Below are 57340 nucleotides of genomic sequence, written 5' to 3'. Positions count from 1 at the left end.
TTGACCAGGGCCTTGCGGGCGTCCGCGACCACCGGCAGCGAGGTCCCGTGTTTGTAGGCGTCGAGCGGGGTGACATTGATGTTCAGGAATCGCACCTCAGGGTTCTGGAAGGCGGTCCGCGAGGCGGTGGTGAAGTCCTCATAGCGGGTGCCGATGCCGATCACCAGATCCGCCTGGGCAGCGAGCGCATTGGCGGCCGTGGTGCCGGTGGAACCCACTGCACCCACGGAGAGCGGGTGGTTCCAGGGCAGCACGCCGACGCCCGCCTGAGTGTTGGCCACCGGGGTGCCGGTCAGCTCCGCGAAGCGGGCCAGTTCATCCTGCGCACAGGCGTAGAGGACCCCTCCACCGGCGATGACGAGCGGCCGCCGGGCTGCCCGGATCGCCTCCACCGCGAGTCGGAGGTCCTCCTCCTCGATCTCCGGCCTGCGGATTCGCCACTCCCGCTCCGCCAGGAACTCCGCGGGGACCATCAGTGCCTCCGCCTGAACGTCCTGCGGAAGCGCGATGGTGACCGCTCCGGTTTCCGCCGGATCGGTCAGCACCCGCAGGCCGTTCTGGAGCGCGGAAAACAGCTGTTCCGGCCGCGAAACCCGGTCAAAGTACTTCGAGACCGGGCGGAACGCGTCATTGACTGTGACGTCATAGGCGTAGGGCTGCTCGATCTGCTGGAGCACCGGGTCTGCCACCCGGGTGGCGAAGGTGTCGCTGGGCAGCAGCAGCACCGGCAGCCGGTTGGCCGTGGCCAGCGCAGCACCGGTGAGCATATTCGTGGAGCCGGGGCCGATCGAGGTGCTCACGGCGAAGGTCTGGCGGCGGCGGGTGTGCCGGGCATAGCCGACCGCCTGATGAACCTGGGCCTGCTCATTGCGACCCTGGTAGTAGGGCATCAGCGCCGGGTCAGCCGCCTGGTACTGCTTGAGGGCCTGCCCGACTCCGGCAACATTGCCGTGACCGAAGATGCCGAACATACCCGGGATCAGCCGTTCGCGATACGCGACGCCGCCAATGACATCCACCGTGTACTGGCGGGAGAGATACTCGACCAGGGCCTGAGCCACGGTCAGGGTGCGTGGTGACATGGAGTTACTCCGATACTTCCGCAGTGGCTACGGGTGTGGCATCTGGTGTGGTGCGAGTCTTCAGCAGCGATGCTGCGGTAGCTACCGCAGCCGCCACATCACCGTCCTGCGGATACAGCAGAGTCCTCCCCACGGTCAGACCCTGCACCCCCGGCAGAGCCAGTGCCGCCTGCCAGCTGGCAAAGACCTCCTCCTGGCCGGCGTCCGGGTCGCCACCCAGCAGCACGGTCGGCAGGGTGGTGGCCGCCATCACGCGTTCCATCTCCGCCACGACTGGAAGTTTCATCCAGGTGTAGGCGCTGGTGGAACCCAGCCCCTGGGCGATGGCAACGGATTTGATCACGGCGTCCGTGGAGAGGTCATTGCGCAGGCGTCCCTGGGCATCCCGTGCGGAGAGGAACGGCTCCACCATGGCGATCAGTGTGCGTGCGGCAAGAGCATCGATGGCCTTCGCCGTCGCTTCCAGAGTGGAGACCGTATCCGGGTCATCCAGAGCGATCCGGGTGAGCATCTTGCCGCCATCGGCCCCGAGAGCCTCCAGCGCCTGGGCCGTGTGCCCGGTGAACCGGTCATCGAGTTCGTTGACCAGCCCCGCGAGGCCGCCGCGGTTCATCGAGCCGAAGACCAGTTTGCCATCCAGGGCACCGAGCAGAAGCAGGTCATCCAGGATGTCCGGCGAGGCCAGTACGCCGTCGACCGCCGGGTTCGCGAGCGCAATCTGTAGCCGGTCCAGCAGAGATGCACGGTCCGCCATCGCCGTCGGATGGGTGCCGACGCTCAATGCACCCCGGGCAGGGTGGTCCGCGGCCACAATGAAATTCTGAACTCCATAGCGCAGTCCGGGGTGCCTACGGCGCGCTGCGGCCGCCCGGGCCACAGCCTCAGGATCCTCCAGCCGGATCCGGGTGAGGTGTTCGTAACGGCGGGGATCGTCCTGGACACTCAACGTCCTGCTCCTTCGGCCATCGGGGCACTGTCCACTACTGAGCTGGCCATTGCCGAATCAGGCTGAAGCCGGCCGCGTTCGGCCAGCAATGACAGAACTTCTTCCGGCGTCGGCATGGCGTCTGCGCAGGAGAGCCGGGAGGCGACGATGGCGCCCGCGGCATTGGCGTAGTCAAGAACCTCAGAGAGCGGCCAACCGGCAAGCAGGCCGTGACAGAACGCTCCGCCGAAGGAATCCCCGGCTCCGAGCCCATTGAGGGTTTCCACGGGGACGGGCGCGGACACCACACGTTCCATGCGGGTCTTCGCCATGACGCCCTCGGGGCCCAGCTTGACGACGGCGATTTCCACGCCGGCACCCAGCAGGCGATCGGCCTGCTCATCCGGAGTGCCGGGGCCAACGGCCACCGCGCACTCCTGGTCATTGCCGATGGCGACCGTTACCTGAGGCAGGATCTTCGCCACCTCGGTGCGCGCCTGCTCCTCCGAGGCCCAGAACATCGGGCGGTAGTCGAGATCCAGCACCGTGTACTGGCCCGCGGCGAGTCCGGTCCGCGGACGTGCCTGGTGAGCGGCGAGGTGGGCCGAACGGCTGGGTTCCTGGCAGAGGCCGGTCACCGTGGACCAGAAAATTCGGGCCTCACGGATGGCGTCCAGATCCAGCTCATCCGCCTGGATCTGCAGATCGGGAGCCGTTGGGAAGCGTCCGTAGAAATAGAGCGGAAAGTCATGCGGTGGCTTGATGGCGCAGAAGGTAGCGGGGGTCTGGAGACCCGGCACCGGGGTGACGTAGGCGTCATCGACCGCGAATTTACGTAGCTCACGGTGCAGATAGGTGCCAAAGGGATCGTCACCGGTGCGGGTGATGACCCCCGTCCGTCGACCATGGCGCGCAGCGGCGACTGCCACATTGGAGGGTGAACCGCCCAGGTACTTGCTGAACGTCCCTACGTCCTCCAGGTCTGCACCAATGTCATTCGGGTAGATATCAACGCTGATACGCCCGATGGTGAGCAGTTCGTGGGTCACGGCGATGTGGACCTTTCTCTGGCAATCCCTGATAACTCCGGCCCCTGAGGGTCAGCGGTGGCAACCGATGCCTGTGATCACGGCCACAGGCTCTACTGTGCATGAGAATTGATGTCCTGTCAAAAGTTTGTACTGACATATTGACAAGATTTCGTTCAGAGCTGCGATCCGGCACCGCATGCTCGCTCACCGGGCGTCAAAGTTTTAAGCACCTACCGCGCGACCGGCAGCCTGGTTCCTTGATTTTCCGGGACTGGTGCCGACATCGCCCCCGGTAAGTGCTTAAAACTTTGACGCACGCCTGCTTCGTCGGCAGACGCACGAAGGGCCCGGAATCTCAATGATTCCGGGCCCTCGGCCGGTGGCAGATGAGGGATTCGAACCCCCGTAGGCAGTGCCAGCTGATTTACAGTCAGCCCCCTTTGGCCGCTCGGGTAATCTGCCAGATCCCACTGATCCGCTGAGACTCCAGCGCGCCGACGGCTCCGGCTCACAGTGTGGAAGGACTCCCCTGAGGGAGCAAGATCACTTTACAGAACACCGCGCTCAGAATCGAATCGAGAGCGGGGCGAGGGCAAAAACAGGTCTAATCCGCCAGAATCCTGCGGCTCAATCGTTCCTGGAAACGGCGTGCCTGATCCGGCGTCACCTGCCCCAGCGTCACGGCACGCGCCAGATCCTGCTGCACCCCCTGGAGCCGGGCGGCCTGACTGACGCTCACAGCCGCACCGGCAACAGCAGAGACAGAGCTCTGCGCCCCCGGCGTGCCTGCCGGAACCGGAGCAAAGGCGGTCACCGCCGCCACGGCTGCCGCCGCCAGCAACGATCCCGCTGCCGCTTTGGCTCCCCGAACCACATACCTGCGTGCCTTCTGTGTGCTCATGCCCTCACTCTTTCCCGGTCGTCTAAGCCACTACTCCAGATAACCTGACCGCACGCTATGAACACCTCAACCCTGGGGTGGATTTGCACTAGGCTAGATCGCAAACCCGTCACCCTTCAGGAGGAATCATGGCGAGCGATTCAACGTTCGATGTCGTCAGCAAAGTCGATAAGCAGGAAGTCGCCAATGCGCTCAACCAGGCTCAGAAGGAGATCGCGCAGCGATACGACTTCAAGGGCGTCGGCGCAGAGGTCGACTTCAGCGGTGAAAAGATTCTGATGAAGGCCAACTCAGAGGAGCGCGTCCTCGCGGTTCTCGATGTGCTGGAATCCAAGCTCATCAAGCGCGGCATCTCCCTGAAGTCCCTGGACACCGGTGAACCCTTTGCCTCCGGCAAGGAATACCGACTGGAAGCTTCGATCAAGGAGGGCATCGCGCAGGATGTCGCCAAAAAGATCAACAAGCTGATCCGCGACGAAGGCCCCAAGGGCGTGAAGTCACAGATCCAGGGCGACGAACTGCGCGTCTCCTCCAAGAGCCGGGACGATCTGCAGGCCACCATGACGTTACTCAAGGGCTTCGAAGACGCCGACCTCCAGTTCGTCAACCTCCGCTGAATCAACCGGAGCTGAGCCGGTCGAGGATGCGGCTTGGAAGCGTGCAGCCAGCGCGCTCAGCCCGCTGGCTGCACCAGACCGGTGTCATAGGCCAGAACTACGGCCTGGACCCGATCCCGTAGATCCAGTTTGGTCAGCACTTTGGAGACGTGCGTTTTGACCGTCTGCTCCGCGATGAACAGTTCGGCAGCAATCTCCTGGTTGGACAGGCCGCGCCCCACCAGCACCAGGACTTCCCGTTCCCGCTCGGTCAGAGCATTGAGCCGCACCCGCCCTTGCGGGCTGCGTGGCCTGCTGCGGGCGAAGTTCTCGATCAGTCGCTTGGTCACGCTGGGCGCGATGAGCGCGTCCCCGGAGGCGACCACGCGAACCGCGGCCACCAGCTCGTCCGCCAGGGCGTCCTTGAGCAAAAAGCCACTGGCACCCAACGCCAGCGCATCGTAGACATAGTCATCGACGTCGAAGGTTGTCAGCATCAGCACCCGGGTGCCATAGCCTCCGGCAAGAATGACCCGGGCCGCGTCCAGGCCGTTGAGTTCAGGCATCCTGACATCCAGCAGAGCCACGTCCGGATGCAAGGAGGCGCACAGCGACACCGCCTCTGCTCCGTTCTCCGCCTGACCCAGAACCTCGACATCGGGCTGAGCATTGAGCAGGGCGGCGAATCCGGCACGAACCATCGCCTGATCGTCGGCCAGTACCACGGTGATGGTCATGAATCTCCGTTGTGTGCAGGGTCGTTGTGTGCAGGGTCATGGTGTGCAGGACGGTCGGCGGATGCGTCCTGCAGCGGCGACGGCGGCACGGAGGGCGCCGCTGATGCTGAGGCCGGAAGGGTGGCCACCAGACGGAAGCCGCCGGTAGACACATCCCCATAGACCATATGCCCCCCGACGGCATGCACCCGCTCACCCATGCCGCGCAGGCCGTGTCCTTCGGCCCCCTCGCCTCCCACGCCGAGAGCCTCCGACATCGAGTCCAGGATCGCCGCGCCGCGACCCTTGGCCGGTACGGGCCCGTTCTCCACCACGACCCGCCACCAGTCGCCGTGCTGGGAGATGGTCACCTGCGCAGCAGCGCCAGCCGCGTGTCGGACCACATTGCTGAGCGCTTCCTGCACAATGCGATACACCGTCAGCCCCAACAGCGGCCCCGGGGAAAAGGCCTCCGGAACGGACAGCCGGACCTCCACTCCGGCCTGCCGCATGGCTGCCACCAGATCATCCAGCCGGGCGGCGTCGGGCTGGGGCAGCAGATCCGGCTCGGTCCCATCGCTGCGCAGGACGCCCAGCAACTGACGCATCTCCGCCATCGCGCGCCGCGAGTGACCGGCAATCTCCTCAAATTCATCGATCACGGCCTCCGGCAATCCGGTGTGCCGATACCTGGCCGTGGTGGCCTGGACCGCCACCAGGGACATGCCGTGCGCCACCACATCGTGAAGCTCCCGGGCGATCTGAGCCCGCTCTTCGACCCGCTGGCGGCGCTGCGTCTCCACCTCAGTCGCACCACGCTGGACGGCCAGTTCTGCCCGAACCAACTGCCATTGGCGCAGGATCACCGCGACCACGACAACGCTGAATCCGACCGAGGCGTAGACGATGAGGTTGGCATTGCGCCCGGCAGTCAAGGGTGGACCGAGCCACTGCTCCGCGCTCACCGCGACTGCAAGCGGGATCAGCCAGATGGCACCCGCGATGAACCAGGGGCTGCGGACCCCCGCAATCAGCATGCTCAGAAACAGTGCGATCATCACGATGACCGGCAACGGAGTCGGAAGATTCGGAGCCTCACCCAGAACAAGCATCAGCAGGGCTATGGTGAACGCGGCCGTCGGGATGGCGAAGGCTGGCCGGAAATAGGCCAGGAACTGACAGGCAGCGACTCCCAACGCCAGCAGCAGCGCCAGAGGCACCGCAACCTGATACCAGGTACTGAGGTTGACCGCAGACAACACAAAGGAGGTGACGACGCAAATACCCACCAGCCCCAGGTCTGCCCGTCGCCCCAGAATGACGGGGACCGCCCACCAGGGGGTGTGCGGCAGGCGGGCCAACGAGGAGCCTCCGAGGCGTCGATTAGGCATGGCTGAAAGCATCATCGGCCGGTCCGTCATGTGCACGATCGGCGAGTTCTGGACCACCTGCAGGCCCACTGATCCAGCGGACGAGCCGCCAGGACTTGTGGTCGGCGTCGGTTCCAGGTTCGCCCGGGATACTCTCCAGAACCACCACACCGGTATTGCTGAGTTCATAACGCTCCGGGTGCTCCGGGTCCATGCCCTCGACTCGGCTGGCGGCCCAGTAGCGAATCATGGCCCCGTGGCTGACCAGCACTACGGTGGCGGAGGGCTCCAGATCGCCGCTGGCGCAGAGCTGCTCGACGGCGGCATCGAACCGGTCCAGCACCTCATGCCCGCTGTCCGCACCCGGCATCCGGCGGTCCCGATGCCCTTGCAACCAGGAATACACCGTGCCGAGATAGGCCGAAATGTTCGCCTGCCCGCCCTGCATCTCCAGTTCACCCGCAGCAATCTCACGTGCACCGGGGAACAAACGGAGGTCCAGTCCGCGGGCCGCAGCAAGCGGGGCGGCCGTCTGTTGGGTTCGAAGCGCAGACGATGCCGCCAGAGCGTCGATCGGCACGTCCCGGAAGGCCTCTACCAGCGCCTGCGCCTGACGTTGGCCCAGATCGGTCAGGCCGGGGCCGGGCAGTGCGGTGTCCAGCAGACGTCCCACATTGGATTCCGTCTGGCCATGTCGGATCAGGATCAGTCGCATGGGTCCATTCTCTCAGCCCGGCGGCCCTCCTCATCGCCTCAGGGGCTATCAAGGCTTACTCGACAGAAATCGATAGAAAGCGGCGATGATGCCGTGTCTGGGCAAAGCCAGCCTTACCTTATTGCGAATTACTCAGAATAAGTGGTTGACTGAGTCCATGAGCACCGTGCAGCCGGATCACTCCACCCTCGCCTGGGGTGAGGAGTTGCGTGCTCGCGGACGCCGGGTCACCCGGCAGCGCCTGGTGGTGTTGGAAGCAGCCCACGAGCAACCTCACCAAGGGGCGGAAAGCATCTGGTTTCACGCCAGAACGCAGCTGCCCGACCTGACCTTGCAAAGTGTCTACACCATTCTTGGCGACCTGACCGAGCTCGACCTACTGCGCAAAATCGAGCCTGATTCCGGCCCGGCACGCTATGAGACCCGTGTGGGCGATAACCACCATCACGCGATCTGCGAGCGCTGCGGCCTAGTGGAAGACGTCGAGTGCGTGGTCGGTGAGGCACCCTGTCTGGAGCCGTCGTCGACGTCCATCACCGTCCGCCGGGCGGATGTCACCTTTTTCGGCCTCTGTCAGAACTGTCTGAACAGTCAGGGCACCCTGATCAGCGACCCAGCCTCACGGCCAATCCCCTGAACCTACCCTTCCCAGTCCATCCAGAGAAAAACCCTCGAAGGAGAAACTATGTCCGCGGAATCCGTCCCCCAGACCACCAGCCAATCCGGTGCTCCCGTTGTATCCGATGCGCATTCGCCCAGCGTTGGCCCCGATGGCGCCATCATCCTCACCGATCACTATCTGGTGGAGAAGCTGGCCCAGTTCAACCGTGAGCGGGTGCCGGAGCGCGTGGTGCATGCCAAGGGCGGTGGGGCTTTCGGCACCTTTGAAACCACCTCGGACGTCTCGCAGTACACCAAAGCGGCACTGTTCCAGCCGGGCGTCAGCACCGACCTGCTGATCCGCTTCTCCTCGGTGGCAGGTGAGCAGGGCTCCCCGGACACCTGGCGCGATCCGCGCGGATTCGCCCTCAAGTTCTACACCACCGAAGGCAATTACGACCTGGTGGGCAACAACACCCCGGTGTTCTTCATCCGGGATGGGATCAAGTTCCCCGATTTCATTCACTCGCAGAAGCGCCTCCCGGGCTCCAACCTGCGCGATGCAGATATGCAGTGGGATTTCTGGACACTCTCCCCCGAATCAGCGCACCAGGTCACCTGGCTGATGGGCGATCGTGGCCTTCCCCGATCCTGGCGCTTCATGCAGGGTTATGGTTCGCACACCTACCAATGGATCAACGCTGCGGGTGAGCGTTTCTGGGTCAAGTACCACTTCACCTCGCAGCAGGGTGTGGAGGGGCTGACCGGCGAGGAAGCGGAGCAGCTGGCCGGCTCGGACGCGGACCACCATATTCGCGATCTCTACGAGGCGATTGAGGAAGGCAGCTTCCCGAAGTGGGACCTGTCGGTCCAGGTGATGCCCTACGAGGACGCCAAGACCTACCGCTTCAATCCCTTCGATCTGACCAAGGTCTGGCCGTTTGCTGACTACCCGCGGATCCCGGTCGGCACCATGACGCTGAACCGGAATCCGGAGAACTACTTCGCCCAGATCGAGCAGGCCGCTTTCGCACCGAGCAATTTTGTGCCCGGCATCGCCGCCTCCCCGGACAAAATGCTGCAGGCCCGCATCTTCTCCTACGCGGATGCGCACCGCTACCGGGTGGGCACCAACCATGCGCAGCTGCCGGTGAACGCACCGAAGGCCCAGGTGCACAATTACTCGCAGAACGGTGCAGCGCGCTACCACTTCAATGCGCCGACGGTTCCCAACTACGCACCGAACTCCAAGGGCGGCCCTGCCGCTGATGAGTCCCTCTTCCAGCCCGGTGGCTGGGAGAACGATGGCGAGCTGACCCTCTCCGCTGGACGTCTGCACGCCGAGGACAGCGACTTCGGTCAGGCCGGCACGTTGTACCGCGAGGTATTCGACGATGCCGCCCGCGAGCGCTTCCTGGCGACGATCACCGGAGCGGTGGGCGGTGTGCAGGATCCCGCGATCCGGGACCGCGCTATCGCCTACTGGACCCAGGTGGACACAGAACTCGGCGAAAGCCTGGCGGCCAACCTCGGCGTCGGCCGGACCGATCTGAGCGGTGAAAGCCAGGTCTGAGCAGGAACCGCCTGATGTAGGGGGTTCCCATAGTCTGGGTGTATCACCGGTGATACACCCAGACTATGGGAACCGTATCGGTACGTGAGCTGAGAAATCATGGAGGCGAAATTCTCCAAAGGGTTGCCCACGGAGAATCGTTGATTGTCACCCGTGACGGGCTTGAGATGGCTGAGCTACAGCCTTTGCGACGGCGCAGCCGCCGGACAGAACAGCTGATTCTGAGCCGTCGTCATCTGCCGCGAGTCGATGTGAAAGCTCTCCGGGCCGACCTGGACAAGATTCTGGATGCAGATCTGTGATCTCTCACCCTCCGGAACGCGGCCTTCTGGACACCGGGACCGTTATTGAGCTCAGAGATCTTGATGAGTCCATCCTGCCGGGAGAGTGTCTGATCAGCGCCGTGACCCTCGCTGAACTCTCTGTCGGCCCACTGGTCGCCTCCACCGACGGTGAGCGGGCAGCACGTCAGGCTCATCTTCAGCAAGCGGAAGCAGACTTTGACCCGATCCCGTTCGACCCGGCTTGCGCGCGAGCCTTCGGTCAGGTTGCCGCATCGTTTCGCCAGCACGGGCGAAAGCCTAAAGCGCGCGCCTATGACGCGCTGATCGCGGCTACCGCAATCGCCAACAACCTTCCTCTCTGCACGCTCAACCCAGCTGATTTCCAGGGAATCAACGGACTCTCTCTACAGCCCATCTACCCAAAAGAGTGACGTAGGGCTGGATCACCAACAGGGTGATCCAGCCCTACGTCATGGGCAGCAACCGACGAATCAGCCCAGCGACTCCGTCAGGCCCTTCATCAGCCGGACCAGTCGCAGATCCTGTGGAAGGCTGTCATCCAGCTGCATTCGCTGACCCACATAGCCGAAGGCCACCCCGCTCGCCGCATGCGCGAACCCCAGCCGCCCGCCCATTCCGGCATGACCGAAGGAGCCTTCGCCGAGCATCGGCGTTCCGGCGTCATCGAGGTGGAAACCCACACCCCAGCGTGGCCGGTCCTGAGGCGTGCCATCGGCCAGCGGCGGGCGTTCGATGTCGGCAGTGCCGAGTCTGCTGGCCATCGCCACGGTGTCCGCCGAGAGCAGCCGGACGCCGTTCACCTCGCCCAGCAGGGCCGCGTACATCGTGGCCAGGGCGCGTCCGTTATTGACTCCGTTCGCTCCGGCCATCTGTGCCTGCAGGAAGGGCAGAGTATTGGGTGCAGCCTCCCGGCTGTCCTCGTGGAACATGCTCAGCAGTTGAAGTCCGGTCCTGATCTCCGCCGCCGTGGCCGGTGGAAGTTGAGCCATCACCTCCGCGGGGGGTGCCACCGGAAGATCGACCGTTCCATAGGTGATCCGGCGGAACTGGCGCTGCGCGGACTCGGGCAGACCGATCCAGAAATCGATGCCCAGAGGCTGGGAGATCTCCTGCTGCATCACCTCACTGACGGACTGGCCGGTGACCCGCCGAATCAGCTCCCCGACCAGGGTGCCAAAGGTGACGGCGTGATAGACAAAGGCGGAATTGACCGGGTAGGCGGGAGTCTGAGTAGCGATGATCGCCTCAGCCTTTCCGGGCGTGTAGAAGTCTTCCGCCACTCCCTCCAGATACGGCAGCGCGCCACGGTGCTGGAGTACCTGGCGCACCGTGATGGATTCTTTCCCGGCTGCGGCGAATTCCGGCCAGTAGTCGGCCACCGAAGCATCCAGGTCCAGCAGCCCGCGTTCCACCAGGCGGAGCGCCAGAATGGTGGCTGCAGCTTTGGTGGTGGAGAAGCCGACGGTGGCGCTGTCCTTCTCCCACGGCGTTCCATCGTGCGGGTCGGTTCCACCCCACAGGTCCACCGCCAGTTTTCCGTGTCGGTAGACCGTCAGCGAGGCGCCGTCATCCAGGCCGTCGGTGAAGAGTGAATCAAATGCATCGGCGAGGGGCTGATATCCATCAGCCACGAATCCTTGAGTCATAGTCGCAGTCTATGCGGCACGATGACGATTCGGTGGACAAACGGCCCGCAGCCCGTTGCCCCAGAGACTGGCGGAGTGGCCGCTACCGCGGGACCACGGGCCCGACTGGAATTTCGTCCTGCGGCCTGCTGTTATGGCACTGTGCCCCCCTCCGAGACTGAGTTGCCGCCCGCCACCACCGCCCCTTCGATCACCGCCACCCCAGCAGCGTCCCCTTCAGAAAAACGCAGCTCAGAAAAACGCAGCCTCGGCGTCGTCTACGGCATCACCGCGTACAGCTTGTGGGGCCTGCTGCCGCTGTATTTCCTGTTACTCATCCCGGCGAGCGCGGTCGAGATCGTCGCCAGCAGGGTGGTGTTCTCGCTCATCTTCTGTGCCCTGATTCTGACCGTGACGCGCGGCTGGCCGGACGTCATCGCCGCCGTTCGCACACCCAGGATCCTGGGAACTCTGGCCATCGCGGCCGCCCTGATCGCGGTGAACTGGCTGATCTTCACCTACGGCATCACGACCGGGCACGCGATCGAAACGGCCCTGGGTTACTTCATCAACCCTCTCGTCTCCGTCCTGCTGGGCGTCCTGATTCTCAAGGAGAAACTGCGCCCCCTGCAGTGGGCGGCGATGGGCATCGGCTTCATTGCCGTGATCGAGTTGACCATCGCCTATGGGCAGCTTCCGTGGATAGCGCTGATGCTGGCGCTGACCTTCGGGGTCTACGGTTTCGTCAAGAATCGGGTGGGGCAACAGGTCAGCGCCGCGACCTCGCTCAGTGTCGAGACGGCCGTGCTGACGCCGTTCGCCCTGGTCGGCATGGTGATCCTGAGTGTCTCCGGAACCGCCACTCTCACCTCGCAGGGTGCGGGACATTTCTGGTGGATGGCGGCATCGGGCGTGATCACTGCGGTCCCCCTGCTGTTCTTCGCGGCCTCCGCACGCCGGCTGCCGATGACGACCATCGGTCTGTTGCAGTACTTCGCGCCGGTGCTGCAGTTCCTGATCGCCGTCCTGTTCCTGCACGAGCAGATGGGAGTGGAGCGCTGGGTCGGTTTCTGCATCGTCTGGCTCGCTCTGATCCTGCTCACGGCAGACATGCTCATCCAGCGACAGCGGAGCTCACGGTTGCGTCAGGGACGCTGATTCAGTCGAGGACATCGGGCTGATCGAAATCCCGGGGCACAACGACGAGCGGCACCGGCAACGCCCGGAGTACCTTGTGAGCGGTATTGCCCAGGAAGAGCCGGTTCTTCTGCGCGAGCCGGGAGGAGCCGATCAGCGCCAACTCACCCGGCTCCCAGCCGATCGACTCAATGGCTTCCTCAATGCTCTGGCCATGCGCAATGGTTGCGGTGGCCTCGCCCGCGGGTAGGCGCGCTGCAGCACCGGCCAGCACGCTGTTGACATGCTGGCGGGCGGGGCTGAGCGGACTGTCCAGGTCGAAGTCCTGCTGGGTCAGCTGATCAAGCTCGACGAGCGAGACGAAGCGCAACGGCAGGCCGCGCCTGCCCGCGGCCCGGATGGCGACATCGATGGCGGCCTGGGCACCTTCCCGAGTGCCGACGAAGGACGTCAGGCGGGAAATTGCTGACCCGCGATAGCTTGCCGGGGCCAGAGCCACCGGCAACGGAGAGGCGTGGAGCAAAGCATCTGCCACCGGACCGAGCGCGAACCGGCCCAGCAGCCCCGCTCGGGTGGCGCCCACCACCATCAACCCCGCATCGAACTCCGCGGCAGCCTCGATCAGCCCCTGGGCCACCGACTCGCTTTCACGGACGTGGAATCGCGCGTCGATCCCCGCGGGGACCGCGTCCAGTGCCACGCGTTCGGCGGTCAGCACCTCCTGCTCGGAGGCGCTGACGCGATTTCCCTGCGGATTCAGTGCCACATAGGGAACATCGTCGTCCGTCACATAGACAATGTCGAGGCTGGCACCTTGGGTCCCGGCGATCGCGGCCGCCAGGGCCATCGCATCCTGGGCTGAGTTCTTAGGGGCGTACCCCACGACGTAGCGCATGAGAAGACCCTACTCTGGCCGCTGCCCGGGGCCAATGGCCGATCGATGACCGAGCTGCGGCATCAATGGGCAGATGCACCATCTACGCCTCGCCCACTGGGCATTGATCCATGCTGCCTTCGTATAGTGGTCCCATGGCTCTGACACTGGCCGCACTGCTCCACCATGCCTCCTGGGGGCTGCGCCTGATCGGCCCGGGAGGGGTCGCCACGCCTGCATCCAGCATTCCGCGGGCGGGAGGTCCGCGGGCTGCCGGTCCGGGCACCCGGCTTGATGCGTTGACGACGCCGATCTCCTCGGTCGCTGTCACCGAAGCGGAACGCCCCCGGCCCTTTCTGCGCGGTGCAGAACTCGTCCTGACCACCGGCGCCCGGCTGGGCACCGTGGCAGCTCAGCGCATCTTTGTCCGGCAGACCAAACAGGCCGGGGCTGTGGGAATCGGCTTCGGCATCGGCCTGCACCACGAGAGGATCCCTGAAGCGCTGCTCACCGAGGCGAGCCGGTGGGGTTTGGCTGTGGTCGAGGTGCCGGAGCACACCCCCTTTCTGGCATTGGCGATCAGCGCGAATGAATCGCTTCGGGCAGACCAGCACACAGCCCAGAAGCAGCTGCTGGAGGCCTACCGCCAAGTGGTCGAGTCGATACCGGAGCCATCCGCACAGGAGCCGGACGATGCCGATCTGGCGCCATTTCTTCAGACGCTCGCTGCCCTGACGCTCAGTGGCGAGCCTGCCGAGATTGCGAGCCTCGGCCAGGAACTACTCTCCGTGGCGCGCCTTCAGCAGGCGCACCAACGCCGGGCGACCCGTCAACTTGCCGGGGCGGCCCTTCAGGAGGTGGTGGAGGATTCGCTGAACGAGAAGCCCGCCGCAGAGCGATGGTGGACGCTTCGTCTCGAGGCTACGGAACTCAGCGTGCTGGCGATCTCGGTGGCCCCCTTGAACTCCACAGATGCGGCGAGCTCCGGGAGCCCCTTGAGCTCCGTGGACACGGCACAGCTCCGAATGCTCCAGGGCCTGGCCTGGCCTGCGGAGTGCACAGGCTGCCGGACGGCGACGACGGACACCGGCCTGGCCGTGCTGATCCCGGCATCGCTGGGCGATCCGCATCCAGTGGCCGCCGCCATCGCCCGTCAGCTGGAGGACCACGGGCTGAAGGCATCTCTGGGGCTGGGCAGTCAGCACGCGGGGCCTCAAGGCCTGCGATGGAGCTATCTGGAAGCCCTGGAGGCGGCCCGCCGGGGGCCTGGACTGAACGAGTCAGAAGGCTCGCTGACCTCGGCGCTCCTCTCCAGTGCGGACGCCACACTCAGCGCGCTGGCCGAGCGGACACTCGAACCGCTGGTGCGCTTCGATGCGCAGCATCACTCCGATCTGCTGCCCACCCTGGAGAGCTATCTGGAGCTCAATGGCTCACTGGCCACCTGCGCGCAGGCCTTGTCCGTCCACCGGAACACCGTCCGCTACCGCCTGGAGAAGATCGCAGAACTCAGCGGACTCGACCCCTCGGTGACCGAGGACCGGGTCCAGTTATGGCTCGCCCTGTCAGTGCGTCGTCTCGACCGCGGTGGCGGCCGGAATCGACCGGTCCAGCAGCGACAACAGGACCACACCGAGCCCCAGAACGGCTAGCACCCAGGCCAGAGTGTGGAAACCGGCATCGGTGGCCACCTTTCCAAAGACCAGCCCGATCAGGCTGGCGGAAAAAATGGCGCCCAGGTAGGTGAACGTTCGGTAGAGCCCCGAGGCCACAGCGATCTGCTCGCCAGTCGTCTGAACGTACAGCACCGCCTGATTGGCAAAGCCGCTGAGCCCGTTGGCGCAGCCCAGGAGCAAGGACATGCCAACCAGTACCACCACGGGCACGGAACCACTGATCACCAGCATCACGGCGGCGGCCAGGAGGAAGGCGAGTCCGGAGAGTGCCAGGGGCCACCTCACCCAGCCTCGTGAGGAAACCACGCGGGCGATGACGATGCTCAGCCCGGACAAGGGCAACAACACCAGACCCACCGCGGAGGCACTCAGCTGGGCGCTCTGTTCCATCCACTGACTGATGCCATAGAGCGAGGTGTAGATTCCCAGCGCGATCAGCGTCTGACGCAGGTAGCTCCGCTGCAACGCCCGGTTGAGGCTGAGCATGCGCACGTCAATGAGCGGCGAGGATGCCCGGCGCTCCCAGAAAACCAGGGCTGCGCCTGTCAGCACCATCCCTGGCACCAGCCACCACTGCGGTGTCACCAGATCGGAGAGGAAGACCAGAAGGCCCGCGATGACCAAGGCAAAGAGCACGATGCCGGGAAGATCGAGCGAACGCAGCAGACTCAGTTCCCGGGTGCGCGGGGCTGTCTCGTCCCGGTCGACACCCAGAAGGGTGAAAATCAGCGTCAGTAGCGCGAGGGGCACGTTGACGAAAAACAGCGCCCGCCAGCCCAGAATCCCGGTCAGCAGCCCGCCCAGCGGCAGGCCGATGACTGCGGTGACCTGGCTGGCGATCGAGAAGTTTCCCAGCACACGCGCGGGGACACCGCTGCCCAGTTCATCCGCCCGCGCCCTGACCAGGGACATCGCCGTCGGGTAGGCCGCCGCTGTTCCGGCGCCAATCAGTGCTCTCGAGACCAGGAGGGATTCAAAATTCTGGGCAAGACTGCCGATCAGCCCGGCCACCAGCAGGATGCCAGTGCCCACCAGAAAGACCCGGCGTGCCCCCAGCAGCGTGGCGAGCTTGCCCATGGTCGGCTGCATCACCGCACTGCACAGGTACAGTACCGAGACCAGGGCTGCGGTCTCCCCCGGGCCCCGGTGAAAGTCCAGGCCGATCCCGACCTGCCCGGTCGCGATCATGGAACTGTTGATCGGGTTCAGGGTGGAGCCCAGCAGCAGAGGACTCAGAAAACGCCAGCCGAAACCCCGCGGCTGATCCGGGACCTGATCAGCAGGTGCCAGCCGGGCGGTCACTCTCCTCTTCGTTCAAGCAGTTCCAGAAGCTCCGCCGTCGTGCCGGTCTCCCCGATCCGCGGGAAAATTCGGGTCACGGAATGCTCATGGGCCTCCACAGACGAGTCCGTCATGGCATCGGTGACCAGGCTGAGGTGGTATCCCTCATCGAAGGCCTGCCGTGCCGTGGACTCGACTCCGCTACTGGTCGCAATGCCGGTCAGCACCAGCTGGGTCGCACCCACCGACCGGAGGGCATCCCGCAGTTCCGGATTGCTCAGGGCACTACGGGCACTCTTGCTGATTCTCAGATCCGCAGGATGATCGCCGAGTTCAGGGACCAGCGCCGCCCAGTCCGTGGCCAGGTTCTGCCCCAGAACCGCAGCCCCGCTGGGATTCATATCCGTGCGGACCCGGGGCGCTCCGACCACGTTGACCAACACCACCGGAAGGTTTCTGCTCCGGAAGGCCTCCGCCAGCGCCGCCGAGCGTTGGACCACCTCTGCGGTGGGGTGGGCGGTGCCCGGCATCCCGACAATGCCTTGTTGAAGATCGATGACGATCAAAGCGGTCACCGGATCAAGCGTGGTCAAAGCCATCAGAACTCCTTCAGAGGATGAATGAAAAATGGCAAGCCCGAAGGCTAGCTCAGAATCGGCTCAGCCGTTGCAGTAGCTCAACACTGTGGCGAAGCTCCACCTGTTCAGCGGGCGTCAGCTGAGCCTGGAGCGCCTGGGCCAGCCAGTCCTCCCGCGCAAGGCGCCCCTGGCCAAAAAGCTCCAGGGCGTGCGGGGTGAGGCTTACTAGTGCCCGTCGACCGTCGGAAGGGTCCGGCAGGGAACTCACCAGCCCCCGATCCTCCAGACCGGCAATCAGCGCCCCCATGGACTGCGGGGTGATTCCTTCCGCTCTGGCCAGGTCGCTTCGCCCTGCTGGGCCGTCACGCTCAATCCTGGCCAGCACATTGATCTGTGACCGGGTCAGGTCCCCCAACATGGCCTGTTCTCTGAGCCTGCGGTTGAGCTGTGCCAGAACCACTCGAAGATCTGCGGCCAGGCTGGCGGCACGGTCTGCGGAAGTGTTCTCTGCAGTAGGCATGACATCAGAATAGCAGATATGAAGCTAACTGAACAGTTTTATTCATGAATGACTCTGTCACCCCGCCCTTACACCCTGGGCAGAACTGCCCGCATGCTGGTTCCCTGTGGGCCGGTCTGCGCCACCTCGACCGTCCCTCCGGCCGCCGTGACGAGCTCCCGGACCAGGGCGAGCCCGATGCCGAAGCTCGTCGGCCTGGCGCTGCCGCCACTATGTGCCGACCCGCTCTGTGCCGACCCGCTCTGTGCCGACCCGCTCTGGGACGCTGGTGCATCGGCCCGGACAAAGCGTTCAAAAATCTTCTCCGGCGCAACTCCGCTGATTCCCGCACCGGTATCCGTGACCGTCAGCACCGCCCACTGCCCCTGGACCGCCAACGCCAGGGTGACCTGGCCGCCATCTGGCGTGTGATTGAGCGCATTGTCCGCCAGTGCCAGCGCCACCCGGCGGATTCCCTCCCGTGGTGCCCGGATCTGCACACCAGGAGCCAGGTCCTGGACGATCTGTACGCCTCGCTCGGCGGCAATCACCTGGACGTCGGTCGCGACCCCCGCCACAACGGCCGAAAGGTCCATGACCTCCTGCCGGGGTTGTGGCCCGGTGGCAGTCGCTGCCAGCAACAGATCCTCCACCATTCCGGTCAACGACGCGGTGTCCTGCCGGATCTTCACCAGAGTGCGCCCGGCCTTCGTCTCGGCCGGCGTATCCCGCTGCACCAACTGCACCCGGGCATCGAGGATCGCCAGCGGGGTCCGCAATTCATGGCTCGCGTCCTGGACGAATCGCTTCTGTTTCGCCAGCGCCTCGCCCAGCGGCGCCATCGCACTCCGTGCGCTCAGCCAGCCCACACCGCCGGCCAGGATCACCGCCGCGCAACTGGCCAGAATGGCCCCCACCACCAGATCGGCCGGGTCGAGGCGCACCACCAGGGAGCCGGGATGCTCCGAGGCAGGCTCCACCGGAAGGCTGGCACGGTACAGGATGAACAGGAAACCCAGGGCGAACACGCAGATCATCGCGACACCGCAGGCGATGCTGATCCGCAGGGCCACCCGGCGGGCAGCGCTGCGGATGGAACCGAGTGAATCGTTCGCACCGAGATCAGTCATCGCCCGCCCCTGCCTGATAACCCACCCCGTGGACGGTGCGGACGATGGTCCTGGAGATTTTGCGCCGCAGATGATGGACGTAGGTGTCGATGACGCCGGGCTGCTCGGTCGGCTGGAACAGTGCGGTCATGAGTTCTTCGCGGGAGAACACGTGGTCCGGGGACTGCGCAAAAAGAGCGAACATCTCGGTCTCCTTGGCCGTCAGGGACACTCGTTCGCCGTGGACCGAGCGGACCAGCCGGGCGTTCACGTCCAGATCCCAGTTGCCCACGCTCAGCAGCGCGGGCACCGAGGCATAGCTGCGGGTGAGCGCTCGTAACCGGGCCTTGAGCTCGGCAGCATCGAAGGGCTTGGTCATATAGTCATTGGCTCCGGCATCGAGCCCGGCCACCTTGTCCTCCACCGAACCCAGCGCCGTGAGGATCAGAATGGGTGTGTCCAGACCCTGGGCACGCAGAGCGGAAATCAAGGTAATGCCGTCCATCACCGGCAGCCCGCGGTCGACCACCAGAGCATCCCAGGCCCCGCTGAGCGCCAGATGCAGACCTTCCTGGCCGTTTCGCGCCAGATCCACCAGGAAGTCATCCTCGATCAGCTCGACGATCAGCGGGCCCAGGACGGCATCGTCCTCCACGAGGAGGATCGCGGGCCGGTGGTCCAGATCGTCCAGGTCTTCCGGGTCCAGGTCTTCCGGGTCCAGGTCTTCCGGGTCCATCTGATCGCTGTCCATAGGGACTACTCTTCCACCAGTACCTCACTGTCGGCGGCATCGCGTGCAGGACCGGCGGCCTTACGACGCCGCAGCAGCGCTCCCACCACCGAGGGCACCACCGAAATCACGACGATCGCGACCGCGATGACGTCGATGTTCTTGGCGATGAACTGCACCTGACCCAGCCAGGATCCCAGCAGCGTGACGGAGGTGGCCCAGGCGACGGCGCCCACAATGTTCCACAGCGTGAAGGATCGGTACTGGTAGCGGGCAGCACCCGCCGCGAGTGGTGCGTAAGTGCGCACAATGGGCACGAAGCGGGAGAGAATCACGGCAGCCCCACCACGCCGGGCGTAGAACTCCTCGGTGCGCTCCAGATAGGCGGTCTTGAGGATCTTTGCATCGTCCTTGAACCAGCGGCGGCCGAAGCGACGGCCCAGCAGATACCCCACCTGATCACCGGCGATGGCGGCGAGGGAGACGACGATGATCAGCACCGGCAGCGGAATACCCAGCTGCAGGCTCAGCAGCCCGGCGGTGAACAGCAGCGAGTCCCCGGGGAGGAAGGGGAAGAGCACGCCGGATTCGATGAACACCATGATGGCGACGGCCACCAGCGCCCAGGGGCCAAGGCCCTGCAGCAGGGACGTCGGGTCCAGGAGGCTCATCGCTGCACCCGGAGGTCGGCGAAGATCGGCAGGCCGCCCAGCAGGCGCCCGGCGAAGCGGTTCCAGAGCACCGCGAACAGGGTGACGGTCGCAAGAGTGGCCAGGATGGCCGCGATGACATCGGTGGGATAGTGCACGCCGATGTACAGGCGGGACCAGCCGACCAGCAGCGGAATCACGACGGCGAGACAGGCCACAGGGATCTTCCAGCGGGTCTGCCGGGCCAGGAAGTAGCAGGCCAGAGCGAGGGCGACGGCGAAGCTGGTGTGTCCACTGGGGAAGCTGTTGGAGCCGGTTTCCGGGGAGAGCGGGTCGAAGAGCAGGCTCTGATCCGGCCGTTGGCGGGCGATGATCAGCTTGAAGACCTCACTGACGACCCAGCCGGAGCAGGCGACCAGCACGAAGGCCAGCGCATTGACCGGCGAGCGCCTCACGAAGAACAGGAACAGCCCGATCAGCACCACCAGCAGCGCGCCGAAGGCTGGGCCGAAGAGGAACTCCAGTCCCTTAGCCAGCGAGTTCAGCACTGGTACGTGGTGCTGGCTCAGCGTCTGATCCACACCGAACTCTGTGGTGCTGAAACTCGGCACAGCTTTGGCCAGGATGCCCAGCGCCAGCACGATCAGGAACAGCGGCAGCACGACGCTGAACCAGTGCCGGGGCTCGGGGAGCACCGCGAGGCGGTTGCGGGCGCTCAGCTGGACGGCTGCACCCGGCGTGGCACGCCCGGGCGTGGTCATCCGGGTGGGGCGGGGTACCGCGGGGATTTCCTGATCGTGTTCCACAGGGGCTCTGACCTCCAAGTCTGGACGAGCGGACGGTTGTCCATCAGGTTCCAGCCTGGGTCATGGCCTTTAAGAATTCCTTAAGAAGCTGCGGGCGCTCCCCCGGGTACTTCGTGCTCAGCTGCCCTCACCTGTGGGAGGGCAGCGCTGGCTATCTGAGTGGTTGGCTGCGTGGCAGCACCGCCAGTACATGCGGAAGCTTGTTGGGGAAACATGCACGGAACAGCTCAGTGATCTGCGGATCGGAGCCGTAGTCATCGACAATCCGCAAGCCGATCATGGTGCTGATCAGCATGCCTTCGGCCAGAAAATTGCGAGCATCCTCAGCATTGAGCCCCATGTCGTCGCGGAAGAATCGCCAGACCCGGGCAAAGCCCTGGCGTGCGGCGGCCCCGATGGCCGGATTGCTGCCGAGCAGGTAGGCATGGGCCAAGGTCTGATGCAGGCCGCGCACCTCAATAAGGTCGACGTATGCCTCGCCGATGCGTTTACCCAGCGGACGCTCGCCGCCCTCATCGGACTCGGTGAGAGCCGCCCGGAACGACGACAGCAACCGGTCCAGAGCGTATTCGATGGTGGCAAGGAAGAGGTTTTCCTTCGACCCGAACAGACGCACGACGTACGGCTGGCTGACACCTGCTGCCCGCGCGACCTGATCGGTGGTGGCGCCCTCGTAGCCGCGTGCACCGAACACGGTGAGCGCGGCCCGGATGATCTGAGCGCGACGCTCCTCAGAGGACAGGCGACGACCCGAATCGTCAGGCTCGACGGCGTCGTCGGCGGTCGTTGCGGAAGTCATAGCGAAAGGTTACCAGCGAAGGGCTTGACTTTGTAATCATTCGATTACTACATTGCTATCAGCACAAGTAATCATTCAATTACAACCGGAGTCATCATGTCCGAGTCCTCCTCCCCCGCCGCCCGCCAGGTCCGGCCAACAAGCCCCATCCGTCCACTCCGCCCCGTTGCGCTGGTCATCGCCGCCGCGGCGCTGCCCATGTTCATGGCGACCCTCGACAACCTTGTCATGACTAACGCTCTGCCGGTGCTGCACCGCGAAATGGGTGCGAGCATCCAGCAGCTGCAGTGGTTCGTGAACGCCTACACCCTCGCCTTCGCAGGCGCGATCCTGATCGCCTCAGCACTCGGCGATCGCTTCGGCCGCCGCACCGTGTTCGTGCTCGGCATCGCCCTGTTCGGCGTCGGCTCGCTGTTCGCAGCGCTCAGTGGTGACCCAGGCCAGCTCATCGTCGCCCGCGCGGTCCAGGGCCTCGGTGCTGCGGCGGTCATGCCGCTCTCGCTCGCCCTGCTCACCGGCGCAGTGCCCGCTGCACGCCGCGCGCTCGCCATCGGCATCTGGGGCGGCGTCTCCGGCCTCGGCGTCGCAGTCGGCCCGCTCATCGGTGGCGCCATCATGGAGGGCTGGAACTGGCAGGCGATCTTCTGGATCAACGTGCCCGTCGCCATCGTGGCCATCCCGCTTGCGCTACTCGTGTTGAGCAATGATTTCGGCGCCCGGGTCCGCATCGATGTGCCGGGCGCGATGCTCGCAGCGGGAGGCGTGCTCGCCCTGGTGCACGCTATTGTGCGTGGCAACGATGACGGCTGGAAGACCCTTGGCGTCATCGGCGAACTCGCTCTCGGCGGCGCTCTCGTGATCGCATTCCTCATCTGGCAGGCGCGCTCGGATGCACCGCTCGTGCCTCTCCGCCTCTTCCGCGATCGCTCGTTCTCCATCACCAACCTGGTCGGTTTTGCCTTCAGCTTCGGGACCTTCGGATCCGTCTTTATCCTGATCCAGTACCTGCAGGTCGTGAAGGGATCGACGCCGCTCGAAGCTGCTGTGCAGACCACGCCCTGGACGCTCGCGCCAATGTTCATCGCCCCGATCGCTGGCATCATCGCACCGCGCGTCGGCACGAGGATCCTGCTCGTGCTGGGTCTGCTGCTGCAGTGCGTCGCACTCGGCTGGATCGCTCTGCTGCTCGCCCCGGACGTGGACTACCCGGTGCTCATCGCACCGTTCATCCTGGCCGGAGTCGGTATGGGTCTGGTCTTCGCCCCCTCGGCCACAGCGCTCCTGGCTACCCTCGGGCTGGTTGACCATGCCAAGGCCTCGGGCGTGAACTCCACGGTCCGCGAGCTGGGCGTGGCGCTCGGAACCGCGGTGATGACGGCGATCTTCGTCGGGGCCGGTGGACAATTGCTGCCCGCCCACTACGTCGATGCCGCCCGGCCCGCGGTGCTCACCGGTTCTGCGGTCCTCTTCGCGGCAACCCTCGTCGCCGTCATGCTTCCGTCAGGCCGAGCCGCACAGGAGCCAAAACCCGAGCCACAGCCCGCTACTGTCAGCGAAGAGATGCCGGTGCCGGCACCATAACCGCACGCGTACCAGTACTCAACGTAGTCAGCAGGTCCCGGTTCACTAGGCAGTGAACCGGGACCTGCTGACAGCGCGGAAGGAAGACGCGACAGATCAGTCGTTCAGACTGTCGCGTCTACGCGTCGAGAGATGTCCACCATCTCCTCACGGTCCACCACTTTGACGCGTTCCCGGACCAGTTCCTGTTCGGGTGAAAGGCCCACGGTGGCCGGATCGAAGCTCGCGCCCAGCGCCTGCTCATGCTCATCCAGCGCCAGCCAGCCATCCCAGCTGGTGTAGGCGACGTCGCGGCTCTCCAGTAACGCCGGCACGGATTCCGCAGCGGGCTCGGTGGCCTCCGGCAGAGCTTCAAGGTCTTCGAGCAGCAAGGTGATGGTCTCGAGCGCATCGCCCTTGGTGTGCCCGATCAGGCCTACCGGGCCACGCTTGATCCATCCCGTCGCATAGAGGCCGGGGACCGCCGCACCGTCGGCATCAAGCACCCGGCCACCGCTATTGGGGATGACGCCGCGGTGCGCATCGAACTCGACCTCGGGCAGGGCAGAGCCGAAGTAGCCGATCGCCCGGTACACGGCCTGCACGGGGTATTCCAGGAACTCCCCGGTCCCGCGGACATTGCCGGTGCCGTCCAGCTCGGTGCGCTCAAACTTGATCCCGGCGACCCTGCCCGGCGTCTGCGCAGAATCGACGATCTCCACCGGGCTGTGCAGGAAGTGCAGGTGCAGGCGACGGCTCGCGGTGGAGGCCTTGACCGGCTCATCCGGCTGCTCCACGAGCCAGTTGGTCAGCGTGTTGACCATCGTCTTGACCTGGTTGTTGGTCTTGATCGCCTCATCGGAGGCGGCATCGAACTCAAAATCCTCCGGGTAGAGGATGATGTCAACGTCTTTCGAGTGCGAGAGTTCGCGCAGTTCCAACGGGGTGAACTTGATCTGTGCCGGCCCACGGCGGCCAAAGACGTGCACGTCGGTAACGGGCGAAGCCTTGAGACCCCGGTAGACGTTCTCCGGGATATCGGTGACCAGCAGATCATCGGCGTGCTTGGAGAGCATCCGGGCCACGTCCAGCGCCACATTGCCGTTGCCGAGCACGGCAACCTCGGTGGCGTCCAGCGGCCAGTCGCGAGGCACATCGGGATGACCGTCATACCAGGAGACGAAATCGGCACCGCCAAAGGAGCCTTCCAGACCGATGCCGGGAATGTTCAGTGCGGCGTCATCGAGCGCTCCGGTGGCGAAAATGACCGCGTCGTAGTGTGCCGTCAGGTCCTCCAGCGTGAGGTCCGTACCGTAGTCGACATTGCCGAAGAAACGGATGTCTCCACGGTCCAGCACTTTGTGCAGGGCCGAGATGATGCCCTTGATCCGGGGATGATCCGGGGCCACGCCGTAACGGATCAGCCCGAAAGGCGCCGGGTAACGATCAAAGAGATCGATGCTCACCGTCAGCTCGCCGCTCTTCACCCGCTCCGATTTGGTGAGGATATCTGCGGCATAGACGCCTGCAGGGCCCGAACCGATCACGGCCACCCGCAGGGGGCGTTCAGCCGATCCGCGTGTCTGACTGGCGCTCTCGCTTGAATTGCTCACCATGCTCGCTCGGTTCTCCTAGAATCTTCGCTCGGGTTTCGTACGTTGTCGGTGCACTGCCTGGTCATCGCACTGGACTACCGGTGCGCTGGGCGTGGCTGCTGCGCAGAATGCACGGCCAGTTCCGCCGGCGCCCATTCCTCGGGCGCCAGGGGGCTGAGCCTGACCACCTCGCCGATCACGACGACGGCGGGCGAGCCCACTGCTGCGGCCTCGGCCTGGCTGGCGATACTGCCCAGAGTGCCGAAAACGGTCCGTTGACGCGGTCCGAAACCATCTTCAATGATAGCAACCGGGCATTCTGATCCCCGCCCGGCTGTGGCCAAAATCTCAGCATTCCGACGCAGGCCAGCCACACCCATCAGCAGCACTACCGTGTGATCGGAGCCTTCCGGGACCGCTGCCAGGTCCTCGTGCGCGGAAACCACGGTGAACGCCTTTGCCACCCCGCGATGTGTGACGGGGATTCCTGCGGCCGCCGGAACAGAGATCGCGGAGGTTACCCCGGGCACCACCTCAACGTCCACTCCGTGGTCACGGCAGTATGCGGCTTCCTCGCCGCCACGGCCCAGGACGAAGGGATCCCCACCCTTGAGCCGGACGACCCGCCGGCCCGCAGTCGCCTCCCGGACCAGAATCCGGTTGATCTCCTCCTGAGGCACGGGATGCGCGCCCGGGGCCTTGCCCACCTCGATCACCTCGACGTCCTCCGCCAGGGTCGTCAGCAGCCCGCGTGGTCCCAGACGATCGGCCACAACGACCTCGGCCTGAGCCAGCAGCATCCGGCCACGTACCGTGATCAGATCCTCGGCCCCCGGCCCGCCACCGACGAGCGCGACGCTCCCGGCACCGCTGCGGTGGCGTCGAATCGGCAGGCTCCCGGTTTCCACGGCGACCACGATGGCGTTGCGCAGGGCTGCGGCGCGGCGCGGGTCACCCCCGGCGTTGACAGCCACGGTGACCTCGCCGACCCGTCCCACGGCCGGCGTCCAGCCAGTGGATCGCTCCAGATCCGTCGCGTCGACGCACCACAGCCGCTGGGCCTCCGCCTCACGGCTGACCCGCGCATCGACCTCGGGGAGGCCTGTGGCAGTGTGTACCAGCCACTTCCCGTCCAGATCGAACGTCTCGTAGCCCCGGGGCAGCCACTCGATCAGGCCCCGATCCTGCGCCTGAGCCAGTTCGGCGCACAGCTCGGGCGCAACAACGGTTACTACCGCCCCGGCATCGAGCAGGGCGCGACTGCGGCGGGCGGCAACGACTCCGCCGCCGACGATCAGCACGGGCCGGCTGAGCAGGCGCAGCGACATCGGGTAGAGATCATGCACGGTCATGGATCGAGGGTAGTTTCGCCAGAGCGCTGCGACGAGGCGGGGTGTTGCACTTCGTCATGGGGCGTCACGGCACGTCACACGCAACAGCACGCCCGGTGACCGGTTGCCCGCCCACCGAGAGTCCGATCAGCCACGCAGCAGACCGCGGCCGCGCAACAGCTTGCGCTCGATCGGCGCGAAGACAGCCAGCTCCACCACGATCCCGACGAAGAGGATCACCAGAATGGACGCCATCACCACGGCCATGTCGGAGAGCTCCCGGCCCTGCTGCAGCAGGGAGCCGAGACCGAAGCCGAGGGTCCCGCCGATCGCGATGATCTCTGCCGCCATCAGCGAGCGCCAGGAGAAAGCCCAGCCCTGTTTGAGGCCCGCGAGGTAGCCGGGCATGGCGGCGGGCAGGATGATCTTCAATGCCAGCTCCATCCTGGAGGCGCCCAGCACCTGACCCATGGCCCGGTACTGCGGCGGCACCTGATCCACCCCGGCAATCAGACCGTTGATGATGGAGGGAATCGCGCCCATCAACAACACGAAATACACCGTGCCATCGGAGAGACCGAACCAGATGATGGCCGCCGGTACCCAGGCCACACTGGGCAGCACCTGCAAGCCGGAAATCAACGGGCCGAAGGCCGCGCGGAGTGGTTTCACCTGGGCCAGCAACAGGCCGATCGGAGTACCGATGAGGACACTGACCAGAAAACCGAGGATGCCACGCTGCACCGAGGTCCACAGCGCCGTCTGCAGCGTGCCCTTCTGCCAGAGTTGGGCCACCGCCGCGAGCACGTCGAGCGGGCCTGGCACCACATCCTGGCGCTTGCCGCCCCACCAGACGTAAAACTGCCAGAGCAGAACCAGTACGATGACGGCCGCCAGGGGCGCGAGAATCCGGAACCAGGTCCCGCGCAGATCGCGTGGCGGCCGGGAATCGGTCTGCAGCTTGTCCAGGCCTTCCAGCTCGGCATCGCCGGAGCCGGGCCGGTCACCGCTGACGCGAATGCTCTGCGGGCCGGTCAGCAGGCTAGACATGACGGCTGATCTCCTCACGCAGAGCTGCGGTCATCTCTGTGGAGAGCAGCGCTGCCTGGTCGGGCTGCTTCTGCTCCGCCGTGACGGCCCACTCGCGGATCACCCGTCCCGGCCGGGAGGAGAGCAGCAGCACGCGCTGGCCCAGCCGGACCGCCTCCCGCACATTGTGCGTGACGAAAATGATAGTGCGGCCGGTGCGCCGCCAGATCCGCTCCAACTCTTCATGCAGCAAGTCACGGGTGATCGCGTCCAGTGCGGCGAACGGCTCATCCATCAACAACACCTGCCGGTCCTGGGCCAGCGCCCGGGCCAGCGCCACCCGCTGCCGCATTCCACCGGAGAGCTCATGCGGCCTGCGGTCCTCCGCATGCCCCAGGTGCACCAGTTCCAACAACTCGGTGACCCGTGCGGCGTGCTGGGCCTTGGGAACACCGCTGAGTGAAAGCGCGAGTTCGATATTGCCCCGAGCGGTGAGCCAGGGGTACAGGGTCGCATCCTGGAACATAAACGCCGCTCCGTTGGCCGGAATCTCCATGGCCCCGGCCGTAGGCGCCTCCAGACCGGCGATGAGGTTCAGCAGCGTGGACTTTCCGCAGCCAGAGGCCCCGAGCAGTGCCACGAATTCACCCTGCCGGATGGTCAGATCCACCTCATCGAGCACCACATTGCTGTGGCCGAAAGTCTTGCCGAGTTTCTCCAGGACCACGACGGCTTTGGCTTGATGCCCCTGAGGCATTCCGGGCGCAGTGCGCTGGGACCCCGCCTCCGGAGCCAGGCCAGCCTGGGGCGTGGAGTGCGGGGTGTCCGGAGCCTGAACGGTCACAGTCATCCCCTCACGGTAGGGAGCCGCGGCCTGGTGCTCAAGAGCTGCCGATCTTCGGGGCAACACGACGTCACGGCGCGTCATGGCACGTCACACTCTCCTGGGCCGCTCGAGACTGGGCCGCTCATGATTGACCGAGGTCCCCGGCGCTCACCGTCGGCTGGGACCGTTGCCGAAGTACCTCATTGAGCAGTCTCAGGTCGAAGATGCCCTTGATATCGGCATCCTGCGTCACCCCTGCTTTGACGCCATTGGCCAGCAGTGCGGGGTACGTGGACGCCAGGGGGTCGGCGGTGAAGCTGAGGTTGCTCAGCGCCCGGCTGACGACGTCTTCCGGCAGGGCCGCACCGGCTGCCTGTTTGAGCCCGTCATTGACCGCCGCGACCGCCTGACCCGGGTGTTGCTGCAGCCAGGCCTGGGTGTCCAGCTGTGCGGTCAGCAGGGCCGTGACCGCGTGGGGGTGTGCGGCCAGGAAGGTCTTGTTCACGATCAGAATCGTGGTGCTGAACTGTCCCTGCGACCAGAGATCCTTCTCATCCACCAGGACCTTCCCGCCAGCCTGAAGCACCAGCCGTGAGGCCCAGGGCTCGGGGAGCCAGGCGCCATCGAGCTTGCCATCCTGGAAGAGCTTGAGCGTCTGGGCGTTATCCGTCGGGTTGATGGTGACGTCGTTACCGCCGTTGGTCTGCACCCTGAGCCCCTGCCCGGCCAGCCAGTTGCGCAGAGCGACATCCTGGGTCCCACCAAGCTGCGGCGTCGCCAGAACTTTGCCCTTGAGGTCTGCGGCTGAGTTGATCCCCGGCTTGACGACCAACTGCGCCCCGCCCGATGCCGAACCGGCCACGATGGCGATCGACTGGCCTTTGGACTTCACAAAGGAATTGATCGCAGGGTTGGGACCCAGGTACGCCGCATCGATGGCCCCCGCGTTCAGCGCCTCCACAGCGGCCGGACCGGCGTTGAAGATCTGAGTTTTCAGGCTCGTGGCACCCAGGGTCTTCTGGTAGATGCCCTGCTGAACCCCCACCACCGGCACCGCATGGGTCACGTTTCCGAAGTACCCCAGTTTGAGCTCCTTGAGGTCGTCCGTGGCAGAGGCCCCGGCTGCAGCCTCCTGCTGGCTGCTCGCCGTGGCCGCCGCGGTGATGCCGAAGGCACCCAGGGCGATCAGGACGACCGCGGCGATGCCGCCGATCGCCCAGTTCCGGGGGCTTATCCGATGGGCCGCAGACTGTTTCTGACCAGACGGTTTCTGAGCAGTTGGCTTCTGACTTGTTGCCTTCTGACCGGCCACAATACGGGTGGTCTGAATCTCCTCATCGTGCCTGAAGTCATCGTGCCTGGGTTCGTCGGTCATCAGGGTTCCTCGCAAGATCACGTCGTGGGATCGGTCCGGATTCGGCCGCTGGGCACCGGTTGTGGATCACCGGTTTCGGTTCAATCGATATCCGTAACCGTAAGGAGCCGCCCGCCCGCTCTCAATGGTGGGGAAACAGAGAGTCACGGCAGGTCACAGGGCGTCATGCGAGAGCGGCTTTGGCACAGCCCGGCACACCTCAGCTCAGAACCACCTCCGTGAGGGCTCCTTCGGCATCGAGATCCAGGGGCAGATCGAGGTCAGGACGCTTCAGGAACTCGTCGTCGTGGCTCACCACCAGCACCGCACCACGGTACGCACGTAGCATCTGCACCAAGTGATCGACGGTGTCCAGATCAAGATTCTTGGTCGGCTCATCCATCACCACGAGGTGTGGAACCGGATCGGCCAGCAACAACGCGGCAAGGGCCACTCGGATCCGGACTGTCCTTTGGGGGGTCGGCGACCAGATGGCGGAGCGGGATCGATGTGCCGGAGCCATTGCGGCCGATCGGGCCGGTTCGGCCCTCTTCGAAGGGTCCGGAGACGGAATCGAGCGCGGGGCACCCATTGGGCCAGGTGAAGGTCAGACGATCAGACTCGATGAGAGATGCACAGGCTTCAGAAAAATGGCGTCGTCGAGGGACTGGCAAGGAACGGCAGGTGCCGGCGGCCCTCGCATCGCGCAAGCCCGCAAAGCCGTCAGAGTTTTAAGCACTTACCGCAGGTGATCACGCGAAGAACCCTGAATTTCCGGGTGCCGGAGTCATCCGATCGCCAGTAAGTGATTCAAAGTTTGACCGCTGCTTCGCACTCCGCCGGGACCCGAGGCTAAGATCAGAGAAATCCGTGGTTGACCCGCGAGGAGTCCGATGAGCGACGCAATGCTGGGCGCTGATCCCGCCAGCCTCCAGGCACTGGCGCGCCAGATGTCCGCCTCGTCTGCGCTGGTGGACCGAGTCAGCACCACGCTCGATGCGACGATCCGGAAGCCGTTGCGCTGGCACGGCCCCGATGCCGAGGCTTTCACCTCACGATGGTCGCAGACCATCTCCCCCACACTTCGTGACGCGGTGGACCTGCTGCAGGAAACCTCGGATGTGCTCGAGCGCAATGCGGAGGAGCAGATCCGGGCCAGCGCGATTGACGGCTCGTCAGCTCAGGAATCCGGCGCAGCAACCACCCCTCCGCAGGCCACCCCATTCGAGGCCGTCGCGCATCCCGCGTTTCCCGACCGCTCGGCATCGGACGCTGCCGGAAACCGCGCCTGGTGGCGGGCGCTCAGCCCGGAGGAGCAGAACCAGTTCATCCAGGACCATCCCGGTCAGGTGGGCAGTCTGGACGGGATCCCGGTGGCCTCCCGGGTGGAAGCCAATCGTCTGGTGGCCGCCGAACAGCTCCGGCGTTCCACGTTCGCTCCGGGCGAGAAGGCATATCTGGAGAAAGTCGTCTCCGGGTCAGTGCAGCTCGTGGCCTACGATCCCGGAAAGGGCAACCTCATTGAGCTTCTGGGGCGCTATGACCAGAGCACCACCACCGTGGTGACCTACGTCCCGGGAACGTTCGCGAAAATCGGCGACTTCTATACCGGGGACCTGCAGCAGATGGGCAATTTCCTGGAGCACTCGGACCCGAGCCATTCCACGGCAGTGTTTGTGTATAAAAACAGCGCCTTCCCGCAGGATCCCACCTTCCTGCAATCCAATGACAAGACCTACGCGATGCACGCCGGAACCACGCTTCACCGCTTCGAATCCGCGCTGGGACTGGAGAATCCGCCGCAGGCGCAGACCGTGGCGGTCTCGCACAGCTGGGGCGAATCGGCGGTTGCCTCCTCCGAGGTGCAGGGCACCCATTACGACCAGCAGATCGCGCTCTCCGGCGCGGCGATGCCGGAATCCTGGCGGCCAGATCCCACCACCAGATATGCCTACCTGGCATTCAGCGGCGATCCGTTGGCCATCGCGGAAAAGACCGGCATCACGGGCGATAACTACCCCAAGGACAACCCGGCGTTCCGGCAGTACATCTACAACAATCCCGAGCCCAGCTTTGAGCTGGGCGGGGTGCAGATTCCCCGCGACCTCCATGCCCTCGGCATCAACCACGGGCTGATCGCCAAAGCGGACGACCCGCGCAATGCCGATGGGCGTCGCGATCTGGCCCGGTTGGTCTACGGAAGCTGAGGATCATGACTCCCGAACCCACTGAACCCACTGTCGAAGGAGCCCCCGTGGATCTCGCCACGGCCAAACGGACCACCCTGGCACAGGAGAACGAGATTGCCTCGGCGATCCCGGCGGCTGCCGTCATCGAGCGCGATCAGAGCGAGACCTCCGGGCTGCTCAGCTGCGGCGAGGGGAACTACCTCTGGTATGGCCATCTGTACCTGACCCTGGCCCCCGGAACCGACGGCAGCGGCTACCTGCCGGCCATCGCGGAGGACTGGGCCGGGCGGCCCGGCTGGAGTACCAGAATGCGCACGACGCCGGACGGCCTGGCCGAGCTGGTGCTGGCCCATGGCTCGGGGTACAACCACAGCGTGGTGTACAACCCGCAGCGAGGCACGCTGAGGATCATGTCCGATTCGCGGAGCTTCCCCTACCCGCCCGGCATCGAGCCCGGGGTCAGTTACTGAGGCCTGGCAGACCGCGCGGTGCATCGGCTCACTGCAGTGCAGCGGAAAGCCGGCACACGTTGTCCAGGTACTTGGCGAAAACCGAGCGCTGCTGCCATTCCTTGAGGGTCAGCTCGCGCGAGGTGGCACGGTAGGCGTCCTGCACCTCCCGTACAGCGTGAACAATCTCAGGCCCGACCATCATGAGGGAGACCTCAAAGTTCAGTGAAAAGGACCTCATGTCCATATTGCTGGAACCCAGCACCGCCACCTCGTCATCGATGGTGAAATGCTTGGCGTGCAGCACTGCCGGGGCACGGTAGAGCTGGATCCGCACGCCCGCCTCGAGCAGCGCCTGATAGTACGAGCGTTGCGCATGGTGGACCAGAAACTGGTCGCCCTGCTCCGAGACGAAAAGCTCCACCTGTACCCCGCGTTGCACGGCCGTCGTGATGGCGTACAGCAGGGAATCATCCGGAACAAAGTAGGGGCTGCAGATGGAGATCCGCTCCTGCGCCGAATAAATCAGGGTATTGAACAGGCGGAGGTTGTTCTCCTGCGCGAAACCGGGGCCGCTAGGCACCACCTGGATAGGAACATTCCCCGCCGGTGCCGGAAGTCGCACCTGCGCCTCCAACGATTCATCGGTCTCGCTCAGCCAGTCGGTGGCAAACACCACGTGGAGCCCGGCCACCACCGGCCCCTCCACCCGGACCATCAGCTCCACCCAGTGGCGGCCGGCCCGGCGATGCCTGGGGTTGTTGTACGACGGTTCAGTCAGGTTCTGCGAACCGGTGAATGCGACCAGTCCGTCGATGACCAGAATTTTCCGGTGATTGCGCAGGTCCGGCCTGCGCCACTGCCCGGCCAGCGGCATCAATGGCAGCATCCGCTTCCAGGTGATCCGGGAGCCGCGAAGGAATCGCAGCAGCTGACGGTAGCCACGCACCCGCAGCGTCCCGATGTGGTCGAACAGCAGCCGCACCTCCACCCCGCGTTCCGCAGCCTCCTCCAGGGCGGCGAACAACGGCTTCGTCACCTCGTCGTACGCCATGATGTAGAACTCCACATTGATGTACTCGCGAGCCTCCCGCACCGCCTCCGTCATGGCCTCGATGGACTCCTGGTACCCGGGGATGAGCTGAACCCGGTTGTCCGCCACCAGCGGTTGTGCGCCCAGATTGCGATTGAGTTCGACGGCGGAGGCGAGCCAGACGGGTAATGGCACCTCTGCGACGTCCAGCGACGGGTCCTGACCGGCCTCCCGGATGCGCCGGTTGACCTCTTCCAGGCGGCGCGCCCGCCGACCGCGGAGCCGGAACGTGCCGAAAAGCAGAAACAGCGCCAGGCCCAGCGACGGGATCAGGAAGATGGCCAGCAGCCAGGCCATGGCGGTATTGGGCCGACGATTGCCCGGGACGACGCCCAGCAGAATGACGCGCAAGACCATGTCCACCGCGAACCACACCACGGACAGATCCCAGCCCCAGCCCCGTGGCAGATCGAAGAACAGCACCGCGCCCCGCTTTCAGTCTCACCCGTTCCTTGGCCAATAGTCACTTCGACAAGTGTTATCTCGACAATAGCCGCCGCACTCCGCAGATGCGCCGGCGCGCGGGATGGTTCAGGATGAGGAGGTGGATATCACTCAGGCACCGGACCGCGCGTTGGCCAGCTCCCTCGTCGCCCGGCTGGCCACGGCGGGCATCATCGCGGAGACCTCTGCCCGTCGACTGGCCGAGTACTCCTACGATGCCTCCAACTACCGGGTGCCCCCGCTGGCTGTGGTCTTTCCCCGCTCCGTGCACGATGTCGTCGCTACCGTCGAAGCCTGTCGTGAGAGCGGCACTCCGCTCATCGGGCGTGGGGGCGGAACCTCGATGGCGGGGAACGCGGTGGGCCCAGGCGTGATCCTGGATTTTTCCCGCCACCTGAACGGCATCCTGGAGATCGACGAGCCGGGCCAGTCCGTTCTGGTCGAGCCGGGAGTAGTGCTCGCCCAGCTGAGCCAGGCCGTTGAGCGAGCTACCGACCAGCGGCTCACCTTCGCCCCGGACCCCTCCTCCAGAACCCGCGCCACGGTGGGTGGCGCCCTGGGCAACGACGCCTGCGGCAATCACTCGGTGCGCTATGGGCGCACCTCCGATCACGTCATCGAGCTTCAGCTGGTCACCTCTGATGGCACCCGGCTGACTGCCACGGCCACCGGCCTGCACGCCACTGAGCCGTCAGATGAGGCCTCGGCGGCGCGCGCCAGGGAGCTCAGCGAGGAGCTGAAGGACCTCGCCAAGAGTCATCTGGCCGAGTTCCGGCTGGAGCTGGACCGGTTTCAGCGCCAGGTCTCCGGCTACCACCTGGCGAATCTGCTCCCCGAGCGGCGGTTCAACGTCGCCAGGGCTCTGGTCGGCTCCGAGGGCACCTGCGCCATCATCGTGGCGGCCCGGATGCGGTTGGTCCCCCGACCGCCCAGTGCCCTGCTGATCTGTCTGGGGTACTCCGATGTGGTCGAGGCTGCACGGGACATTGAGACCATCCTGGAGTTCTCCCCCGCTGCGGTGGAGGGCATCGATGAGGCGATTGTCGAGACCATGCGGTTCCGGCGAGGCGCCTCCTCCGTGGCAACGCTGCCCGCTGGCCGGGCCTGGCTTTATGTTGACCTCGATGGCGCTGATCCTGCGAGCGTCCAGGCGCAGGCTGCGCTGCTGCTGCAGCGCTTGCAGGACAACGGGCGACTGATCGAGGGGCGGCTTGTCCCGGATGCTGCGGAGCGAGCCTCGCTCTGGCGGGTCCGCGAGGACGGCGCGGGCCTGTCCTCCCGCCTGGCCCCGTCCTCCCAGTTGTCGCCAGACTCACCTCTGGCTGGCGGAGGAGAATCCTGGCCGGGCTGGGAGGATTCCGCGGTGGAACCGGCCCGGCTGGCCGACTATCTGGCCGATTTCCGCGAGCTTCTGGCCCGGTATCAGCTGCAGGGCGTTATGTACGGGCACTTCGGCGCCGGCTGCATGCACATCCGGATCACCTACGACCTGCGCAGCAAGGCCGGGCGCGCGGTGTTCCGGACCTTCACCCGCGATGCCGCCGAGCTGGTGGTCCGGCACGGCGGCTCGCTCTCGGGCGAGCACGGCGATGGCCGGGCCCGCAGCGAGTTCCTGCCGCTCATGTACTCGCCCCGGCTGCTGGCTGCCTTTGCCCGGTTCCGGCAACTCTGGGATCAGCACGGCATCCTCAATCCTGGATCCGTGGTCGATCCGGATCCCCTCGATGCCCACCTGGCGCTCGATGGCGTCCCGGACCGGCAGTGGCGGACCAGCTTCGAGCTGCGGTCACTGGGTTCTGCGGTGCCCGAGGCCAGCCACGCCCGGGTCGATCCCTGGGTAAACGCCCTGCAGAGTTGCATCGGCGTCGGGCGCTGCCGTACCGCCGAGGGTGGCGTCATGTGCCCCAGCTACCGGGCCACCCGCGACGAAAAAGACTCCACCCGGGGCCGGGCACGCGTACTCCAGGAGATGGTGCGGGGCGCCCGTACTGTGGAGGAAGGCTGGAAGTCGGAGGAGGTCCGGGAGGCGCTGGATCTGTGCCTGTCCTGCAAGGCCTGCGCCACGGACTGCCCCACCGGCGTCGATATGGCCAGTTACAAATCGGAGTTCTTCTCGCACTACTATCAGGGCCGGCTCCGCCCGCTCTCGCACTACGCCCTGGGTTGGCTGCCGCGCTGGCTCAAGCTCACCGGCCGGATCGCGCCGCTGGTCAATGCCGTGATGGCTTCTCCGCTGGCTCCGGTGATCGCCGCGGCCGGTGGCCTGAGCCGGCATCGTGTGCTGCCCCGGTTTGCCTCGGACCGGGAATGGCGACGGGAGGTGGCAGGGGCCGGGGTCGTTGAGGCCGGGCAACGGGAAGCAGATGGAGTGGTGCTCTTCGTGGACACCTTCACCCGGGGCTTCCGCCCTGAGGTCGCCGGTGCGGCTGCCCGGGTTCTGGCCAGTACCGGAACTCCGGTGCAATGCTCTGAAGATGCCTGCTGCGCCTTGAGCTGGATCTCCACCGGTCAGCTGAGCACAGCCATCCCGATCTTGCAGCGGACCGCGGCCGCGCTGGATGATGGCCCGGTCGATGGTGGCGCAGGTCGGCCGATCGTCGTGCTCGAGCCCAGTTGTGCGGCCGCACTGCGTAAGGATCTACCAGAGTTGGTGGGCACCGATCAGGCACGCCGGGTCGCCGCCCGGGTGCGCAGCTTCGCCGCCCACCTCCAGGAATTACTGCGCGAAGGCTGGACGCCGCAGCCAGCCCAGCCGCTCCCGGAGCAGGTGGTGCTCCAGACGCATTGCCACGAATACTCGGCCTTCGGCCCGGATACCCAGCACGCCGCGTTGCGCAGCCTCGGTATCCACCAGGTGCATGACGCCACCGGCTGCTGCGGGGTGGCCGGGAATTTCGGCTTCGAAAAAGAACATTTTGAGGTCAGCATGCAGGTGGCCGAGCAGGCCCTCGCCCCGGCGCTGCGCGAACACCCGGAGGCGGTGCTGCTCACCGACGGCTTCTCCTGCAGCATCCAGGCGCAGCAGCTCGATGCTGCACGCGCGGGTCAACACCTGGCCCAGCTCCTCGATCCCGGGCCTGCCTGACGGCATCGTTCGCTGACCGGCGGTGAACGTCCAGTACCGCACAGTCGCACCGCCGCTCACGACGCGAAACACTGTGCGGTACTGGACACTCGGCGGGGTGATATCCCGGGGTTATTTCATCCCGGACGCCTGCTGAAGAATCTGCAGGTACTGATCCACCCCCAGGTCCTTCAGCTTCTTCTGGTGTGCGGCCCAGACCGAATCCTGGCTGATGTCCTGCTTCCCAAGGATGAACTGGGCGTTGGCCTGGTCAAGATAGGACTTGAAGTTCGTCTCGAACTCACCCACCTTGGCTGCCTGGTCCTGATCGTAGAAGGGCGCCTGGAAATACTGATCCTTGGACACCGCAAAGGGCTCATACAGCTTCCCGGCCTGGTACAGATCCGGTTCGATCGATCCCGCGGCTTTGTTCACGGATTCGCTGAGCCGGACGTCGTTCTGGAAGTTGATCGGCCCCCATTCGTACCAGCCGTAGTTCTTGGCGTCCGATGCCGCAGCGATGCGGCTGAAGGTGGCCTGCTTACCGTTGATGGCGACATCGCCCTTCCTGGCCCAGTCGAAACCAACGCCGAGCGGACCGGCGGGCATGCTCCTGGTCACCTGAAGGTTCAGTTGCGCATCCGCCCAACGGACCATGGTCGCCGGGTCCTTGCAGGCCTTGGAGATCACCAGTCCTACAACACCACCGGTGGTGTAGTCCCACGGGCAGACCGGGTTCTTGCTGCCATTCTTCAACGGTGGGATGGGCACGTAGTCGAGGTACCTCGCGCTGGGGTTGCTGGCCTGGACCTCGGCGAAGTAACCCTGCGAGCCACCCTGGACCACACCGATCAGCGCCCCGGCCGGGTTCATCACCTGACGGATCAGCTCATCCCCGCTCTGCGAGAAAGTTCGCGGGTCGATCAGGCCATCCTTGGTCAGGCCAGCCATGTACTTCAGACCTTCCCGGTAGAAGTCCTGCGCTGGGGCATACCGGAGCGTATTGCCGTCCTTGATGACCTTGCTGGAGGGCAGGTAGCCGAAGCTTTGCATCAGGTACTGGATGAACGAGCTCCCGGCCGTCTGGCTGCCGGACATCGGCACCGCGAACGGCTGCCCGGAGGGGTTCTGGTCCTTGAAGGCCTTGAGCATTGCCGTGAATTGATCCAGCGTCTGCGGGACGCTCAGGCCCACCTTGTCCAGCCATTTCTTGTTCACCCAGGTCCGTACGTCGGAGGAACGGCAGTGATAACACTGATTGACTCCCGGGAAGGCATAGATCTCCCCATTGGGAGCAGTGAATTCCTCACGGAGCCCGGGCACGCTCTTGAACACTTCCAGCAGTTCAGGAGCATTCTCATCGATCAGCTGGCCCAACGGTTGGAACAGGCCTTGTTTGCCGTAGACATAGACTTGCGAGCGGCTCAGCCCTTCCATCCACTTCGGGCCCAGCATCAGTGCATCCGGCAGATCTCCCCCCGCCAGAATGTTATTGACCTTTGGCGTTCCCTCAGATCCAATGGGCACCACCTGGTAGTTGACCTTGACGCCGGTGGCGCCTTCCAGCCAGACCGAGAATTTGTTGGTGGGCATGTCCTGGCCGGCGAAGGTGCGGGTCAGAACGGAAAACTGCGTTTTGCCATCGCCGAAGGGCGTGAGTTTCCTGGCTTTGGGCCCCACGTAACCCTCGGGGTAGAGCACCGTGGTGTCTTCCGCGCCGAGCTCCACTTTGAGCTGCGCGGAGCCCGCCTTGTAACTGGATCCCGATGAGGCTGCCCCACCGGTTCCGTTGTCGCAGGCGGTCAGCACGGTGCTGGCGGTGACGGCGGTGATGCCGAGCAGGGAGGCGGACTTCAGGAATCCCCTGCGGGAGACTCTTCCGTCCAGGAAGTTCTGGACGAGGTCGACTTTTTCCTGGCTGTTGAAGGTTAGTTTCATGATTCTCCTTGTCAGAGAGGTGGATTAGAACAAGCCTGATTTCGCGATACGGCGGGCTGCCCAGTTCGCCAAGAGCAGGAGGATGACTCCCACTACCGACTGGAAGACGCCGATGGCGGTGGCATAGGAATATTGCGGAACATCGGAGTGCAGGCCCACCTGGTACACATAGGTGTTGATCACCTGGGAGACCCCGAGATTGAGCGGGTTCTGCATGAGCAGGACCTTCTCAAACCCGACGTTGAGGATGGAACCGATATTGAGGATCAGCATGATCACGGCAATCGGCATAATGCTGGGCAGGTCGATATGCCAGATTCTGCGCAGACGGGAGGCGCCATCCATGCGGGCGGCTTCATGCAGCTCCGGCGGGACGCTGGAAAGCGCCGCCAGGTAGATGATGGCCGCAAAACCTGCGCTCTGCCAGACCCCGGAGAAGACATAGAGGGACTGGAACCATTCCGACTGCCCCATGAAATCCACCCGGGGCAGCCCCATGGCACCGAATAACTGGTTCACCACGCCGGTGCTGGGCGAAAGCATCATCACCATGATCCCGACCACCACGACAACGGAGAGGAAGTTGGGTGCGTAGGCCACCAGCTGCACATAACGACTGAAGTACTTCTGCCGCAGGGCGTTCAGGGCCAGAGCCAGGATGATCGGTGCGGGGAATCCGATCAGCAGCTCGTACAGATGGAGGCCCACCGTGTTCCGGAGCAATTCCGGGAACTGGTAGCTGGTGAGGAACCGGACAAAATGATCAAATCCCACCCAGAGCGAACCCGTGATCCCGTGGACCGGAGAGTAATCCCTGAAAGCGATCTGGATCCCATACAGGGGCCAGTAACAAAAAATGATGACCCAGGCCAGAGGGAGCAGCAGCATGAGGTACAGCTGCCAGGCCCTGAGGATCCTGCGACCCAGGGAGACTCGTTTGCGCGGATGCTCTGTTGTCAGTGCTGCCATCGTCCTCACCCTTTCAGCGAGCCGACCATCATGCCCTTGACAAAATGTTTTTGCACAAAGGGATAGATGAGCAGAGGCGGGATGCTGGCGACGACGATCAGCGCGTATTTGAGCTGATCGGCAATGCGTTTGAGCTTCTCCACCTGTGCGGGGTCCGCACTGGCCATCCGGGATGGGTCAAAGGAATTCTGCAGAAGGATGTCCCGCATGACCATGGGCAGTGAATAGAGATGCTCGTCGGTCAGGTAGATCAGGCCATTGAAATAGGAATTCCAGGACCCCACCGCGAACAGCAGAACGTTGACGGCGATGATCGGCTTCGAGAGCGGAATCACCACCTGGAAGAAGAACCGTGCATCTGATGCCCCGTCGATCCGTGAACACTCCAGAAGCTCCTGGGGGACATTGACCTGAAAGTAGGTGCGGGTCACGATCAGCTGCCACACGCTCATCGCCCCCGGCAGAATCATCGCCCACGGGGTATTGAGCATGCCCAGGCTCTTCACCACCAGATAAGAGGGAATCATCCCTCCGGAGAAGAACATGGTGAAAACGAACACCATCATGAGCAGCCTGCGTCCCGGAAGATCAGTGCGGGAGAGCGCATATCCGCCAGCGATCGTGGCGCAGGTGGCGATGATGGTCAGGACCACGGCATACAACAGCGAGTTCAACAGCCCCTGGAAAATCAGCGGGTACTGAAAGATCGCCTGGTAGGCGTCCACGGAGAACCCCACGGGCCACAGGGTCACCTGACCGGAACTGACTGCCGAGGGATCCGAGAAGGAGGCACTGAGCACAAAAAGCAGCGGATAGAGGATCGACAACGACAGGATGCCGAGCACGATCAGCAGGATCACGTTCAGAAACCGGTCCGCACGCGGTTCACGAATCCGCCGCATCGTGCTGCGGGGTTGCGGATCCGCAGCGCGAGGTGACGGAAGTTGCCTCAGAGTACCGGCATCCGCGCTGGGCGCGGTGGGCAATAAGGTCATGGATGACTCCTTTCTGGGGGACCATAAGGGAGCGAGTGTGATTCACACTACACAGATTCATCCGACTTATAAAGCGTTTTATTGATTCATTACGCCAGTATTGCGCCATTTTTGAGCATATTTTGCCAGCATCATCAGATGATTCGACCCCCAGGTGGCGTTGAGGAGACCTTCATACGCAGCACATCGAACACTCAGCGCGCAGTTGCGGAGCCCTCTACATAGGCCATCAGCAGTTCGCAGAACATGGAGTCCGCCCAGGAGAACCAGGGCCGGGTGAAGCGTGACGGATCCTGAACGTCAAAGCCTTCGTGCATCCGACCGGTACCCGCATCGGTGTTCCGCAGCAGCTGAAGTATGCGCCACTGCTCCCGCCGGTCCATAGTGGTCAGCCCGCGCACTGCCAGGCCGATCGGCCAGATGTAGCCGGGCGGCGTGTGGGGACTGCCGATGCCGGACGCCGCCGCTCCCTGGTAGAAGTAGGGATTCTCCGGACCGTTCACGAGCTCCCGGGTGGCCAGATAGACAGGGTCCTGTTCATCCAGTTCGCTGCACAGCGGTAGCGAACTCAGGCTCGGCATATTGGCATCGTCCATCAGCAGGTGGTTGCCCAGACCATCCACTTCGTAGGCATAGACCGGACCATACTCTGGATGCTCCACCACACCGAAGGCCACCACTCCCGCGAGGATCTCCGCCCGGAGGGTAAGCGCACGCTCCGCCAGCGCGTCATCGTCGTAGACTGCCCGGGCCAGCTCTGCCGTCTGGGCCAGGGTCAGGGCGGCGAAGAGATTCGCTGGAAGGTTATAGCCGTACCTGCAGGCGTCATCGCTGGGCCGGAATCCGCTCCAGGTCATCCCCGTATAGCCCACCGGCGTGCCGCACCCCTCCCGCGCCAGGGTTTCGGTGGGAATCGTGGTGGGTCGCTCGAAGCGGTACGTCGAATTCTCGTGGCGCTGTTCCGCTGTCCACTGATCCACGATGCCGCCCAGGCACCGGTGCGCGGTCTGGTCCAGGAAGTCGGTGCGCCCCGTCAGCGTCCAGAGCCGGTGCGCCAGCTGGACAGGGAAGGCCAGCGAATCCACCTCATACTTCCGCTCCCAGACCCAGGGGCTCTGCGGCAGATCCTCCTGGTCCCATCGATCACCACTGGGTTCCTGATTGAAGGCGTTCGCATAGGAATCCAGCGCAATGCAAGCGAACTGGCGGCGCACCAGGCCAGCGAGCGCCTCGACCAGCGAATCACCGTCTGGGCCCTCCACCAAGCCACGATTCACGCCTGCCGTGTCGACACCCTGCGCGAGGTCAGCACCCGGCGCGGGGTCATCCAGCAGGCGGAGGAAGGGCCTCACCTGGGCGCTGGAATCCCGCAGCCACATGGCGGGGATGTCTCCGGTGATCACGAAGGTAGTGCCATCGGACTGCAGATTGACAGTGTCCTGCAGCGTGGAACGCATGCAGACGCCGAACATGGCGGCCAGCTTCTCATCCGAGGTCACCTCCAGAATCCGGGCCGACCATCGGTCCAGCGCGGCGGACAGCTCCCGACCGATCTGGAACGGCCGTGAACCGGGCACCGATGGTGCGTCGGGCACCTCAGGCGTCAACATAGCCCTCGGGATAGGTCGTCGGCGCAAGATATCCGATGTCAGGAGCTGTCTCCACGCCGGTCAGGAACCCGTCTACGCTGGCCAATCGCGGGGATGGCCCCTCCGCTTCAAGCACCAGGCGGTCCACCACCACGGCCGGGAAGGCGTGGATTCTCTGCGATCCGATGGTCTGCCCCTGAGCGATCATCCGGCCCTCGGCGTCAAGAATCCGGTGCCGTTGAATGCGCTGGCCCTCCTGCAAGTCCTCGGCCAGCCTCAGATGATCCACCCGCTGCGGCCCATCGAAGTCGATCCGCCAGCGGCTCAGCTCCATCCCATCGGGGGCGCCAGCGGCTGCACCTGCGTCGGCAACCGCGGTCACCCGTGCCGGAATTGGAGCACCAAACCGCCGCTCAATCTCCGCGCCCCACTCGGTGATCCGGCGCACGTCCTCCTCGGGGATCAGGCCCCGGGTATCCGGCGGAAGGTTGAGCAGCAGATTGGCACCCAGGCCGATCGAACGGTAGTAGATCGCCAGCAGGTGATCGAGCTCCTTGGGCTCTTCCTCGGGGTGCCAGAACCATCCCCGGCGGATCGACACATCGCATTCGGGCGGAAGGTACAGCCCTTCCTCAAGCTTCGTCGTCACCACGGTGTAATTGGAGAAGTCGGTCCGGTCCACCACATACTCCACCGGATCGGAGGCAAGGCCGTCTTCATTGCCCACCCAGCGAATCGTGGGGCGACCCATATTGAACACCATGGCTCCGGGCTGCAGCTCATCGATCACGGCGGCAATCCGCGCCCAGTCGTATTCGCGCCCTTCCGAGCCGGCGCCATCGAACCACAACTCGGAAAGCGGCCCGTAGTTGCTGCACAACTCACGCAGCTGGCCCAGGTAGAACTCGTCATAGGCTGCCGCGTCGGGATAACAGTCCGCGTTCCGGTCCCAGGGCGAGAGGTAGAGGCCCAGCTTCATACCGAGCTTCCGGCAGGCCGCGGCAACCTCGGCCACCACATCACCCTGACCGTCCTTCCAGGGCGAGGAAGCCACCGAATAGTCGGTCATCGCCGTCGGCCACAGGCAGAAGCCATCGTGATGTTTGGCGGTCAGAATCACGTAGCGGGCACCTGCAGCCTGCGCCGTTCGCACCCACTGTTCGGCATCGAGCTCAGTCGGATTGAAGGAGGACGCCGGGAGCGTGCCGTCGCTCCATTCCTTGCCGTGGAAGGTGTTGATGCCAAAGTGAAAAAAGACACCCAGGCCATCGTGTTGCCAGATGAGTTGCTCAGGAGTGGGCCGAAGAACAGCAGTCATAGGGGCACAGAACACTTTCGCCATGATCCCTAGAGATCCGATGTACAGAATGAATGAGTCGCCACAACTGGCCCCAAATCCCCAATTTGACGACTCATTCACACTATAAATCAGATGTTTCGGTGTCAATCGTTCTGTTCAGATCTGAACAGACTAGCTTAAAGGACCAGCTTAAAAACGCCTCAGATCACGTACCGCTCGTCCTCAGAATCCCCCGGATGATCGGCCACCATACCTGCGGCCAGGGTGTTGCCATCCAGCGGGTCGATCACCAGGAAAGCGCCGGTCCGGCGGTGCTGGGCGTAGGGCTCCACCGGCAGCGGCGAAGCCAAACGTAACTGCACCGAACCGATGTCATTGAGTTCCAGGCCCGATGCCGGCTCCAGCGTGAAGGTGTCCAGGTCGACTTTGCCACTGATCACCCGGATCAGGGCCTGGACCGTGCGGGTGCCGTGCTTGACCAGCACCTTGGCGCCCTCGCGCAGAGGCTTGGGTGAGAGCCAGCACAGCGAGGAGTAGAGATCCTGCGTGGCCTCACGCGTCGTACCTGCGGCTCCGATCAACTCGCCTCGCGCCACATCCAGTTCGTCAGCCAGGCGCAGCACCACCGATTGCGGCGCCTCGGCGGTATCCAGCGGCACGCCACCGGGGCCGTCGATGCCGACCACGGTGGTCGTGCGTCCCACGGGCAGCACGGTCACCGCATCCCCCACCGAGACCGTCCCGGAAGCGATCTGACCCGCGTAACCGCGGTAGTCCCGGAATTCCTCGGCATCGAGCCCGGGGGCCAGGCCGCCCTGCGGACGCAGCACCAGCTGCACCGGGAAGCGAAACGGCTCTGCCTCGGCATCCGCGCCAGCCACCCGGAGCTCATCGATCGAGGGCAGCGATTCCAGGATGCCCAGCAGCGAAGAGCCCTCGTACCAGGGCGTCCGCTCGGAGAGCTCCACCACATTGTCGCCTTCGAGTGCGGACACCGGGACCACCAGCGGTACCGGCAGCCCGATCGAGGCGGCGACCGCGGCGACATCGTCCGCAATGGCCGTGAACACGGCCTCGGAGAAGTCCACCAGGTCGATCTTGTTCACCGCGATGATCACCTGCGGAACACGCAGCAGATGCAGGACCGAAAGGTGCCGCCGGGTCTGCTCCAGCACGCCCTTACGCGCATCAATGAGCACGATGACGGCGTCCGCCGTGGAGGCGCCGGTCACCGTGTTCTTGGTGTACTGCACATGCCCGGGGCAGTCCGCGAGGATGAAGCTTCGGCGATCGGTGGCGAAATAGCGGTGCGCCACATCGATCGTGATGCCCTGCTCGCGCTCGGCGCGCAGACCGTCGGTCAGCAGAGCCAGGTCCAGCCGTGCCGTGCCTTCAGCATCCGCGCCGCCGAAGCCGCGTTCAGCCGAGGTGCGGGCCACCGCGTCCAGGGTGTCGGCGAGGATCGCCTTGGAATCGTGCAGCAGTCGGCCCACCAGGGTGGACTTCCCGTCATCGACCGAACCCGCCGTCGCGAAGCGGAACAGCGTGCCGTTCAGCGGAGCCGCGATCTCAGACTCCGCCGCAGCCGGGGAAAGTGCAACACTCATCAGAAGTACCCATCCTTTTTCCGGTCTTCCATCGCGGCCTCGGAGATCCGGTCATCCGCCCGGGTGGCACCACGCTCGGTCAGCGTTGAGGCGGCGACTTCCAGCACGACATCGGCCACGGTTGCCGCCGTGGACAGCACAGCCCCGGTGCACGACATGTCCCCCACCGTCCGGTAGCGCACGGTCCTGGACACCACGGCCTCGCTGGGTCGCGGTTCCGAGTACGGCCCCACCGCCATCCACATCCCGTCGCGGGCAAAGACCTCCCGCTCATGGGCGTAGTAGATCGAGGGAAGCTCAATGCCTTCGCGCTCGATGTAGCGCCAGATGTCCAGTTCGGTCCAGTTGCTGATCGGGAAGGCCCGCACATGCTGGCCCACGGTGTGCCGGCCGTTGTACAGATTCCACAGTTCCGGCCGCTGATTACGGGGATCCCACTGGCCAAACTCGTCGCGCAGACTCAGGATGCGTTCCTTGGCCCGGGCCTTGTCCTCGTCACGACGCCCACCGCCAAAGACGGCGTCAAACCGTTCGGAGGCGATGGCGCCCAGCAACGGTGCGGTCTGCAGCGGATTCCGGGTGCCGTCAGCGCGCTCGCTCAGTTCACCACGGTCCAGATACTCCTGGACGCTGCCGACGACGAGGCGCAGCCCCAGCCGCTCCACCGTCCGATCGCGGAAATCGAGCACCTCAGGGAAGTTGTGCCCGGTGTCGACGTGCAGCACCGGAAACGGCACCTTCCCGGGCCAGAATGCCTTGGTGGCCAGATGCAGCATGACCACGGAGTCCTTGCCCCCGGAGAACAGCATCGCCGGACGCTCAAACTCCGCCACCACTTCGCGCAGAATGTGGATCGACTCCGACTCCAGAACATCCAGACTCGACAACAGGCCCTGTGCAGGGGTGGCTGCGTCAACCAGTGATGCACTCATACGTGTAACCCACATTCTGTCTTGTCCGTGCCCGCCCAGCGGCCCGAGCGGGGGTCAGCCCCGGGCGCGACCTTCTGGGTGCAGGGCTGGCAACCGATCGAGGGGTACCCCTGGGAGAGCAGGGGGTTGACCGGCAGGAAGTTATCGCTGGAGTAGGCGATGAGTTGATCGAAGGTCCACGGTGCCACCGGGTTCACCTTGACCAGGCCGTTCGCATCGTCCCAGGTCACGAGTGGGGTGTTGGTCCGGGTAGGAGCCTCGTCCCGGCGTACTCCCGTGAACCAGAGCTCGTAGCCGGCCAGGGTCCGGCGCAGCGGCTGGACCTTGCGCATCGCGCAGCAGGCGGCGGCATCGCGGGCAAAGAGGTCCTTGCCGAACAGCCGGTCCTGCGCTTCCACCGTGTTTTCCGGCAGTACGTCCACGATGGTGACGCGCAAGTTCGCGGCCACTTCGTCGCGCGTCACGTAGGTCTCCGGGAAGTGGTAGCCGGTGTCCAGGAACAGCACGTCGACGCCGGGCAGCTGCTCGGCCACCAAGGCAGGCAGAACGGCATCTGCCATGGAGCAGGCGACCGTTACCGCCGAGGTGGCGAAATGGCGTTGTACCCAGCCGATCACCTCCTGCGCGGAGGCATCCCAACCGAGTTCCTCAGCACCGGAGGCGGCGAGCGCCCGGAGCTCGTCATGACTGCGCTTCACTGCGGCGGTGGGAGTCACTGCAGTGCCTCCTCGTCCGCGGCGTGCGCCCATTCGGCGAAGCTCTGGCCCTCGGCACGGTCGGCCACAAAGCGGCGGACCACACGTTCCACATAGTCTGGAAGGTCCGCGACGTAGACTTTCAGGCCGCGCACTGTCCGGCCCAGTCCGGCCTCCTCACGGTCGGTGGAGGCCAGCCCTCCGCCCAGGTGGACCTGGAAGCCAGGGCTGGGATCGCCATCGGGTGTGGGCAGCATCATGCCCTTGAGCCCGATGTCCGCGGTCTGGATCCGCGCACAGGAGTTGGGGCAGCCGTTGATGTGCAGGCTCAGGGCTTGCGGCAGGGCGCCCGTCTCCCCCAGATCGGCGAGCCTCCGTTCCAGTTCCGCGATCGCCGTCGCCGCAGTGACCTTGGTCTCCACGATGGCGAGCTTGCAGAATTCGATGCCGGTGCAGGCGATGGTCCCGCGGCGGAAGATCGAGGGGCGGGCGGAGAGCCCGAGCTCGTCCAGCCGGGCCACGAGGCTTTCCACCTGGGCCGGCGGCACGTCGAGAATGACGAGTTTCTGGTGCGGAGTGGTGCGCAGCCGGGCGGAACCGTGCGCTTCCAGGGCATCCGCCAGCTCCAGCAGGTTTTGTCCGCTCAGCCTGCCCGCGGTGGGTGCGACGCCGATGAAGAAGGCGCCGTCCTTCTGCTCATGGATGCCGATGTGGTCACCGGGTGTCTCCGGCTTCGGGGCAGCCGGGCCGTCGTTGAGCTTATAGCCCAGATATTCGTCCTCCAGCACCTGGCGGAACTTTTCCGGTCCCCAGTCGGCCATCAGGAACTTCAGCCTGGCTTTGGTGCGCATCCGCCGGTACCCGTAGTCACGGAAGATGCTGGTCACACCGTGCCAGACCTCGGCGCCCTGCTCGGGCAGTACGAAGGCGCCCAGTCGCTTGCCGAGCATCGGGTTGGTGGACAGTGCGCCGCCCACCCAGAGGTCGTAGCCGACGCCCAGTCTGGGATGGACGATGCCAACGAAAGCGCAGTCGTTGATCTCATGCACCACGTCCTGCGAGGGATGGCCGGTGATCGCGGTCTTGTACTTCCGGGGCAGGTTGGCCAGGGAGGTATCGCCGATGAACCGCTCGGCGATCTCTTCGATCAGCGGCGTCGGGTCCAGGATTTCGTCCTTGGCGATGCCAGCCACCGGCGAGCCCAGGATAACGCGCGGCACATCGCCACAGGCCTCCGTCGTGGAAAGGTTCACGGCCTCCAAGCGGCGCCAGATCTCCGGCACATCCTCCACCTGGATCCAGTGCAGCTGGATGTTCTGCCGGTCGGTCAGATCTGCCGATCCGCGGGCGAAGTCCACCGAGATCTGGCCGATGACACGCAGTTGCTCGGTGCTCAGCGCACCGCCATCGATCCGGACCCGGAGCATGAAGTATTTGTCTTCGAGCTCATGCGGCTCCAAGGTTGCGGTCTTTCCGCCGTCGATGCCGGGCTTGCGCTGGGTATAAAGGCCCCACCAGCGGAAGCGTCCGTGCAGGTCGGTGCCATCGATCGAATCAAAGCCATCCTTGGAGTAGATCTGCTCGATCCGCTCGCGGACATTGAGCCCGCCGTCCTCCTGCTTCCACGCCTCATTGGCATTCAGCGGGGTGGTGCCATCCACCTTCCACTGGCCGTGCGGCTTCGCGGCAGGCCGGGCGGTGGCAGATCGCCCGGTAACGGCCCGGCCAGCAGCAGCAGGGCGGGTGGTGGCTTGAGTCATGTATCGAGGGTAGAGGCCTCCCCCGCGCGGCGTCGGACCAGTCCTCACGTTGCGTCATGCGGAGCAACAGTTCGTCATCTGGGTCAGGGCGAATCACTCCAGCGCGCCTCAGGCAGATAGCTCCTGCAACTCCTGGCAGGCCTGGTCATAGCGTTCCAGAGCGACCTCCGCGATACGCCGATCCGGCAGCAGGGCCTGAGCGACGGCATCAGCCTCGGCTTTGGCCAGCTGATCCTGAAAGTATCCGGGGGCCAGAAGATAGGAGGCAACCGCGATCGGGGCCGACTCGCCCGTGGCGTCTGCGTCTGCGGCTGCGGCTCTGGCCAGGGCAACTGCCTCAGGCACCCGCGGCTGCGCCCCGGCGCCAAAGCCCAGCCGCACCGTGTTCGGGATCGATGCGCGGAGGAACTCTGCCGTCACCTCCATCGCCAGCTCCGCTTCCGGCCGGGAAGAGCCTGCAGAGGCCAGCACCACCGACCAGTGCGGGCCGAATCCCGGAATCTCCGTCAGCCGGTCCGCCAGAACCTGAGCCAATCTGGGGTCTGGACCCAGAGGTGCTGCCGCGCCAGTCAGCGGGCGGGAGGCCGCGGCCTGCGCCACATCCACCAGCACGTGATACCCCACCGTCAACAGCAACGGGAGCACGACGGCGGGAGCCCCCTCGGGCAGCCCGGCGACGACATCGGGCAGGGCTGGCTGCTGTACGTCAACGTAGGCCTCGCGCACCTCGAGTCCAGGCCGGAGCTGACGCAGTTCCTCACGCAGCTGGTTGATGGCCGCACGACCGGCTGAATTGTCGGTTCCATGGCTGCAGGCGATCAGAATGGGCTGCTTCATGGGTGCTCCTTCATGGGTGGAAGTGTAATCTGCTGCGGTGGCCCCTGACCTTTTGCCGGACCTTCTGCCGGACCTGCTAGGAGTTTTCTTCTTTGCCGTCTCCGGCAATCTGCTGGCTGCCCGGAAAGGCTTCGATCTGATCGGATCGATCCTGCTCGGCTGCCTGGTGGGCCTGGGTGGCGGCGTTGTCCGTGACCTGGTGATCGGGGTGACCCCGGTGGCCTTCGCCTCGCCGATCTATCTCGCACCCCCGGTGCTGGCGGCCCTGCTGATTCACTTCCTCTATGCGCATGTGGAGAAGGCCGGGCGTCTGCTGACCATCGTCGATGCCGCCGGCCTGGCGCTGTTCTGCATCACCGGAACAGTCAAGGCTCTGGATGCCGGAATGAACCCGGTGGCCTCCATTCTGCTGGGCGTCACCACCGCCGTGGGTGGCGGGGTGCTGCGCGATGTGGTGGCCAATCAGGTGCCGCAACTCTTCGACTCCCAGGACATCTACGCCATCCCCGCGATGGCCGGCGCCAGCCTGACCGCGCTCGCCTGGTGGGGGCACTGGCTCAACCTCGGCACCGGGCTGGTGATCGCCATCGTGGTCTTTGCTTTCCGGATCAGCGCCTGGCACTTTGGCTGGCATGCACCGCACGCCGTCTGGCGGCCTAGACTAAAGGGGTGAGTGACATGTTCCTGCAGAAGTTCCGAGACGTCGTCCCGAAGCATCTTTCCACCCCGTGGGAAACAGAGGACGGGCTCACCCATGCCGTTCTGGATGCCGAGTTGGCCCACCCCGTGCCGTTGGCGCTGCGCGAGTTCTACCAGGCGCTGGGCAACTCCGAGCTGATGGAGGCCTACTACTTCTTCTGGGATCCGGATGAGCTGGAGCACGATGAGGGATACCTTCTCTTCCTGGAAGATGAGGAAGAGGAGCACACCTGGGGCATCCGGGTGGACCAGATCGACGTGCCGGATCCCTTGGTCTGGCGGCGTAATAACGCCAAGGGCAGCTGGATCTGCGAAGAGGGCACGTTCAGCGAATTCGTTCTGGACTACTTCGACTGGGTCTTCAGCGATGAGGACGACGACGAGGACTGAGCTCTTCTCGCTTACCTTCGCCGCGTCAAGGTTTTAAGCACTTAGTGACGCCGTCGCCACAGAAAACCCTGGAATCCCGCGGATGTTTCCTCGGCCACGCCCAGTAAGTGCTTAAAACTTTGACGCCGTCCGCAGCACCTGCCCGATCTGCGCCATCGTCCGCTCTGGCTGATGGACGACGTCGTCGTAAAAGTATCGCAGTGAGGCATACCCGGCCGATGCCGCAGCGTTGTCCCGGCGACGGTCCCGTTTGATCTGGCGTGGCTCAAAATGGGTGCCACCGTCGAGCTCCACGATCAGACGCCCGGCGATGACAAAGTCCACCTCGCCAATTCCTGCCAGCCGAACATGTTGCTCGAAGGGAATTCCGGCCTGCATCAGCCTCGCGGCAAGCAGGCATTCCAGGAGGGAATCGGCACGGAACCGCACCATATCCAGCACCTTCCGGGCTGGCGAATTCCGGCCGCCGCTCAGCCGATCCCGGAGGAAATCCAAATGAATATCGCCCCGGCCGACTGCGCATTGCACCATCACCAGCGACTCATCCCAGGGCCTGCAGCGCAGTGCGTCCAACAGGACATCGACCAGCGAGGCCACCGGCGCGGCAGCTGGCGATGCCACGCGACGCAGTCGATGAGGCCGGGCGTCCGGTGCCTGGACATGCGGCGGGAGCTGGAGATGAACTTCTTCCGGTTCCCGCAGCTGCCACAGGTGGTAGTACTCAGCCGCGGAAACACAGGTCAGCAGGCCTGAGTTCCTTGCTGCAGACAGGTACGCCGGGGCGCTTGTCGGCAGAGCATACGTTCCGGGGTGAAGTCGGGAAACGATCCCCGAATCCACCGCTCGGCGCAGCTTACGGTCGCTGAAACCCGCACGAATCAGCGCCTTGCGCCGGGCGATGCCGCCGCGGGCTGCCATCCACTTCACCAGATCCATCGCTCCAGACTGAGCCTCCGCCCGATCCGGGCGCAGCCCGCCGCCTCGCGATGTGGGCAACTCTGAGCAGAAAGGGGGATGTGGAGGAGCAGTGACCGGTCAAGGTTTTAAGCACTTACTGATGATTCCGCCACAGAATACCCCGGAATCCCGCGGATGTTTCCTCGGCTGTGCCCAGTAACTGCTTAAAACTTTGACGCCGTCCGTTGCTGCGAAGCGTAACCCCTACACCTCACGGTGCACCACGGCCTGGGCGAAGCTGGCCAGCGCCGATTTCACCATTCCCTCCGGCAACGGATCCAGGGCGGCAACGGCCTCGTCGGCCCACCGCCGGGCAATCGTCCAGGAGGCCTCGGTCACGGGGTGCTCGCGCAGGGCGGCAACGGCCTCGGCCAAGGCTTCATCCGAGCTCAGATCCCCGTCCACCAGCTCCAGCACAGCAGCGGCGCTGGGATCGCTCGGCGCCGCCTGACGCAACAGCAGCACAGGCAACGTGGGTACACCTTCGCGCAGATCGGTGCCCGGCGACTTCCCGGACACCTGCTTCATCCCGGTTACGTCGATCACGTCATCGGCCAGTTGGAAGGCCACGCCCACCTTCTCGCCGTACTCCACCAGCACGGCCTGTGCTGTGCGATCAACACCGGCAAAGATGGCGCCCAGCTGCCCGGAGGCGGCTACCAGGGAGCCGGTCTTATCCGCGATGACGGACAGATAGTGTGCCAGCGGATCCTCGTCAGGGCGCGGGCCAACGGTTTCGTGCAGCTGCCCCAGACAGAGTCGCTCAAAGGTGCGGGCCTGGATACCGAGGGCTTCGGCACCCAGCTCGGAGACCAGAATCGACGCCCGGGCAAAAATCAGATCGCCGGTCAGGATCGCCACCGAATTGCCCCAGACCTCATGGGCGGTCGGTGCACCCCGGCGGTACGGCGCGGAGTCCATCACGTCATCGTGGTAGAGGGTGGCCAGGTGGGTCAGCTCAACGACGACGGCGGCACGCACCACCTCGGGACGCTGCGGATCCCCCAGATGGGCAGCGAGGAGCACCAGGAGTGGCCGGATCCGCTTGCCGCCGGCTTCCACCAGATGGCGAGACGTCGCGTCGGCCAAGGGGTCGGAATTGGCGATCGCCTCGCGAAGCTGCTTCTCCACTTTGGCTAGAGAGGTGGCAATCGCAGGGCCCAGCTCGGCGTCCTCAGCAATCTCGCTGAAAGCCGCTGGAAGTTTCAGATCCAGGGCGAGCGCACTCGTGGGCGGGTCCAATTCAACCGAGTCGGGCAGACCATGCCCGGCATGCGTCCACCCGGTACCTGCGGGGCGCTCTGTTTTGCTCACCGGTCAAGCCTAACCTGCCCATTGCTCGTGGCTGGAACCAGCGCCTCGAGAACCGCCACCAGGCGATCCGTCGGCAGCGGATCCTGACGGCTGTTCAGATTGGCCATGAATGGCACCACCGCACGCATCAGCCCCGGCAGTGGCATGCCGGTGCTCAGCGCGAGCTTCATGATCGAGGGCTTACCGATCAGTGTGGCGAAGGCCCGTCCCAGGGTGAAATGTTTGCCCCATTCATCCTCGACCCGCCGCGCATAGCCCTGGAGCGCGGCATCGAGCGTCAGGCGGGAGTTCACCAACGATGCCGGAGCGATCGCCTCCGCGGCGAAGCGTGCCGATTCCATCGCGTAGCTGATGCCTTCACCGTTGAACGGGCTCACCATGCCGCCCGCGTCGCCGAGCAGCAAGAGCCCGGGCTGGTAGTGCGGGGTGCGGTTGAAGCCCATCGGCAGCGCGGCACCGCGCACCGGGCCCACCTGGTCTTTGGGCCGGAAGTCCGGGCCGGCCGCCGAGCTGGACATCGAGGCCGTCCAGTCGCGCAGCACCTGCCGGTAGTCCAGCTTGCCGAATTCCTTCGAGGAATTGAGGATGCCGAGGCCCACATTGCAGGTGCCATCGCCCACCCCGAACACCCAGCCGTAACCGGGCAGCGGGCCTTCCGGACCGTCCAGCTCCAGCCAGCCTTCCATCCAGTCGTCCTCGTGGCGTGGCGACCGGAAGTAGGTGCGCACGGCCACGCCCAGCGGCCGGTCGTCGCGCTTTTCCAGCCCCAGCGAGAGTGCGGTCCTGGTGGAATTTCCGTCCGCCGCCAGCACCACATCGGCGTCAAAGTCCCGGAATTCACCGGTTTTGCGCCCGTGGTCATCCAGCACGGCGGCGCGCACGCCCACGACGCGTCCGGCATCGTCCTGCAGAGCCTGATTGACCGTATGCCCTTCCAGGATCAGGGCACCGGCGCTGCGGGCATGCTCGGCGAGCGCCTGGTCAAAGACGTAGCGGGTGCTGATCAGCCCGTAGTCAGGGAAGTCGCCGCCGGAGCGCCAGGGCACCTCGACGCTGCGCCCGCGCGCCACCAGCCGCAGGCCCTTGTTCCGCCGCCATCCGGGGCCGGAGTGATCCACGCCCAGGTACTGCAGTTCACGGACGGCGCGTGGCGTCAGCCCGTCACCGCAGATTTTCTCCCGAGGGAAGCGGCTCTTCTCCAGAACCGTCACCTCGACGCCAGACTGAGCCAGATAATAGGCGGCCGTGGAGCCTGCGGGCCCCGCGCCGACAATGACAACCTTCACCGTGATGTGTCTTCTTCTCTGAGCTGGACCGGCTACGCGACAGCTGGTTTAAACGCGCGATGCACGGCCACCAGCCCGCCGTTGAGGTTGCGGTAGGTGACCTTCTCCCAGCCCGCCTCGGCGATCCACTGCGCCAGATGATCCTGGTCCGGCCAGGCGCGGATCGATTCGGCGAGGTAGACATAGGCCTCAGGGTTAGAAGAGGAGACACGGGCGATGGTGGGCAGCGCGCGCATCAGATATTCGGTGTACACGGTGCGCCAGGGAGCGAAACTGGGCCGGGAGAACTCCGCCACCACCAGGGTTCCGCCGGGCTTGGTCACCCTTAGCATCTCCGCGAGCGCCACCTTCGGTTCGCTCACATTCCGCAGGCCGAAGGAGATGGTGGTCGCATCAAAGGTGTTGTCCGCAAAGGGAAGTGCCATGGCATCCCCGGCGACGAAATCGATGTCCGGCCGACGACGCTTGCCCACCTTGAGCATGCCGAGCGAAAAGTCCAGTGCCACCACGTCGATGCCGGCATCGGCATAGGGCTCGCTGGAGGTTCCGGTACCGGCGGCCACATCAAGAACGCGTTGGCCAGGCCGGGCACCCACGGCATCCACCACCACCCGCCGCCATCGCCGGGTCTGGCCCAGCGAGAGCACGTCGTTGCTCAGGTCATACCGGGGCGCAACGTCGTCAAACATCGCTGCTACTTCGTCGGGACGCTTTTCCAGGGATGCACGGTTCACCCCGCTATTCTCCCAGATGCCCGCCCCCGTTGGGACAGGGGAGGGAAAAGATCGGAAAAGGAGGGCCGATAACAGCGAACCTCGCCGGGGCGAGTACGCTGGTCAACGTGCTGCGCAGTCTGACCATCCCCCTCCCCAGCACCCATCCCGCAGCCACCCTGCCGTTGACCGAATTCCTCCGGCCCGGGACACTCATCTGGTCCCGACGGGACGAAGGCCTTCTGGGCTTCGGCGTCAGCACACGCGCCACGTTCCAGGGGCCAGACCGCTTCGCCGACGCCCAGGACTGGTGGCGCTCCCTGCACCGGAGCGGCGCGGTGATCAACGATCTGCTTCTCCCCGGCACCGGGCCGGTAGCCTTCGGCTCCTTCGCTTTTTCCCGGTATTCCCAGCACGAATCCGTCCTCGTGATGCCTCGGCTGCTCCTGGGACGCCGGGATGGCCTGAGCTGGCTGACACTCACCACGGTCGATGCCGATGCCGGGCTCACCGCAGAAGAGGCACTGGCCTCGTTGGATGAGGTCATGGCTCAGCAGGCTTTCGCGACAGCCGTACCGGCCACAGCATCTGAGAAACCGGACGTCGTGTGGGATGTGGTGCCCGGATCCCTCACCGAGACCGATTGGAAGGCCGCCGTCGCCCAGGCCGTGACCGCCATCGAGGGTGGCGAAGTGGACAAGGTCGTCCTGGCCCGCGATCTGTTGGCCCGCAGCAGTGAACCGGTGAACCGCGAGTCGGTGCTGGCCGCACTCGCCCGTGATTACCGCGATTGCTGGGTCTACGGCGTGGGCCAGTTTGTCGGCGCGACGCCGGAAATGCTGATCAAGGTGGAGGACGGCGTGGCCCGCGCCCGGGTACTGGCCGGGACGGTGGACCGGGCTCAGGCACCGCAGGATCCTGGATATCCGCGGCGGGAACTGCTGGATTCGGCCAAGCAGCGCGAGGAGCATGAGTTCGCGGTCCGTTCCCTGGTCAAACAACTGGCACCGTTCGCGGAAGATCTTCATTACCCGGCAGAACCGTTCATTCTGGAGTTGCCCAATGTCTGGCATCTGGCCTCCGATGTGCAGGCCCGACTGGCCGCCAGCCACCTCGCAGACGGCGGCTCCCATCTGCCGACCTCGCTGGCGCTCGTCGAGGCCCTTCATCCCACAGCAGCGGTCTGTGGGACCCCGCGCACCGAGGCTGGCGAGCTGATCCAGCGCATCGAGCACCTGGAACGCGGTCCCTATGCAGGCCCGGTGGGCTGGCTGGATGCGCAGGGCAATGGCGAATGGGGCATCGGGCTGCGCGGTGGCGTCATCGAAGGCTCGCATCAGGCGCGGCTGTATGCAGGGTGCGGCATTGTGGCAGCCTCGCAGCCTGAGGCGGAACTGGCGGAGACCTGGGCCAAATTCCGCCCGATGCTTCAGGCGCTCGGAGCCACTTCTTAAGCATCCTCCTCAGCATCGACTGCTCCTCAGCACTCTTCCAGTCCGTGCGGTCATCTGGTCCCGGCTGGTTGGCGTGTGGGGCGGGATCAGGTAGCAGGTCCCGCCTGGAGGCTCCATGAGGCGGGATCTGGTGACGGGGTTATGGTTCTGGTGTTTGGAAACTTATCCACATTTCTGTGTGAGGGCTGTCATCTTGCTCTGATGTGACCGTAGGGTGGACTCAGCCCAGTTGACCATCCAATGGGCTAACCCGGAAGGTGGCCCCGATGGCAGGAATGCGACGACGTACGGCAAGGCATGATGCGGCGAGGACGCGTTCGATGACGGCCTGGTCCTCGCAGCGTGTGAGTGCCGTTGTGGTATTGATGGTGGTCCTGGGTTTGCTGGCCGGATGCTCCGGCGGATCCGAGCCCGCTGCATCATCGTCAGCGGTGCCGGTGTCCTCCACTGCTTCTCCATCAGCTTCGGCACCATCGACCACCACCGTAGCCGCAGCACCCTACAAACCGGCAGATCTGAATGGCCCGGCACAGAACGTCCCCAAACCAGTCAAGCCCGCACTGGCAGACGAGTTCTCCGAAAAAGGCCTGGATACGTTCGCGAGGTTCTGGTACACGGCGTATAACTTTGGCGTCGAAACTGGGGACACGTCCCTTGCCGGACAGATGGCTCTCTCCGAGTGCACGCGGTGTACCGCTATCCTCACCAACACGAAGGACTGGTACGCCAGCGGGAAATGGATTATCGGCACAGCGCTCACCGTGACGAGCACGAAACCGTCATTTGTGCAGGCGGCAAATGGGGCTTATCAGGTACTGATTCAGTACAACACTGCCGCAGGAAAGTATGCCTCTGCCGGAACTGCTGGCGTCGACGAGCCCGGATCGACGGCGCGAGGCGATGTGGTGAATGCCATCTATCAGAACGGACAGTGGCGCATTATCGACATCGGGAAGCCGATCTGATGAGCAAAGTTTCCAGAATCATCCTGACCATGGCAACTGCACTCATCGCCGTTGCTGTCGCGATTCCCGTGAATGCTGAGCCAGCCATACCTGCATACGATTCCGAAGGTATCCAGACCAGCAACTATCAGCAGGTGCCAGGAACCTCCGGTTGGACTCCGTCGAATGCGATCACTCCGGCTCCCAGTCATGTGTATCGCTTTGAGGTGCTGTGTCAGGCGGACACCCAGAACAGTGGTGATCCGGGTGCGTTCTGCCAATCACAGTTGAAATCGAACTGCACAGCCGGAACCAATGGCACTTATGTGCAGTGGTATCACAGCCTTTCCTGGGCTACACCTCCGGATTGGCAGAAAGTTGGCACCCCCACCTGTGTCTACGACCAGAAACCCCAGGACATTCTGGAGCAGATTGCAGCCCAGATTCAG

The 57340-nt window shown here is 64.8% G+C and carries 52 protein-coding genes, 1 tRNA gene and 2 pseudogenes (1 of these 55 cut by a window edge); 16 read left to right on the top strand and 39 right to left on the bottom strand.

Features of this window, described 5'->3' with window-relative positions:
- The 5 genes from iolD to QQM37_RS12135 form a co-directional block, all read right to left on the bottom strand.
- Positions 1-1082: the 5' portion of a 3D-(3,5/4)-trihydroxycyclohexane-1,2-dione acylhydrolase (decyclizing) gene (gene iolD, locus QQM37_RS12155; RefSeq protein ID WP_285727850.1), read on the bottom strand. The gene continues 862 nt to the left of window position 1, outside the view; 1082 of the gene's 1944 nt are visible here — the first part of the coding sequence; its start codon is at positions 1080-1082; its stop codon lies off the left edge, out of view.
- 4 nt (positions 1083-1086) lie between these two features.
- Positions 1087-2028: a Cgl0159 family (beta/alpha)8-fold protein gene (locus QQM37_RS12150; RefSeq protein ID WP_285727848.1), complete on the bottom strand. Its 942-nt coding sequence runs from the start codon at positions 2026-2028 to the stop codon at positions 1087-1089.
- The gene (iolC, locus tag QQM37_RS12145; RefSeq protein ID WP_285727846.1) at positions 2025-3056 is read right to left on the bottom strand and encodes a 5-dehydro-2-deoxygluconokinase; all 1032 of its coding nucleotides are present in this window, start codon (positions 3054-3056) and stop codon (positions 2025-2027) included. Before iolC ends, QQM37_RS12150 begins: the two co-directional genes overlap by 4 nt.
- A 362-nt stretch (positions 3057-3418) precedes the next feature.
- Positions 3419-3500, bottom strand: a tRNA-Tyr gene (locus tag QQM37_RS12140).
- Positions 3501-3642: 142 nt separating this feature from the next.
- Positions 3643-3939 (bottom strand): hypothetical protein, encoded by a 297-nt coding sequence (locus QQM37_RS12135; protein WP_285727844.1) that lies wholly within the window; start codon positions 3937-3939, stop codon positions 3643-3645.
- A 128-nt stretch (positions 3940-4067) separates the two neighbouring features.
- Between QQM37_RS12135 and QQM37_RS12130 the strand changes: the two genes are divergently transcribed.
- Positions 4068-4556 carry a YajQ family cyclic di-GMP-binding protein gene (locus tag QQM37_RS12130; protein WP_285727843.1) on the top strand — a complete coding sequence of 163 codons (489 nt, stop codon included), beginning with the start codon at positions 4068-4070 and terminating at the stop codon, positions 4554-4556.
- A 56-nt stretch (positions 4557-4612) separates the two neighbouring features.
- Here QQM37_RS12130 and QQM37_RS12125 read toward each other — a convergent pair whose 3' ends face one another.
- From QQM37_RS12125 to QQM37_RS12115, 3 genes are read right to left on the bottom strand one after another with little or no spacing between them, the layout of a single operon-like run.
- Positions 4613-5272, bottom strand: a complete 660-nt coding sequence (locus QQM37_RS12125; protein WP_285727841.1) for a response regulator — start codon at positions 5270-5272, stop codon at positions 4613-4615.
- Positions 5269-6642, bottom strand: a complete 1374-nt coding sequence (locus QQM37_RS12120; RefSeq protein WP_285727839.1) for a sensor histidine kinase — start codon at positions 6640-6642, stop codon at positions 5269-5271. The genes QQM37_RS12125 and QQM37_RS12120 overlap by 4 nt, the downstream gene beginning before the upstream one ends.
- Positions 6635-7336 carry a histidine phosphatase family protein gene (locus QQM37_RS12115; RefSeq protein ID WP_285727838.1) on the bottom strand — a complete coding sequence of 234 codons (702 nt, stop codon included), beginning with the start codon at positions 7334-7336 and terminating at the stop codon, positions 6635-6637. Before QQM37_RS12115 ends, QQM37_RS12120 begins: the two co-directional genes overlap by 8 nt.
- 157 nt (positions 7337-7493) lie before the next feature.
- Between QQM37_RS12115 and QQM37_RS12110 the strand changes: the two genes are divergently transcribed.
- From QQM37_RS12110 to QQM37_RS12095, 4 genes are all read left to right on the top strand, one after another.
- Positions 7494-7973, top strand: coding sequence for a Fur family transcriptional regulator (locus QQM37_RS12110; protein WP_285727836.1), 480 nt, complete (start codon positions 7494-7496; stop codon positions 7971-7973).
- A gap of 48 nt (positions 7974-8021) precedes the next feature.
- Entirely contained in the window at positions 8022-9509 is a 1488-nt protein-coding gene (locus tag QQM37_RS12105; RefSeq protein ID WP_285727834.1) for a catalase, read from the top strand.
- 65 nt (positions 9510-9574) lie between these two features.
- Positions 9575-9811 (top strand): type II toxin-antitoxin system Phd/YefM family antitoxin, encoded by a 237-nt coding sequence (locus QQM37_RS12100; RefSeq protein ID WP_285727832.1) that lies wholly within the window; start codon positions 9575-9577, stop codon positions 9809-9811.
- Positions 9808-10224, top strand: a complete 417-nt coding sequence (locus QQM37_RS12095; protein WP_285727830.1) for a type II toxin-antitoxin system VapC family toxin — start codon at positions 9808-9810, stop codon at positions 10222-10224. Before QQM37_RS12100 ends, QQM37_RS12095 begins: the two co-directional genes overlap by 4 nt.
- 60 nt (positions 10225-10284) lie before the next feature.
- Here the strand turns inward: QQM37_RS12095 and QQM37_RS12090 are convergent, their stop codons facing one another.
- The gene (locus tag QQM37_RS12090; protein WP_285727828.1) at positions 10285-11460 is read right to left on the bottom strand and encodes a serine hydrolase domain-containing protein; all 1176 of its coding nucleotides are present in this window, start codon (positions 11458-11460) and stop codon (positions 10285-10287) included.
- Positions 11461-11601: 141 nt separating this feature from the next.
- On the opposite strand from QQM37_RS12090, the gene rarD reads away from it, so the two are divergent.
- Positions 11602-12597 carry an EamA family transporter RarD gene (rarD, locus tag QQM37_RS12085; protein WP_420030164.1) on the top strand — a complete coding sequence of 332 codons (996 nt, stop codon included), beginning with the start codon at positions 11602-11604 and terminating at the stop codon, positions 12595-12597.
- 1 nt (position 12598) lies between these two features.
- Here rarD and QQM37_RS12080 read toward each other — a convergent pair whose 3' ends face one another.
- Positions 12599-13471, bottom strand: coding sequence for a universal stress protein (locus QQM37_RS12080; protein ID WP_285727826.1), 873 nt, complete (start codon positions 13469-13471; stop codon positions 12599-12601).
- A 134-nt stretch (positions 13472-13605) separates the two neighbouring features.
- Between QQM37_RS12080 and QQM37_RS12075 the strand changes: the two genes are divergently transcribed.
- On the top strand, positions 13606-15102 hold the full coding sequence (locus QQM37_RS12075) for a PucR family transcriptional regulator (RefSeq protein WP_285727824.1): 1497 nt from the start codon (positions 13606-13608) through the stop codon (positions 15100-15102).
- Here QQM37_RS12075 and QQM37_RS12070 read toward each other — a convergent pair.
- The 8 genes from QQM37_RS12070 to QQM37_RS12035 form a co-directional block, all read right to left on the bottom strand.
- Positions 15016-16428, bottom strand: coding sequence for an MFS transporter (locus tag QQM37_RS12070; protein WP_285727822.1), 1413 nt, complete (start codon positions 16426-16428; stop codon positions 15016-15018). The two genes, QQM37_RS12075 and QQM37_RS12070, sit on opposite strands and share 87 nt — an antisense overlap.
- On the bottom strand, positions 16425-17006 hold the full coding sequence (locus tag QQM37_RS12065; protein ID WP_285727820.1) for an isochorismatase family protein: 582 nt from the start codon (positions 17004-17006) through the stop codon (positions 16425-16427). Before QQM37_RS12065 ends, QQM37_RS12070 begins: the two co-directional genes overlap by 4 nt.
- 49 nt (positions 17007-17055) lie before the next feature.
- Positions 17056-17505, bottom strand: coding sequence for a MarR family winged helix-turn-helix transcriptional regulator (locus QQM37_RS12060; RefSeq protein ID WP_285727818.1), 450 nt, complete (start codon positions 17503-17505; stop codon positions 17056-17058).
- Positions 17506-17573: 68 nt separating this feature from the next.
- Complete coding sequence (locus tag QQM37_RS12055; protein ID WP_285727816.1) at positions 17574-18614, bottom strand: sensor histidine kinase; 1041 nt, start codon at positions 18612-18614, stop codon at positions 17574-17576.
- Positions 18607-19344, bottom strand: coding sequence for a response regulator transcription factor (locus tag QQM37_RS12050; protein ID WP_285727814.1), 738 nt, complete (start codon positions 19342-19344; stop codon positions 18607-18609). Before QQM37_RS12050 ends, QQM37_RS12055 begins: the two co-directional genes overlap by 8 nt.
- 5 nt (positions 19345-19349) lie before the next feature.
- Positions 19350-19994: a DedA family protein gene (locus QQM37_RS12045; protein ID WP_285727812.1), complete on the bottom strand. Its 645-nt coding sequence runs from the start codon at positions 19992-19994 to the stop codon at positions 19350-19352.
- Positions 19991-20779, bottom strand: a complete 789-nt coding sequence (locus tag QQM37_RS12040) for a phosphatase PAP2 family protein (RefSeq protein WP_285727810.1) — start codon at positions 20777-20779, stop codon at positions 19991-19993. The genes QQM37_RS12045 and QQM37_RS12040 overlap by 4 nt, the downstream gene beginning before the upstream one ends.
- Before the next feature lie 151 nt (positions 20780-20930).
- Positions 20931-21578 carry a TetR/AcrR family transcriptional regulator gene (locus QQM37_RS12035; protein ID WP_285727808.1) on the bottom strand — a complete coding sequence of 216 codons (648 nt, stop codon included), beginning with the start codon at positions 21576-21578 and terminating at the stop codon, positions 20931-20933.
- Positions 21579-21674: 96 nt separating this feature from the next.
- On the opposite strand from QQM37_RS12035, the gene QQM37_RS12030 reads away from it, so the two are divergent.
- Complete coding sequence (locus QQM37_RS12030; RefSeq protein ID WP_285727806.1) at positions 21675-23159, top strand: DHA2 family efflux MFS transporter permease subunit; 1485 nt, start codon at positions 21675-21677, stop codon at positions 23157-23159.
- A 104-nt stretch (positions 23160-23263) separates the two neighbouring features.
- Here QQM37_RS12030 and QQM37_RS12025 read toward each other — a convergent pair whose 3' ends face one another.
- From QQM37_RS12025 to QQM37_RS12000, 6 genes and pseudogenes are all read right to left on the bottom strand, one after another.
- On the bottom strand, positions 23264-24754 hold the full coding sequence (locus QQM37_RS12025; RefSeq protein ID WP_285727804.1) for an FAD-dependent oxidoreductase: 1491 nt from the start codon (positions 24752-24754) through the stop codon (positions 23264-23266).
- 74 nt (positions 24755-24828) lie between these two features.
- The gene (cobA, locus tag QQM37_RS12020; protein WP_285727802.1) at positions 24829-26085 is read right to left on the bottom strand and encodes a uroporphyrinogen-III C-methyltransferase; all 1257 of its coding nucleotides are present in this window, start codon (positions 26083-26085) and stop codon (positions 24829-24831) included.
- A gap of 126 nt (positions 26086-26211) precedes the next feature.
- Positions 26212-27114, bottom strand: a complete 903-nt coding sequence (locus tag QQM37_RS12015; RefSeq protein ID WP_285727800.1) for an ABC transporter permease — start codon at positions 27112-27114, stop codon at positions 26212-26214.
- On the bottom strand, positions 27107-27850 hold the full coding sequence (locus QQM37_RS12010; protein WP_285727887.1) for an ABC transporter ATP-binding protein: 744 nt from the start codon (positions 27848-27850) through the stop codon (positions 27107-27109). The genes QQM37_RS12015 and QQM37_RS12010 overlap by 8 nt, the downstream gene beginning before the upstream one ends.
- 211 nt (positions 27851-28061) lie before the next feature.
- On the bottom strand, positions 28062-29294 hold the full coding sequence (locus QQM37_RS12005; RefSeq protein ID WP_285727798.1) for an ABC transporter substrate-binding protein: 1233 nt from the start codon (positions 29292-29294) through the stop codon (positions 28062-28064).
- A gap of 199 nt (positions 29295-29493) precedes the next feature.
- Positions 29494-29736, bottom strand: a pseudogene (locus QQM37_RS12000) (AAA family ATPase); the annotation flags it as partial.
- Between the two features lie 430 nt (positions 29737-30166).
- On the opposite strand from QQM37_RS12000, the gene QQM37_RS11995 reads away from it, so the two are divergent.
- Entirely contained in the window at positions 30167-31480 is a 1314-nt protein-coding gene (locus QQM37_RS11995) for a WXG100 family type VII secretion target (protein WP_285727796.1), read from the top strand.
- A 47-nt stretch (positions 31481-31527) separates the two neighbouring features.
- On the top strand, positions 31528-31932 hold the full coding sequence (locus QQM37_RS11990) for a hypothetical protein (RefSeq protein ID WP_285727794.1): 405 nt from the start codon (positions 31528-31530) through the stop codon (positions 31930-31932).
- A gap of 28 nt (positions 31933-31960) precedes the next feature.
- Here the strand turns inward: QQM37_RS11990 and cls are convergent, their stop codons facing one another.
- Positions 31961-33424: a cardiolipin synthase gene (gene cls, locus QQM37_RS11985; protein WP_420030166.1), complete on the bottom strand. Its 1464-nt coding sequence runs from the start codon at positions 33422-33424 to the stop codon at positions 31961-31963.
- Between the two features lie 106 nt (positions 33425-33530).
- Between cls and QQM37_RS11980 the strand changes: the two genes are divergently transcribed.
- Positions 33531-36533 (top strand): FAD-binding and (Fe-S)-binding domain-containing protein, encoded by a 3003-nt coding sequence (locus QQM37_RS11980; RefSeq protein ID WP_420030163.1) that lies wholly within the window; start codon positions 33531-33533, stop codon positions 36531-36533.
- A gap of 111 nt (positions 36534-36644) precedes the next feature.
- Here QQM37_RS11980 and QQM37_RS11975 read toward each other — a convergent pair whose 3' ends face one another.
- The 10 genes from QQM37_RS11975 to QQM37_RS11930 form a co-directional block, all read right to left on the bottom strand.
- Positions 36645-38450: an extracellular solute-binding protein gene (locus QQM37_RS11975; protein WP_285727790.1), complete on the bottom strand. Its 1806-nt coding sequence runs from the start codon at positions 38448-38450 to the stop codon at positions 36645-36647.
- A gap of 24 nt (positions 38451-38474) precedes the next feature.
- Positions 38475-39419, bottom strand: a complete 945-nt coding sequence (locus QQM37_RS11970; protein WP_285727788.1) for an ABC transporter permease — start codon at positions 39417-39419, stop codon at positions 38475-38477.
- Between the two features lie 5 nt (positions 39420-39424).
- A complete protein-coding gene (locus QQM37_RS11965; RefSeq protein ID WP_285727786.1) occupies positions 39425-40414 on the bottom strand; it encodes a carbohydrate ABC transporter permease in 990 nt (329 codons plus the stop codon).
- 194 nt (positions 40415-40608) lie between these two features.
- The gene (locus QQM37_RS11960) at positions 40609-42009 is read right to left on the bottom strand and encodes a glycoside hydrolase family 125 protein (RefSeq protein WP_285727784.1); all 1401 of its coding nucleotides are present in this window, start codon (positions 42007-42009) and stop codon (positions 40609-40611) included.
- A gap of 1 nt (position 42010) precedes the next feature.
- Positions 42011-43321, bottom strand: coding sequence for an alpha-L-fucosidase (locus QQM37_RS11955; RefSeq protein WP_285727782.1), 1311 nt, complete (start codon positions 43319-43321; stop codon positions 42011-42013).
- A gap of 182 nt (positions 43322-43503) precedes the next feature.
- Positions 43504-44910: a sulfate adenylyltransferase subunit 1 gene (locus QQM37_RS11950; RefSeq protein ID WP_285727780.1), complete on the bottom strand. Its 1407-nt coding sequence runs from the start codon at positions 44908-44910 to the stop codon at positions 43504-43506.
- Positions 44910-45842, bottom strand: a complete 933-nt coding sequence (cysD, locus tag QQM37_RS11945) for a sulfate adenylyltransferase subunit CysD (RefSeq protein WP_285727778.1) — start codon at positions 45840-45842, stop codon at positions 44910-44912. Before cysD ends, QQM37_RS11950 begins: the two co-directional genes overlap by 1 nt.
- A complete protein-coding gene (locus QQM37_RS11940) occupies positions 45839-46591 on the bottom strand; it encodes a phosphoadenylyl-sulfate reductase (protein ID WP_285727776.1) in 753 nt (250 codons plus the stop codon). The genes cysD and QQM37_RS11940 overlap by 4 nt, the downstream gene beginning before the upstream one ends.
- Positions 46555-48297, bottom strand: a complete 1743-nt coding sequence (locus QQM37_RS11935) for a nitrite/sulfite reductase (RefSeq protein WP_285727774.1) — start codon at positions 48295-48297, stop codon at positions 46555-46557. The genes QQM37_RS11940 and QQM37_RS11935 overlap by 37 nt, the downstream gene beginning before the upstream one ends.
- Positions 48298-48405: 108 nt before the next feature.
- On the bottom strand, positions 48406-49134 hold the full coding sequence (locus QQM37_RS11930; RefSeq protein ID WP_285727772.1) for a sirohydrochlorin chelatase: 729 nt from the start codon (positions 49132-49134) through the stop codon (positions 48406-48408).
- Between the two features lie 37 nt (positions 49135-49171).
- On the opposite strand from QQM37_RS11930, the gene QQM37_RS11925 reads away from it, so the two are divergent.
- Positions 49172-49807: a trimeric intracellular cation channel family protein gene (locus tag QQM37_RS11925; protein WP_285727770.1), complete on the top strand. Its 636-nt coding sequence runs from the start codon at positions 49172-49174 to the stop codon at positions 49805-49807.
- Positions 49804-50223, top strand: a complete 420-nt coding sequence (locus tag QQM37_RS11920) for a hypothetical protein (protein ID WP_285727768.1) — start codon at positions 49804-49806, stop codon at positions 50221-50223. The genes QQM37_RS11925 and QQM37_RS11920 overlap by 4 nt, the downstream gene beginning before the upstream one ends.
- A gap of 111 nt (positions 50224-50334) precedes the next feature.
- On the opposite strand, the gene QQM37_RS11915 is transcribed toward QQM37_RS11920, so the two are convergent.
- From QQM37_RS11915 to QQM37_RS11900, 4 genes are all read right to left on the bottom strand, one after another.
- On the bottom strand, positions 50335-51159 hold the full coding sequence (locus QQM37_RS11915; RefSeq protein WP_285727767.1) for a type IV toxin-antitoxin system AbiEi family antitoxin domain-containing protein: 825 nt from the start codon (positions 51157-51159) through the stop codon (positions 50335-50337).
- A gap of 225 nt (positions 51160-51384) precedes the next feature.
- Positions 51385-52494, bottom strand: coding sequence for a polyprenyl synthetase family protein (locus QQM37_RS11910; protein ID WP_285727765.1), 1110 nt, complete (start codon positions 52492-52494; stop codon positions 51385-51387).
- Positions 52491-53780: a geranylgeranyl reductase family protein gene (locus tag QQM37_RS11905; RefSeq protein WP_285727763.1), complete on the bottom strand. Its 1290-nt coding sequence runs from the start codon at positions 53778-53780 to the stop codon at positions 52491-52493. Before QQM37_RS11905 ends, QQM37_RS11910 begins: the two co-directional genes overlap by 4 nt.
- Before the next feature lie 32 nt (positions 53781-53812).
- A complete protein-coding gene (locus tag QQM37_RS11900; protein WP_285727762.1) occupies positions 53813-54514 on the bottom strand; it encodes a demethylmenaquinone methyltransferase in 702 nt (233 codons plus the stop codon).
- Positions 54515-54612: 98 nt separating this feature from the next.
- On the opposite strand from QQM37_RS11900, the gene QQM37_RS11895 reads away from it, so the two are divergent.
- From QQM37_RS11895 to QQM37_RS11885, 3 genes and pseudogenes are all read left to right on the top strand, one after another.
- The gene (locus tag QQM37_RS11895) at positions 54613-55947 is read left to right on the top strand and encodes an isochorismate synthase (protein WP_285727883.1); all 1335 of its coding nucleotides are present in this window, start codon (positions 54613-54615) and stop codon (positions 55945-55947) included.
- A gap of 320 nt (positions 55948-56267) precedes the next feature.
- Positions 56268-56912, top strand: a complete 645-nt coding sequence (locus QQM37_RS11890) for a DUF6318 family protein (RefSeq protein ID WP_285727760.1) — start codon at positions 56268-56270, stop codon at positions 56910-56912.
- Between the two features lie 29 nt (positions 56913-56941).
- Positions 56942-57340: pseudogene (locus QQM37_RS11885) on the top strand (hypothetical protein); the annotation flags it as partial.

Source organism: Psychromicrobium xiongbiense (assembly GCF_030271165.1).
GTDB classification, from domain to species: domain Bacteria; phylum Actinomycetota; class Actinomycetes; order Actinomycetales; family Micrococcaceae; genus Renibacterium; species Renibacterium xiongbiense.
The sequence above is the reverse complement of the archived record's forward strand: the minus strand, read 5'-3'. Positions and strand labels throughout refer to the sequence as shown.

Excerpts from the sequence above, each read along its gene's own strand:
- QQM37_RS12135 (WP_285727844.1), bottom strand. The coding sequence starts at position 3,939 with ATGAGCACACAGAAGGCACGCAGGTATGTGGTTCGGGGAGCCAAAGCG.
- QQM37_RS12130 (WP_285727843.1), top strand. The coding sequence starts at position 4,068 with ATGGCGAGCGATTCAACGTTCGATGTCGTCAGCAAAGTCGATAAGCAG.
- QQM37_RS12125 (WP_285727841.1), bottom strand. The coding sequence starts at position 5,272 with ATGACCATCACCGTGGTACTGGCCGACGATCAGGCGATGGTTCGTGCC.
- QQM37_RS12120 (WP_285727839.1), bottom strand. The coding sequence starts at position 6,642 with ATGCCTAATCGACGCCTCGGAGGCTCCTCGTTGGCCCGCCTGCCGCAC.
- QQM37_RS12115 (WP_285727838.1), bottom strand. The coding sequence starts at position 7,336 with ATGCGACTGATCCTGATCCGACATGGCCAGACGGAATCCAATGTGGGA.
- QQM37_RS12110 (WP_285727836.1), top strand. The coding sequence starts at position 7,494 with ATGAGCACCGTGCAGCCGGATCACTCCACCCTCGCCTGGGGTGAGGAG.
- QQM37_RS12105 (WP_285727834.1), top strand. The coding sequence starts at position 8,022 with ATGTCCGCGGAATCCGTCCCCCAGACCACCAGCCAATCCGGTGCTCCC.
- QQM37_RS12100 (WP_285727832.1), top strand. The coding sequence starts at position 9,575 with ATGGGAACCGTATCGGTACGTGAGCTGAGAAATCATGGAGGCGAAATT.
- QQM37_RS12090 (WP_285727828.1), bottom strand. The coding sequence starts at position 11,460 with ATGACTCAAGGATTCGTGGCTGATGGATATCAGCCCCTCGCCGATGCA.
- QQM37_RS12080 (WP_285727826.1), bottom strand. The coding sequence starts at position 13,471 with ATGCGCTACGTCGTGGGGTACGCCCCTAAGAACTCAGCCCAGGATGCG.
- QQM37_RS12075 (WP_285727824.1), top strand. The coding sequence starts at position 13,606 with ATGGCTCTGACACTGGCCGCACTGCTCCACCATGCCTCCTGGGGGCTG.
- QQM37_RS12065 (WP_285727820.1), bottom strand. The coding sequence starts at position 17,006 with ATGGCTTTGACCACGCTTGATCCGGTGACCGCTTTGATCGTCATCGAT.
- QQM37_RS12060 (WP_285727818.1), bottom strand. The coding sequence starts at position 17,505 with ATGCCTACTGCAGAGAACACTTCCGCAGACCGTGCCGCCAGCCTGGCC.
- QQM37_RS12055 (WP_285727816.1), bottom strand. The coding sequence starts at position 18,614 with ATGACTGATCTCGGTGCGAACGATTCACTCGGTTCCATCCGCAGCGCT.
- QQM37_RS12050 (WP_285727814.1), bottom strand. The coding sequence starts at position 19,344 with ATGGACAGCGATCAGATGGACCCGGAAGACCTGGACCCGGAAGACCTG.
- QQM37_RS12045 (WP_285727812.1), bottom strand. The coding sequence starts at position 19,994 with ATGAGCCTCCTGGACCCGACGTCCCTGCTGCAGGGCCTTGGCCCCTGG.
- QQM37_RS12035 (WP_285727808.1), bottom strand. The coding sequence starts at position 21,578 with ATGACTTCCGCAACGACCGCCGACGACGCCGTCGAGCCTGACGATTCG.
- QQM37_RS12030 (WP_285727806.1), top strand. The coding sequence starts at position 21,675 with ATGTCCGAGTCCTCCTCCCCCGCCGCCCGCCAGGTCCGGCCAACAAGC.
- QQM37_RS12025 (WP_285727804.1), bottom strand. The coding sequence starts at position 24,754 with ATGGTGAGCAATTCAAGCGAGAGCGCCAGTCAGACACGCGGATCGGCT.
- cobA (WP_285727802.1), bottom strand. The coding sequence starts at position 26,085 with ATGACCGTGCATGATCTCTACCCGATGTCGCTGCGCCTGCTCAGCCGG.
- QQM37_RS12015 (WP_285727800.1), bottom strand. The coding sequence starts at position 27,114 with ATGTCTAGCCTGCTGACCGGCCCGCAGAGCATTCGCGTCAGCGGTGAC.
- QQM37_RS12010 (WP_285727887.1), bottom strand. The coding sequence starts at position 27,850 with ATGCCTCAGGGGCATCAAGCCAAAGCCGTCGTGGTCCTGGAGAAACTC.
- QQM37_RS12005 (WP_285727798.1), bottom strand. The coding sequence starts at position 29,294 with ATGACCGACGAACCCAGGCACGATGACTTCAGGCACGATGAGGAGATT.
- QQM37_RS11995 (WP_285727796.1), top strand. The coding sequence starts at position 30,167 with ATGAGCGACGCAATGCTGGGCGCTGATCCCGCCAGCCTCCAGGCACTG.
- QQM37_RS11980 (WP_420030163.1), top strand. The coding sequence starts at position 33,531 with ATGGTTCAGGATGAGGAGGTGGATATCACTCAGGCACCGGACCGCGCG.
- QQM37_RS11975 (WP_285727790.1), bottom strand. The coding sequence starts at position 38,450 with ATGAAACTAACCTTCAACAGCCAGGAAAAAGTCGACCTCGTCCAGAAC.
- QQM37_RS11970 (WP_285727788.1), bottom strand. The coding sequence starts at position 39,419 with ATGGCAGCACTGACAACAGAGCATCCGCGCAAACGAGTCTCCCTGGGT.
- QQM37_RS11965 (WP_285727786.1), bottom strand. The coding sequence starts at position 40,414 with ATGACCTTATTGCCCACCGCGCCCAGCGCGGATGCCGGTACTCTGAGG.
- QQM37_RS11955 (WP_285727782.1), bottom strand. The coding sequence starts at position 43,321 with ATGACTGCTGTTCTTCGGCCCACTCCTGAGCAACTCATCTGGCAACAC.
- QQM37_RS11950 (WP_285727780.1), bottom strand. The coding sequence starts at position 44,910 with ATGAGTGTTGCACTTTCCCCGGCTGCGGCGGAGTCTGAGATCGCGGCT.
- cysD (WP_285727778.1), bottom strand. The coding sequence starts at position 45,842 with ATGAGTGCATCACTGGTTGACGCAGCCACCCCTGCACAGGGCCTGTTG.
- QQM37_RS11940 (WP_285727776.1), bottom strand. The coding sequence starts at position 46,591 with ATGGGCGCACGCCGCGGACGAGGAGGCACTGCAGTGACTCCCACCGCC.
- QQM37_RS11935 (WP_285727774.1), bottom strand. The coding sequence starts at position 48,297 with ATGACTCAAGCCACCACCCGCCCTGCTGCTGCTGGCCGGGCCGTTACC.
- QQM37_RS11930 (WP_285727772.1), bottom strand. The coding sequence starts at position 49,134 with ATGAAGCAGCCCATTCTGATCGCCTGCAGCCATGGAACCGACAATTCA.
- QQM37_RS11915 (WP_285727767.1), bottom strand. The coding sequence starts at position 51,159 with ATGGATCTGGTGAAGTGGATGGCAGCCCGCGGCGGCATCGCCCGGCGC.
- QQM37_RS11890 (WP_285727760.1), top strand. The coding sequence starts at position 56,268 with ATGACGGCCTGGTCCTCGCAGCGTGTGAGTGCCGTTGTGGTATTGATG.